The organism is Pseudomonas sp. 22189 (assembly GCF_052045635.1).
Taxonomy (GTDB): Bacteria; Pseudomonadota; Gammaproteobacteria; order Pseudomonadales; family Pseudomonadaceae; genus Aquipseudomonas; species Aquipseudomonas parakoreensis.
On the sequence record NZ_JBQEPG010000016.1, the window covers coordinates 56,948 to 111,953 of the forward strand.

Here is a 55,006-nt window from a genome sequence, read left to right on the forward strand (position 1 = left end):
TGGGCCTTGACCCAGACCACTTCGGTCTCCGCTTCCAGCCCGCTCAAGGCGGCATGATCGGAGTCGATGCGCACACTCAAGCGGTCGCCAACCGCGAACTGGCGCGGCGCTTCGACCTGCATGCCGCTGCTCGAGAGGTCGATGCACACGGCTGATACCTCATCACCTTCATGGATCAACACCACATCGGCATCGACCCGCATGCGGATGAAATCACGCTTTTCGCTGTAGTCCCGACCGGTTTGACTCATGGTTTTGACCTTCCATTGGGTTACGGTTTGAGCGGTTCTTATAACTCTCGGTGATTTGACAAGTAAAGTCGTCAAGCGACCATCGGCGCATGCTTGAAACGCCCCGCGGATGGGAGTACCGTCTGCGCCTTAGAAGGGCACCTCTGGTGCAATCGCGTTCCGGGCCACTGCTCGAAAGCGGTGCAGCAGAGAGGCTAGAAAGCGAATCCAGTAGTCTGAGCCGGGCCGATGCCCCGCCTGCTACGCCAACCTAATTCTGGCGCCGTTTGCCCACATGCCAAAAACCAGTGCCACGCTGCTGATAATCGATGATGACGAAGTAGTGCGCGCGAGCCTCGCGGCCTATTTGGAAGACAGTGGTTTCAGCGTCCTGCAGGCCAGCAACGGCCAACAGGGTCTTCAGGTATTCGAGCAAGACAAGCCCGACTTGGTCATCTGCGATCTGCGCATGCCGCAGATGGGTGGTCTCGAACTCATCCGTCAGGTCACCGAGCGGTCACCGCAAACGCCGATGATCGTCGTTTCGGGTGCCGGCGTGATGAACGACGCGGTCGAGGCGCTGCGCCTGGGTGCGGCGGACTACCTGATCAAGCCTCTTGAAGACCTGGCCGTGCTCGAGCACTCGGTGCGTCGCGCGCTGGATCGTGCGCGCCTGCTGCTGGAGAACCAGCGCTACCGCGAGAAGCTGGAGAAGGCCAACCGCGAGCTTGAAGCCAGCCTGAACCTGCTGCAGGAAGACCAGAACGCCGGTCGCCAGGTGCAGATGAACATGCTGCCGGAAAGCCCGTGGCGCATCGACGAGTTCCAGTTTGCCCACCAGATCATCCCGTCGCTGTACCTGTCGGGTGATTTTGTCGACTACTTCCGCGTCGACGAGCGTCGGGTGGCGTTCTACCTGGCCGACGTGTCGGGGCATGGTGCCTCTTCAGCGTTCGTCACCGTGCTGCTGAAGTTCATGACCACGCGCTTGCTGTTCGAATCCAAGCGCAACGGCACATTGCCGGAATTCAAGCCTTCGGAAGTCCTTGGTCATATCAACCGGGGGCTGATCAGTTGTAAGCTGGGCAAACACGTCACAATGGTCGGTGGAGTCATCGACGAGGAGACCGGTTTGTTGACCTATAGCATCGGCGGCCATCTGCCGTTGCCTGTGTTGTACACGCCTGACAGTGTTCGTTACCTCGAAGGCCGCGGTTTGCCGGTGGGCCTTTTCAACGAGGCCACTTACGAAGATCACGTGCTTGAGCTGCCATCGACGTTCAGCCTGACGCTGATGTCCGACGGTATTCTGGATCTGTTGCCAGAACCTACGCTCAAGGAAAAAGAAGCCGCTTTGCCACAACGGGTGAAGTCGGCGGGCGGCAGCCTGGATGGTCTGCGGCAAGTGTTTGGATTGGCCACGCTAGGGGAGATGCCGGATGATATCGCCCTGTTGGTGTTGAGCAGGAACCTTCAATGAGTACCGGTAGAATCCAGTTCGCCGAGCAGGACGGCACCTTCGTCCTGAAGTTCGTCGGTGAAGTTCGCCTGACCCTGTGTTCGGCGTTGGATGCGACTATTGAGAAAATCTTCACTGCGTTGAATTTCAACGCGATCGTGATCGATTTGACCGAAACCCGCAGCATCGACAGTACCACCCTTGGCCTGTTGGCCAAGCTGTCGATCCTGTCGCGGCAAAAGGTCGGCCTGCTGCCGACCGTCGTCACCACCCACGAAGACATCACCCGGCTGCTGCAGTCGATGGGCTTCGAGCAGGTGTTCAACATCGTCAACCACCCGGTGCCGTGCCCCGAGTGCCTGGACGACCTGCCGGATCAGGACCAGTCAGAAGAAGTGGTGCGGATCAAGGTGCTTGAAGCGCACAAGATCCTCATGGGGCTGAACGATTCCAACCGTGAAGCCTTCCATGACCTGGTGAACGCCCTCGAAAGACACTGATTCTTTGGGGTTGAGGTTGTCTGTTCCGGCCTCTTCGCGGGCAAGCCCGCTCCCACAGTGATTGAGTGAACCCGAGATCTTCATTCCACACCTGACCCTGTGGGAGCGGGCTTGCCCGCGAAGGCGTCATTCCAGACGATGAATCTTCCGGCACTGCATAAATAAAAAGGGCGAACCCAACCGGGTTCGCCCTTTTTGCATTTCAACCGCTCAGATCACAGTTTGGCCTGCAGCAGCGCCTCAAGTTTCTCCTGGTCACGGGCAAACTGACGGATGCCCTCAGCCAGTTTCTCTGTAGCCATCGCGTCTTCGTTGGACAGCCAGCGGAATTGCGCTTCGCTGAGGCTCAGGCGCGCTTCGCCGGCGTGGCCCGGGGCGAGTTTGCGCTCCAGTTTGCCAGTGTCTGCCGCGAGCTTGTCGATCAGGTCCGGGCTGATGGTCAGACGATCGCAGCCGGCCAGTTGCTCGATCTGGCTCAGGTTGCGGAAGCTGGCACCCATGACCACGGTCTTGTAATCATTGGCCTTGTAGTAGTTGTAGATGCGGGTGACCGACTGTACGCCCGGATCATCGGCACCGGTGTAGTCGTTGCCGTTGGCCTTTTTGTACCAGTCGTAGATGCGGCCCACGAACGGCGAGATCAGGAACACCCCGGCGTCAGCGCAAGCAGCAGCCTGAGCGAAGGAGAACAGCAGGGTCAGGTTGGTCTGGATGCCTTCCTTTTCGAGGATCTCGGCTGCGCGGATGCCTTCCCAGGTCGACGCGATCTTGATCAGCACGCGGTCACGGCCGATGCCGGCCTTGTCGTACAGCTCGATCAGGCGATGCGCACGCTTGAGCACGGCGTCCTGGTCGAACGACAGGCGCGCATCCACTTCGGTGGAAATGCGGCCCGGGATCACTTTGAGGATTTCCTGGCCGACGGCGACGCCGAAACGGTCGCTGGCCAGGCCCACGTCGCCCTTGCAGTCGCTGACGCAAGCGTTCAGCAGCTCGGCGTAAGCCGGGATGGCAGCGGCTTTGAGCAGCAGGGAAGGGTTGGTGGTGGCGTCGACCGGCTTGACCCGGGCGATCGCTTCGAAGTCGCCGGTGTCGGCAACCACGGTGGTCATCTGTTTGAGTTGTTCCAGCTTGGAAGTCATGGGTGTGCTCTGTCCTGTGGGTTTGACGACATTACCCGAGCGCTGACGGCCACTCAAGGGCATCAAGGCGTAACGGGTTCCCCGGGGGCAACAACCTGAGAACGGCTGTTTGAAGGGTGGGGCGCGGTATCGATGAATACGATGCCAAAATCGGCCGCAGGTTCAAAGCAACTGACGGCCAGCGCCCCTTGAGCACATTGATGGAGGTTATTGCTGGCTCAGCTGGGTTTTGACCGCAGTTTCTGCCGGTTTCGGCTGGCCATCGGACGTCAACAGACCGAAATTCTTCTCGCGGTCATTGCTGCCGGTGTCGCTGTTTTTCCACTCGTAGATCGAGGTCAGGGCAATGTTGCGGGTTTTGATATCGGCCACGAATGCGCTGATTTTGCTGGCCTGACCCTCAATCCCGCCGTTGGAGGCGAGCGCCGAGATGCCCCATTCGCTGATCACCCCCGGCAGATGGAAGTTCTGCTGGATAAACGCCTGGGCGTTGCTGATCTGTGTACCGGTCATGCCGTACGGATGGTAGGAAACCGCGTTGAGGCATTTGGGGTATTCACTGACGATTCGGTTGAGTGCCACCGTCGACGCCGAGCCGGCCGTTGGCGGCCGGGCAAAACCAAAACCGATCACCGGGGCGGCGGGTGGCTTGTCCTGCAGGGTCTTGCACGCCGCGCTCATGAACGGCACGAACGTCGTGTCGAAGTTACCGGTCGGCCAGTAGGTGCCGAGGTCCGGTTCATTCCACAACTCGATCGCCACCAGTTGTGAGCCATAGGTCGCTGCCAGGCTGGTCAGCGCGTTGGCATACGCGACCCCCGCGTTCGCCAGATCATTGGCCGGTAACGGCTTGGTCGCGCGCAGGGTCATCAGCACCGGAAGACCAGCAGCGCGGGCCACGGCGAAGGCATCGCTGATCTGCTTCTGGTAGGCCGCGCTGGGCAGGCTGTCAGTCCATACGCCAAAACGCACGAAACTGAAGCCGGTGGCTTTGACGCGCTCGGCGTCCGCAGCGGAAAAGGTCTGGACTTTGACCTGAACCCCGATGGTTTTATTGGCGGGCAATGCCGGGAACAGTTCATTGGCCTGGCACTGGCCGGTTGCCGCCAGCAGTAACAGGGTCAGGGCGCTCAGGGGTTTGAGATGGGCTGATTTCATGTCGGTTCTCCGGGTGAGAAGTGACAACGGCGAAAAGGTATCTCGAGATAACTGTTTCGAAACTGACAATGGCACTAAGTGCGCCAATGTTATTTTTTGTCAGGAAAACCAGACCTGAAAATCACAGTTATTTTTAGTCCGTTAATTGTGTTTTGGCGGCTTTTGAGGCTGTGGTACTTAATACGCTGGTACTAACAGGGCGAATCTATTTCTGAGTGCAGGATGATCTAGTGGGTTCATTAAGATTCGCACTAGATGTTGGCAGAATGATATTACACAGGAAAGTAAACCTTGTTCAGAAATATCCTGGTTGTGTGCGTTGGCAATATTTGCCGAAGTCCGACAGCAGAACTTCTGCTGCGCAACGCGCTGACCCCCTCAACCATCTCCGTGACTTCCGCAGGCCTCGCAGCGCGAGTCGGCGAAGGCATGGAAGCCTCGGCACGCCAGGTGCTGGAAGACCACGGGCACAGCGCCGAGGGGTTCAAGGCGCGGCAATTGACGACCGATATCGTCAATGCATCAGACCTGATTCTGGTCATGGAAAAACAACATGTGAATCAGGTGCTGAAGATTGCTTCGCACGCCCGAGGCAAAGTGTTTCTTCTTGGCAAGTGGCAGAGCGAACGAGAAATACAGGATCCGTATCGTCAAGGTAAGGCCGCTTTTATTCATGCCCATGCATTGATTGAAGATGCTGTTAGCTCGTGGGCGCAGCGCCTCGGACATTGATGAATATTCTTCAGATCAGTGAATGGTAAGAAAGACTTATGCAGTTACCGTCAGTAATCGCCAACCGTGATAACGATCAAGACAGTATTGATCTTCTCGGCATATTCGGCAGTTTGATCGACCAGAAATGGCTGATCGGTGCATTCACCGGTGCCTTCATGGCCGCCGGCGTTGCCTACGCGGTATTGGCGACGCCGGTGTACCTGGCGAACGCGCTGGTGCAGGTCGAACCGAAAAAGAACGACATGCTCGGCTTTTCCGACCTCAGCAGCATGCTCGGTGGGCAATCGCCGTCGGTGACCGAAATCGGCATCATCAAATCCCGCGCGGTGATCGGCAAAACCGTCGACGACCTGCGCCTGGACATCGACGTCACCCCCAACACCTTCCCGGTCATCGGCGGTTTTCTCGCCCGGCGTTATCGCGGTGAAACCGAGTCCAGCGTGGCACCGCCGCGTTTTGGCTTCAACAGCTACGCTTGGGGCGGCGAGCGTCTAGAATTCGCCCGGCTCGATCTGCCCAAAGAACTGTTGGGCAAGAAGCTCACCCTGATTGCAGGTGAGCAACAGCACTTTCAGTTGCTCGATGACAATGACAACCTGCTGGTCGAGGGCGTCGCCGGCGAAGCCTTCGCGCAGGACGGCGTCGAGGGGTTGGTCGAACGTCTGCAAGCCAACCCGGGTGCCCGTTTCGAAGTGGTGCGCAATCCACGGATCGTGACCATTCAGGGTTACCAGGATGCGCTGGATATCTCCGAGCAAGGTAAAGAGTCGGGGATTATCCGCCTGGNCCGACGCCGCCGAGGCGGTGAAAATCCTCAACAAGATCGCCGCGCTCTACGTCGATCAGAACGTACGTCGGACCTCGGCGGAAGCGGCGCAAAGCCTGGCGTTCCTGCAAAGCCAGTTGCCGCAGGTCAAGCGTGATCTGGCCAAGGCCAGCGACGCGCTGAACGCTTACCAGACCCACGGCAAGACCGTGAACATTTCCCTGGAAACCCAATCGGTGCTCGGCCAATCCGTGGCGCTGGAAACGCGGATTTCCGAGCTGAAAATGCAGCAGGCGGAAATGGATCGCAAATTCACCAAGCAGCATCCGGCCTATCGCGCCTTGATGTCGCAGATCGGCGAATTGACCCAGCAGCAGAAATCGCTGGAAGGCAAGGTCGGCGATCTACCGGCGACGCAACAGGAGCTGCTCAACCTGACCCGCGATGTGGAAGTCGCTTCGCAGATCTACACGCAGTTGCTGAACAAATCCCAGGAGCTGGACATCGTCCGCGCCGGTGCGGTGGGCAACGTGCGCCTGATCGACCCGGCGGATGTCGACCTGAGCAGCCCGGTCAAACCGAAAAAAGCCCTGATCGTGCTGATCGCGACGTTCCTCGGCGCCTTTGTCGGCGTGGCGCTGGTGCTGTTGCGCAAATCCCTGAGCAAAGGCCTCGAAGGGCCGGAAGCCATCGAACAGCTCGGGCTGCCGGTGTACGCCTCGATTCCTTACAGCGCTTTGCAGCGCGACGAGGACACGAAAAAGGGCCGGGCCAAAATCACCGCTGAAACACCGGCCTATCTGCTGGCGTTGCGCAACCCGACCGACCTGTCCATCGAGTCGATCCGCAGCCTGCGCACCTGCCTGCATTTCGCCGCGCTGGATTCGACCAACAACCGCATCATGATCTCCGGCCCCAGCCCGCAGGTCGGCAAGACCTTCGTCTCCTCCAACCTCGCCGCGGTCATGGCGCAGAGCGGTCAGCGCGTGCTGCTGATCGACGCCGACATGCGCAAGGGCCACCTGCACAAGACGCTGAATGTGCCGATCGCCAATGGCCTGTCGGATCTGCTGGTCAAGCGCTGCAGCATCGAGCAGGCGATCAACACGGTGGAAATCGACAACCTGCACTTCATCAGCCGTGGTCAGGTTCCACCGAACCCTTCCGAGCTGCTGATGCACGCCAACTTCCGCGATCTGCTCGCCGAGCTGAGTCAGCGCTACGACGTGGTGATCATCGATACGCCGCCCCTGCTGGCAGTGACCGATGCGGCGATTGTCGGACGTGAAGCCGGCATCAGCCTGATCGTCACCCGGTTTGCAGTAAACCCGGCCAAGGAAATTGAAGCGACCATTCGCCGCTTCGCGCAGAACGGCATCGAGCTCAAGGGCGCGGTGTTCAACGGCGTCGAAAAGCGCGCTGCCAGCTATTACGGCAATGGCAGCTACGGCTATTACAACTACGAATACGCGTCGGACAAATCCTGAGATTCAGGGACGTTCCAACAGGCATGAAAGTGGGTGGGTTGTGAAGAAAATACTGCACGTGGCAGAAACGATAAAAGGTGGGGTCGCCACCGTTATCCGCACGATATCGGCGTCGCCCGAAGGCCAGGCCGCGAACTACGAATGGGTCTATCTGGTGCCGCTCGACCAGAAACAGGAGCTGCACGGCATCGATCAGAGCCAGATTCGCACGTTCGTCAGATCCGGGCGTAACGTGCCTTCGCTGCTGCGCTTTGCGTGGGAACTGGCACGGACGCTGCTCAAGGAAAAACCCGATGTGGTGCATCTGCACAGCACGTTTTCCGGGGTGATCGGCCGCTGTGTTTGTGTGCTGCTCAAGCCGTGGCGTCGGCCGAAAATCGTCTACTGCCCGCACGCGTTTTCGTTCCTGATGGAAAGCTCGCCCATCAAGCAGAAGGTCTACGCCTCGATCGAGCGCGTCTTGCAGAAAGTCACCGACGTGATCATTTGCGTCAGCCGCTACGAGATGGACAAAGCCGCGCGGTTCGGTATCGAGCGCAAGCGCATGCGCCTGATCTACAACGGCATCCCGCACAAGGATGACGCACCGAGGGCCGACAACCCCGCGCCGATTCATCTGCTGTTCGTCGGTCGCCTCGATTACCAGAAAGGCTTCGACGTATTGCTCAAAGCCTTCGCCAAGGTACAGCGCAACGATCTGAAGCTGACCGTGGTTGGCAGTGCGGTCAACGAGGACACGGTCGAGTGCCCGCAGATGGACGCGGTCGAGTACCTGCCGTGGGTCACGCCGGCCGAAGTGCAGGCGCTGTATCAACAGGCCGACGCGCTGATCGTGCCGAGCCGCTGGGAGGGTTTCGCCATGGTGCCGCTGGAAGGCATGGCCATGGGTTTGCCGGTGATCGCCAGCAACTGCACGTCGCTGCCCGAACTGGTCACCCATGAAGTGTCCGGCTACGTCTTTCCCACCGGTGATCACCAGGCGCTGGCCGATGTGCTGGCGCGAATCCAGAAGCCGCGGTTGCTCGACCTCGGCAGCGAAGGCCGGAACATCGTGCGTGAGCGCTTCAGTGCCGCGCTGATGATCCGCCAGACCTACGACGTGTATTGCGCTCCCACTTATTAAGTAGAACTCAGCTTATGAACGTAACGATTTTGCATGGCTACAGTGCGTCCAACTCCGGTGACGGCCTGCTCGTCGATCTGGCCATCGCGTTGGTGCAGCGCAACTTTGGCGAAGACACCGCGATCAATGTCGTGGCCTCCGACCCGCAGTCTTTCGCCTACCTGCCGCACCCGCGTTTCGATGCGCCGGTGATGGCGGCCAAGGGCCTGGGGCGGGTCAAGCAGGCGGTGTTCCTCAATCAGTCGTATGCCGGGCTGGCGGATCTGTTGCGCAAGACCGATCTGATCGTCGGCGTCGGTGGCGGCTACATGCGCTCGAAAAGCGCCTTCGAACACATCAAGCTCAAACTCGGCCACGCCAAGCAACTGGAAACGGCGATCCTCAGCAAGGTGCCGTCGGTGTACCTGCCGCAAAGTATCGGCCCGTTCCATGGCGAGAGCCGCAAGATCGTCGATCACTACGCCAGCGCGGACGCGGTGTTCGTGCGCGATAACCGCTCCTCGGCAATGTTCGATGCCTGCGAAAACGTCTACCGCGCGCCGGATCTGGCGGTGCAGTCACTGGCCAGCAAGATTCTTCAGCAGCCGAAGTTCACCCGCTGTGCCGCGTCGCCGGCCACCGTGTGCGTGGTGCTGCGCAAGCCGCCGGAGTGGAGCAAGGAAAAGAAAGTCGCCTACGTCGCCAACCTGAAGTTGCTGCTGCAGCGTCTGAAGAACAAAAGCAAAGTGGTTTGCGCCGTACAGAGTGCCGTTCGCGGTAACGACGACGGTGCGTTCTATCGCGAACTGGGCATCAGCGAAGACCTGCTGTCGTTGAAGGCGACGATTGCCAAATATCAGCCGGACCTGGTGATCTCGGTGCGCCTGCACGGCGCCATCGAATCGCTGTTGTCCGGCGTCCCGGCGTACCACATCAGCTACGAGCGCAAAGGCTTTGGCGCCTATCAGGACATGGGCGTGGAAGACTGGGTGATCAATGGCGGCGACATCAATGTCGACACCATCATCGACACCGTGTACGCGCCGAACGCGCTGTCGAACTTCGGCAAGCGCCTGACCGACACCTGCCGCGAAATCGAAGCCAAGACGGTGATGATGGACGAGATCATCAAAGGCGTCGTTCGATGATATTTCGCTTGCTGCTGCGCGGCGGAGCCTTGGGCGCGAAGTTTCTGCTGGTGTTGGCCATCACCCATTACCTGGGCTACGAAGCGCTGGGGTTTTATGGCGTGGTGGTCGCCGCGTCGCTGATCGCTTCGAAGTTCTACAGCGTTGGTTTCAGTTCCGAGATCAACCGGTTGATCAGCGTCGGCGGCAGCTCGCGGCGGGTGGTCGACAAAGTCATGCTGCTGTACCTGGCGGTGGGGCTGCTGCTGTCGCTGCTGACGGTGGGGATTTACTCGCTGTTCCAGCAGGTCGAGGCGAGCACCGCGCTGATCCTCTGCGTGACGCTGGTGTTGCTCACTGAACACCTGTCGTTCGAGATCAACTCGTTCGTGTTTTCTGCGCAGAAAGCCACCGCGGGCGCGCTGCTGTTCTTCATCAAGACCGGTCTCTGGGCGCTGCTGGCGGTGGGCGCGATGATGCTCGACTGGGTGTCGGGCATCGCCAGTGTGCTGTGGTTGTGGGTGGCCGCCAACGTGCTGGTGATCGTCGCCGGTTACCTGATCGTGGTGAATGTGCACAAGGGCCGGGTCAGCGAAGCGCTGACGACGGCGACCGTGTGGAAGGCCGGGTTGCCGTTTTATTTCGGTACGGGCTTGATCGCGCTGAGTCAGTATGCCGAGCGCTTTCTGATTGCCGACCTCGAACCCTACGCCAGCCTCGGCAAATACGTGTACGCGTGGTCGGCGGCGAACACTCTGCAGGCGCTGTCTTACGCGGTGGTGGCGGTAGTCGGCATTCCGGTGCTGGCCAAGCGGTTTCAGGCGGATCAACAGGCGTTCAGCGTCCGGCAGTTGTTCGTCAACAAGTGGGTGATGCGCTCGTTAGCGGTGTCGGCGGCGGTGGCCGTGCTGATCTATCTGTTCTTCAACGTGGTGCTCGATTACGTCGCCAACAGCGTGCCGCGTCCGGATAACGCACTCCTCGGCGTGTTGATCTTTTCCTTTGCTCTGCGGGCCATTGGCGACATCGTCTGGGGCGGTCTGATCGCCTCGAAAAACAGTCGGGTGTCATTCGCCAGTGCGGCGATTTGCTTGCTGGTGTCGGTGCCGGTCAGCTTCCTGTTGATCAAGCACTATTCGATTTATGGCGCGGCGTGGGGCAATGTCTTTGCGATCATCGTGCAGCTCGGGGTGATCGCCGTGTTGACTCGGGCGACCCGTGCCAAAGGGGCGCTGGCATGGGGTTGAAGTTGCCGTGTATCGAGTTTCGCGGCCGCAAACTCGATTCTTCGCTGTCGTTCCTGATTCTGTTCACCGGGTTGTTTCTGTCGGTGGCGATGCCGCTGCTGATCCCGCGCGATCCGGGGCCGGATGCGATGACCTTGTGGTCGTCCTACGCCCGCGCCGACAACTGCAATTTCTGGAACCCGTTCTCGCCGGATCGCTCCTCCTACGAGTGTTCGGCGTTCCTGCTGCGGCCCACCGGGATCAACCTGACCAACGCCTGGGCCTACGGGATGTTCTGCAACTTCTTCCTCACGGCGATCCCGGTGGTGGTGTTTCGGCGCATGCCGCTGGCGATCTTCGGCACCCTGTGCCTGTGGGGTGTGGTGCGTTCGTTTTTTCTGGAAAACCTGACCAAGGAAATCATCGTCTCGGTGGCGGTGCTGAGCATTTTGTTCAGCGCATTGACGCGCAAATACCGCGGCGGATTTTTTCTGTCGGCGGTGATCTATGGCGTGCTGATCCGGCCTTACTGGATTCTGTTTTCGCTGTCGTGGGTCGGCGTTTGCGTGATGAAAAAGTACGTGTCGCGTTTCACCTTCTTCCTGATGCTGTTCCTGTTTTACCTGGCGGTGGCCATGGCGATCCAACTGGCGCTGGGCTTTCCGGTGTCGTCGATTCGAGCCAGCAACAACGAGTTGCGTACGGCGGGGGAGGAGGGGTCGAAATCGCTGATCGTCTCGTGGCTCAGTGGCAGCGACTTCGTCTCGCAGGCGCTGGACTCGATGATCATTTTCTTCCGGTTGTCGTTCCCGGTGGAGCTGATTCTGTTGTCCGGGCCGGGCCAGGTGATCTTCGTCGCGCTGATGATCATGACCGCGCTGCTGCTGTTCAAAGTCATCACGTCCACCGATTACAAAGGTGCGCCGATCGAGACCAAACCCAAGGAACTGATCGCGATCCCGCTGGCGTTTCTGTTAGTGCAAGGCTTGTTCGAGCCGGACTTCGGCTCCTTCGCCCGGCACTTTTCCATGGTGGTGCCGGTGCTGTTTGTCGGCCTGGGCCTGATGTTGCGTGCGAACAAACCGGTGCGGGTTGAATCACGCGTTCTGAATTGAGGCAGGTGCTGTATGTCGAGCAAGAAAAAATCGCTGGAGATCGAAACCCTGCGTGGTCTGGCGTGCCTGCTGCTGGTGCTCTATCACGTCATCGGCCCGTTGGGCGGAGGGCTGAAAATCGATCTCGGCTCGCCGTTTCGGGTGATCGCCGACTCGATGGTGTACGTGCGCATGCCGCTGTTCACCTTTATTTCCGGCTACATCTATTCGATCTACAAAATTCGCGGCAATGACTTTTCCGCATTCTTCAGCGGCAAGGTGCGACGGTTGATCGTGCCGTTGTTTTGCGTCGGTGTGCCGTTCTCGGTGTTGCAGGCGGTGGGGCCGGGGGTGAACAAGGACGTCGGCGTGATCGATGCGTTGCTGTCGTTCTGGGTACCGGTCAATCACTTCTGGTTCCTGCAGGCGGTGTTCATCATTTTCATGTTCGTCGGCCTGCTGGAATGGCGCGGGATGCTGCGTTCGATGTCGCGCTTGTATCTGCTGTTCGCCTTCGCTGCGGCGCTGTTTCTGCTGCCGCCGTTCAAGCTCGATGCGTTCGGCATCAATGGTGCGATTTACCTGCTGCCGTTTTTTGTGGCGGGGATGATTGGCCAGGAAAATGTCGAAGCGTTGAAGCAACGGTTCAAGGTGATCGGGCCGCTGGTGTTTGTGTTGATCTCGCTGACGCTGCTGTACGTGGCAGCGATTGATCGCGAGTTGATTGTCGACCGCCGCAGCCTGATCGGCTTGACCGTGGGCTGCGTATCCTGCATCGCCTTGCTGTCGAGTGACATGCGCTCGAAATGGCTGACCTGGCTGGGCGGCTACTCTTACGCGATCTTTCTGTTTCATGTGTTGTTTGCGGCGACTTCGCGGTTTGTCATGGGGCGGCTGGGTGTGAAAGACGAAAGCATTCTGGTGCTCAGCGGATTGCTCTTCGGCTTGCTGGGGCCGGTGGTGCTGTCGATGATTTTCAGTCGCTTCAATGTCACTTCGGTGCTGTTTTTGGGCGAGCGTGCGGCGAAGAAAAAATCGCTGGCGAGCATTGCTCCGGTGGTGCCGGCCAATAGCTGAAAAGCTTCGCGAGCAGGCTCGCTCCCACAGGGTTCAACGGAGGACACAAGACCTCTGTAGGAGCTGCGGCACGCTGCGATCTTTTGATGTTGATGTCAAAGATCAAAAGATCGCAGCCTCGTTTCACTCGACAACTCCTACAGGGGATTGGCGTATGACGTCGATCCAATGTGGGAGCGAGCCTGCTCGCGAAGGGGCCATTCCAGACTGAAGGAAATAACGCATGTTGGCAGTAAATGACGCTCAGCCCGTCGCGGCGTCGGTGGTGGAAGTGGGCGATGCCCGCGAGCGCTTTGCGCAGTGGCGTGAAGGCAAGGCCGGGAAGATTTTGTCGGTCTCGGTGATCGGCGACAGCTACAGCGCCGGGCAGGATTTCTACCTGAACAAACTGGTACAGCGCGTGGCCGGCGAAGTCGGTTTTGCCGGCCCCGGTTACGTCGGTTTCAACCACGGCGCCGCGCTGGGCGGCACGCATTTCAAATACACCCGCAGCAGCGAAAAATACTTCGGTGGTGGCTGGCAAGTGTCCGGCCTCGGCCAGGCCAGCCCCGACAGCCGCACGGTGACCGGCAAGCCCGGCGCCTGGCTGCAAATCGATGCCAGCCCGACACCCGCCATCGACACCCAAGTCACCCAGGCGAAATTGCTCTACCTGGGCAACGGCGAAGCCAGTGAGCTGCGCTACCGTTGGACACCCTCGGAAGACTGGCAGCCATTGACGCTCAAGGGGTCGGGCGTTCAGGAAGTACCGCTTGCAGGTCTCTCTTCAGCGCCAGACTGGTCATTCAAACTGGAAGTGGTGAAGGGCGCACCGACCTTGTTTGGCCTGTGGCTGAGCAACGATCAGCACGGCGTGCGGGTTTCAAAACTGGCGGCCTCGGGCGCGGCCTCGGCGGATTTCTATCACCAGAACCCGCAATGGCAGGTGCAGTGGAAAGCCGCCGTGTCGAGGATCCCCGCCGACATTTACCTGATCATGCTCGGCGGCAACGACCAGGGTTTCGGGGTCAAACCCGAACAGTACCTGCACAACGTTCAAGGGTTGGTGGCGATGATCCGCGAGATCCAGCCGGCGGCGAGCATCAACCTGATCATGCGTCAGGACACCACGCGGTCCAGTGCCTATCCGATGTCGGCGTATGCGCAGGTTCTGCAGCCATGGGCGCATGAGCAGCAGTTGGGCTTTGCCAATCTGCAATGCGCGTTCGGCCCTGACGTCAAACGCTATGCAGCGGCGATGATCGGCCCGGACAAGATTCATCCGCAGCCGGCCACGGGCGGGAAAGTGATTGCCGATTACTTCTATCGCTGGATCGTCAGTGGCATCAATGCGGACAGTTGCGACCCAACGAAACCCCTGTAGGCGCTGCCGAAGGCTGCGATCTTTTGATCTTGCTCTTCAATACAAAATCAAAAGATCGCAGCCTTCGGCAGCTCCTACAGGGGTGGTGTTTTATTTGAAGTTATCTATCTGGCTCAGGAGCTCCGCAGTCTTCTGCGGCATCAGTTGCGTCGCACACCGAGTCTCGACATTGATGATGATCGCCGGCTCGTTGCAGCACAGGCGTACGCGGAAGCGCCAGTCGCTGAAGATCACCTTCAGGCCATCACGATCGTCCATTTCCAGCGCCTGCTCGGCATACAGGTGTTTCAGATGGGCGAGCAGAGGATAGGGATCGGCTAACGGCCGGCGAATGTCGCCGGACGAAGGAAACATGCCGATGCGTTCCACCAGCAGAATACTCCCCAGCCACGACTCGTTGGCGCTGGGCAACGGCTGATGGCGTGACAGCCAGCTCACCACCCCGAGGTTGCCCACCTCCCGTTCAATCTCTGCTGCATGCTGTGCCATGTTCATGGTTGCCTCCTGAAAAGAGAAGTGGGCGGGGACCGTTCAGCGGCCCTTGAGGTAGACGTTGTCGTAGCAGAAGTTGGTCGCCTGCAGGTAACCCTCGGCGTCGCCGCAGTCAAAGCGCAGGCCCTTGAACTTGTAAGCCAGCACGCAACCGTTTTGCGCCTGTTTCATCAGCGCGTCGGTGATCTGGATCTCGCCGCCCTTGCCCGGTTGGGTGTCGGCGATCAGGTCGAAGATGTCCGGGGTGAGGATGTAGCGGCCGATGATCGCCAGGTTCGACGGCGCGTCCTGCGGCGCCGGTTTTTCCACCATGTTATTGACCCGGTAGATGCCCTCGGACATCAGTTCGCCGGCGATCACCCCGTACTTGTGGGTCTGGTCGGCCGGGACTTCCTGGATGGCGACGATCGAGCAGCGGAATTTTTTGTACAGCTGGATCATCTGCGAGAGCACGCCATCACCGTCCAGGTTCAGGCACAGGTCATCGGCCAGCACCACGGCGAAGGGTTCATCGCCGATCAACGGGCGGCCGCTGAGAATCGCGTGACCGAGGCCCTTCATTTCCACCTGACGGGTGTAGGAGAAGGTGCAGGTGTCGATCAGCTCGCGGGTACCGGCGAGGAATTTCTCTTTCTCGGTGCCGCGGATCTGGTGTTCGAGTTCGTAGCTGATGTCGAAGTGGTCTTCCAGCGCACGCTTGCCCCGACCGGTGACGATGGCCATGTGTTGCAGGCCGGCGTCCCGTGCTTCTTCAACGGCGTATTCGATCAACGGCTTGTTGACGATCGGCAGCATTTCTTTCGGCATGGCTTTGGTCGCCGGCAAGAAACGCGTGCCGTAACCGGCAGCGGGGAACAAACATTTACGAATCATAAAAGTATCCTGGACAGTCATGGAACACAGGCAACGGGTGCGCGCACTTATCAAAGCGCACGAGTTTCAATGATTATTGAACGAGTACTTTAATACCTGAGTCAGGTTGTTAATGGCAATTAGCGCAGGGGGTAAAACATGACAATGTTATGAGATGTCGGTTAAGGCGTTATTAGTTATTTTTAGTCGGTATCTGTTGATAGTGATGAGTGTACTTGGGGTGCTAATAAGTACCGGGCAATACAGTTTGACCTGCAAAAATATTTATTGCCAGTGGTTGAACTAATTTTGTTTAAGGCTGTTGTCGTCCTTATTTGTGTGGTGCGCCACAGATTCAATGAAAGGGACTTGACAGGCTACTTGTCACTTATCCAATGACGGACCGCGCTATGAAGATTCTGGTAACGGGTGGCGCCGGCTATATCGGCTCGCACACCACACTTGCGCTGCTTGAAGCAGGTTATGAAGTTGTTGTACTGGATAATCTTTGCAACAGCAGCGATGCGGCATTGCACGCGATAGAAGGTATCTGCGGCAAAAGCGCGTTGATGATTCGCGGCGATGTCTGCGACCGGGCGTTGCTCGACCGGATTTTCCAAGAGCATGCGATCGACGCGGTGCTGCATTTTGCCGGGCTCAAAGCCGTCGGCGAGAGCGTGCGCAAGCCGCTGGATTACTACGAGAACAATGTCGGCGGCAGCATCACCTTGTGTCAGGCGATGGCCGCGGCCGGGGTGTTCCGGCTGGTGTTCAGCTCGTCGGCCACGGTGTACGGCGAGCCCGAGCAGATGCCGATCCGCGAGGATTTCCCCACCGGTATTCCGACCAATCCTTACGGCCAGTCCAAGCTGATCGTCGAGAACGTGCTGCGCGACCTGAGCCTGGCCGAGCCGCGCTGGAGCATCGCCTTGCTGCGCTACTTCAACCCGATTGGCGCCCACCACAGCGGGCACATGGGCGAAGACCCCAATGGCATTCCCAATAACCTGCTGCCTTATATCAGCCAGGTCGCGGTCGGCAGCCTGCAGGAGCTGTCGATTTTCGGCGACGATTACCCGACCATCGACGGCACCGGGGTTCGCGATTACATCCATGTCGTCGACCTCGCCGATGGCCATCTCAAAGCCCTGCAATCGATTGCCGATCGTCCGGGCATTCACACCTGGAACCTCGGTACCGGCGACGGCTACAGCGTGATGCAAGTGCTGCATGCCTTCGAACAAGCCAGCGGGCGTCCGGTGCCATACCGAGTGATGCCGCGGCGCAGCGGCGATATTGCCGAGAGTTGGGCCGACGCCTCCAAGGCCGCAAGAGAACTCGGCTGGAAAGCCACGCGCAGTTTGCAGGACATGGTCACCGATACTTGGCGCTGGCAATCGAATCATCCGCGCGGTTATCTCGAATGATGTCGTTCTAATACTGAATGTTAGTTTCGGTCAGCTGTTAGATATCGTCGGGAAAATACGCTGGAAATGCCTTTTGCAAGTCCGTAGATATAAACCTGCCGTTCGACTTTTATCAGTTGGGTAAGACTGTGAAAGGACGACGGATCTTGTTCGCGATTTTCGCGAACTTGAACGCTACCACCGCTAACTCAGGCCGGTTTTTAACAGGCCGAATGTTAGAAAGGAGTTGATATGAAAAAAGTGATGGCGATTGCCCTGTTGACGATGTTGAGCAACTGGGCGTCCGCTGCTGAAGCGCCGCTTACTGCGGTGACCAATGTATCTGGCAGTGTCGCGGCTTCTACAGCGCCTGCTGCCAGTACTGCAATGGTTGCCAGTGCAGTCGCGGCGTCCAACAGCGGCGGAAGTGCCAACGGCGGTACCACGGGCACCACCGGTACTACCGGCACCACTGGCACGCACAACTAACAGGAACATTTGTTAGTGCAGTACAGGGTCGCCCGACGCAAGTCGGGTGACTTTATTTTTAGATTCGCCCTTGAATAGCGTAGTGCCATTATGACTCGTAGTTTTTCTCTTTTGCTGTTGGCAAGTATCGCTTTGCAAGGTTGCATGTTTTCCCCCGGCCAATACCTGAGCACCGGCAACATCACGCGCCAGGGCGCCAGCGAAAGCAGTCGGGTCGAGCTGATTCCGATCACGCCCAAGCTGATCTCGATGACCCGCGCCACGCAAAAGCGTGAGTCGGTACCGACGGAACTGTTGGCAACGCCGGCGGAATACCGCATCGGCAGCAACGATGTGCTGTACATCACGGTCTGGGATCACCCGGAGCTGACCGCGCCTTCGGGGGCACAACAGCAGATCGACGCCAACGGTCGACTGGTGCGCTCCGATGGCACGCTGTACTACCCGTTCATCAAGGAAGTGCAGGCGGCCGGCAAGACTATTCAACAACTGCGCTCGGACATTGAATCCCGCCTGTCGGCGTTCATCGCCGAGCCGCAAGTGGATGTCGCGGTGCTGCGTTTCGCCAGTCAGAAAGTGGTGGTTTCGGGCGCCGTGGCCAAGGCCGGTCCGCAGCCGATTTCCACCAACCCGCTGAGCGTGGTCGAGGCTCTTGGTACGGCCGGCATCGACACCAACAACGCCGATCTGTCGGGCCTGTTGCTGACGCGCAATGGCCGGGTGTATCCGCTCAATCTCGACTCGCTGAACCAGCAGGACTCCGAGTTGCAGCACGTCTTCCTCAAGGGCGGCGATCAGTTGTATCTGCCGTACAACGACAACAAGCGCATCTATGTCATGGGTGAAGTCAACCAGCCCCGTGCGCTGAGCTTCAAGACCGCAACGATGAACCTCTCCGACGTGCTCGGTTCGGTCGGCGGCTTGAGCCAGACCACCTCCAATGGCAACGCGGTGTACGTGATTCGCGGGGTGGAAAACCTCGATGTCGAGCCGGCGAAAATCTATCAACTGGAAGCTCAGTCGCCGACCTCAATGGCACTCGCTTCGCACTTTGAGGTGCGTCCGCAGGATGTGGTGTACGTCGGCCCGGCCAACGTCACGCGCTGGAACCGCTTCATCAGCCAACTGGTGCCGTCGGCATCGATTGTCGGGACCGGGGCTTCCGCTGCGAAGAACTGGAGCGAATTCAGTAACAACAGCAAATAAGGCCGACCGTGAAAACCTTGAAAGTGGGCGTCTGCCTGATGGCGGCCTTGATGTTGTGTGGCTGTAACCCGCTGATGACCGCCTCGGTGCGCAACCTCAAGTCGGCGGTGATCGGGCCGGACGAGCTGGACGTGAGCGCGGCCCAGGTGGCCGAGGTCAAGTATCCGCAAGTCAAACTGACCACGCCGTCTGGCTCCGGGGTGCTGGCGCTGGTGCGTGAGCGTGAAGACCTGCAGTTCTGGGTGGCTTCCGGCAAACAGGTGTTGCTGCTGCGTGACGGCCTCGCTGTGCGCACCATCGGCCTCGGCGTCGAGGGCGACCTGGACGGTACGCGGCTGGCCGACGACGCGCCGTTCAAGCGCGGCCTGCATCAAGTCGCCGATGGCTTCACCAGTCAGCGCTGGATCGACCTGTACAAGGGCCAGGAAGTCGGTTTGATCGTCAACAGCCGGTTCTCTCGCCGAGCCACGCAAACCCTGCACATTCTCGACAAGGAATACACCGTGCTGCGTGTCGACGAACGCATCGACGTCCCGGCCATCGGCCTGCGCGCGACCAACCATTACTGGGTCGATCCGCTGGACGGTTTCATCCTGCAAAGCGAGCAGCAACTGACCACGCAACTGCGCGTGCGCATCGTGCAACTGACCCCTGATCGCAGGCATCTGCCGTGAAGCGCTTACGGATGTTATCGGCAGGTTTGCTGTTGCTCAGCGGCGCCAGTCAGGCAGCGGTCATGGTCAGCGGCGATGTGGCCAATCCGGGGCCGGTGGAATTGCCACCGGGCGGGCGCTTGCTCGACGTGATCAGCGTGGCGGTGCCGAATGCCGAGGGTTACTGGCTGGCTGGCGTGTTGCTGCGTCAGTCGTTGCTGGAACAGCAGGCGCGGCTCAAGGCCGGCGTGTTGTTCGATCTCGATGTGTTGCAGCGTATGGCTTCGTTGTTTGACCGACCGAGCCGCGCGGCGCTGGCGCTGCGCCTGGCCGAGCAGGTGCGGCAGATGCCGGTCACCGGGCGCCAGGTAGCGGACCTCGATCCGGTCGCGGTGGAAGTCGGTTTCGCGCGCAACATTCGTTTGGACGACGGCGATCGGCTGATCTACCCGAAACGGGTCGACGAGGTGCAAGTGTTGGGCGCGGTCGCCGAAACCTGTCACCTGCCTTATCAGCCTCTGCTGGAGGCGCGCGAGTACCTGGAAAGCTGCACACCGCTGGACGATGCCGAGGCCGATTACCTGTGGCTGATCCAGCCCAATGGTGCGGTGCGTCGGGTGGGTATCGCCCACTGGAATCGCGAGAGCGGGCAGTTCCCCGTGGCCGGCAGCAAGATTCTGGTGCCGGTGAAAAATGATGATCTGGATCCGCCTGTTCCTGAACTGAATCAGCAGTTGGCCGAATTGATTGCCACGCAGCTGGCTGAGGTGGTTCGTTGAAGTTACGTGTTGCAGCTGTGTTGTTATTGCCGTGCGGTCTGGTGCATGCCGAGCCGCGTATTACTCAAAATGATTTCGGTGGCACCGGTCTGTTGCAGACCCCGACCGCGCGCATGGCGCCGGCCGGCGAACTGAGCGTCAATGCCAACCGCACCGAGCCGTACAGCCGCTACAGCGTGTCGTTGCAACCGCTGGACTGGCTCGAAGGTTCGTTCCGCTACACCGCGATCACCAACCGGCCGTACGGCTCCGAGGCGCTGAGCGGCAGCCAGAGCTACAAGGACAAGGCGGTCGACGCCAAAGTCCGGCTGTGGCAGGAAAGCCACTGGGCGCCGGAAGTCGCGCTGGGCTTCCGAGACATCGGTGGTACGGGCTTGTTCTCCAGTGAGTTCTTCGTCGCCAACAAACGCTTCGACAATTTCGATTTCAGCGCCGGCATTGCCTGGGGTTACCTGGGTAATCGCGGCGACCTCGACAACCCGCTGGGCTACGTCAGTGATCGCTTCGATACCCGACCGGCTCTTGAAGGGACCGGTGACGTCAACTCCGGCTCGTACTTTCGCGGTCGGCCGTCGTTCTTTGGTGGCGTGAGCTATCAGACGCCGTGGGATCGACTCAGCCTGAAGCTCGAATACGAAGGCAACGACTACAAGCACGAGCCGAAGGACAACGTGATCAAGCAAGACTCGCCGATCAACTTCGGTGCGGTGTTCAAGGTGGCTGATTCGGTGGACGTCAGCGCGGCGTGGGAGCGCGGCAATACGGCGATGTTCGGCATCACGTTTCACACCAATTTCGTCAGCCGCAAGGCGCCGGCCAAGACCTACGACCCGACGCCTGAACCGCTGCCGGCGAAGATGCCGACCACGCCAATGGAACAGGTCAACTGGGCCGACGTGTCGCAGCGCCTGCAGCAGAATGCCGGGTACAAGGTCGAGCGCATCAGTCAGCGTGATTCCGAGCTGATCGTCTACGGCGAGCAGCAGCGCTACTTCCATTCGTCGAAGGCTGTTGGTCGCGCGAGCCGGATTCTCGATAACAGTGTGAACGACGACATCAACTGGTTCACCGTGGTCAACAAGCGTTACGACCTGCCGCTGGAAGAGACCAGCGTGCCGCGCCAGACTTTCCGCGAAGTGATCAACAACGAGGAACCGCTGGAGTCGTTGCACCGCACCACCGAGATCAACCCGGCGATGCCGCACAACGAGAAAACCCTCTACAGCGAAGCGCCGCAGCACTTCAGTTATGGCGTCGGCCTGGGCTTCAAGCAGAACGTCGGCGGCCCGGATGGCTTGCTCTATCAATTCAGCGCCGATGCGGACGCGGAGTACCGCTTCAACCGCAATACCTGGTGGAACGGCTTGCTCAGTGCCAACCTGATAAACAACTTCGACAAGTTCACCTACGATGCGCCGAGCGGCCTGCCGCGGGTGCGTACCGATTTGCGTCAGTACCTGACCACCTCGGAAGTGACCATGCCGTTATTTCAGGTCAGCCATGCCGAGCAGTTGGACAAGGACCTGTATGGCATGGTCTACGGCGGTTATCTGGAGTCGATGTTTGCCGGTGTCGGCGGTGAGGTGCTGTTCCGGCCGACCGGTGAGCGCTGGTCGGTGGGGGCGGATCTGAACTATGTGCGTCAGCGCGAGTTCGACCAGGGTTTCGGCCTGCGCGACTACTCGATCTGGACCGGGCACATCACTGGCTACACCGACTTGCCCTACGATACGCTGGCTGCAGTCAGCGTCGGTCGTTACCTGGCCGGCGACTGGGGCGGTACGCTGGACATCTCCCGCGAGTTCTTCAACGGCGTGCGCTTCGGTGCCTGGGCGACGATCACCACGGCTGGCAGTGCCGAGTACGGGGAGGGTAGTTTCGACAAGGGCATCTACCTGTCGATCCCGTTCGACGAAATGATGAGCATGTCAACCATGCGCCGCGCCAATCTGGTCTGGGCCCCGCTGACCCGTGACGGCGGCGCCAGGCTCAATCGCAGCTTCCAGCTGCACTCGATGACCGATAGCCGCGAGGGTGACATGTTCTATCGCAACTTCTCGAAGATTACCGAGTAAACCCGGAGCCTTCTCGGGACCTGTGGGAGCGGGATGAACTGGATATCCCGATCCACCCCCGATCCCTGTGGGAGCGAGCCTGCTCGCGAAGGCGTCAGTCCATTCAAAATCTATGTTGCCTGACCCACCGCTATCGCTTGCAGGCAAGCTCCCACAGTGATTTTGTGGTGTGCCCGATTTGAGTGAACACCGCCGGACCCTGTGGGAGCGGGCTTGCCCGCGAAGGCGTCGGCACTGCCACCTTCGCAACAGCCTGACCCACTACCCAAATCCCGCCCACAAAAAAGGGGACTTTCGTCCCCTTGCGGTATCGCCTGGCTTGTCACCAGTCCATCAATAAATATCTTTCGACAACAGCGTAAATGGCGTCTTCACCAGGATCTTCAGATCCAGCCACAATGACCAGTTGTTGATGTAATGCAGGTCCATCTCCACCCGACGCTGCATCTTGTCGAGGGTGTCAGTCTCGCCACGGCAGCCGCTGATTTGCGCCAGGCCGGTGATGCCCGGTTTGATTCGGTGACGAGCCATGTACGCGAGGATTTTCCCCGAGTAGTAGTGGTTGTGCGCGACAGCGTGAGGACGCGGGCCGACCAGGGCCATCTGCCCTTGCAGCACGTTGAACAACTGCGGCAGCTCATCCAGAGAGGTGCGGCGGATGAAGCGCCCGACGGCGGTAATACGCGAATCATTGCGGCTGGCCTGGATCACCTCGCGATCATCGTGCACGCGCATCGAGCGGAATTTCCACACCTGAATCACCTTGCCGTTCCAGCCGTGACGATCCTGCTTGAAAAATACCGGCCCCGGCGAATTGATCTTCACCGCCAGCGCGATGAACAGCAACACCGGGCTCAACAGAATGATCGCCAGCAGCGCCACGCCTTTTTCCACCAGACTTTTGCTCAACGCAGCAGTAGGGCGGCTGGTCAGCGGGCTTTCGTTGAGGCAGATTGCCGGCAGACCATCCACGACCTTCACCGAGTGGTTGAGCAGGGTCAGACTGTTCAAGTCCGGCACCCAGACCACATCAACGTTGGCCCCGAGCAAATCGACGTACATCGCTTCGATTTTCGCCGCTTCCGCCAGCGGCAAGGTGATGTACAGACGGCGGATGTCATGATCCTTGATCAGTTGCAGCAGATCCTCCTGATCGCCCACCACCCGCGGTGCATCCGAATCCAGAACCGGTTTCGTGCCATTGCTGACCAAACCTACCAGTGGCAGGTTTTCCACCAGACTGATCTTCTGCGCCAGGCCCAGCGCCAACTCACCCGTGCCGACAATCAGGGTTTTCTGCGCACTGGTGCGCGAACGCTGGTAGTACTTGGAAAACGCATGCAGCGGCGCGTACAGCAGCGCCTGACCGAGGAAGCCGTACACCGCCCAGCTCAGCGTCACTTCACGGGAAAACACCTCGTCGGCCTTGCACACGAACGCGATGCCGGCCAGCGCGAGCATGGTCATCGACCAGCCCATGAGCAGACGTCCCAGACCCGTCAGGTAATTGTCCTGTTTGCGATAGACGCCGCTGAACGTGTACGCCGGTACCGAGGCCAGTACCGCCAGTGTTGCGCACAGGCGGTAATAGAACTCGACGGTGCCGGTATGGCGTTCTGCAAGTACGAACAACAGCGCGACAATAAAACCTTGCGCCAGCGCCCATTGGCCCCAGAAGGTAAGTCCCTTGAGGCCGTTATTTCGATTGATCCGTAGAGAGAGTTCCATGAGATATCCCCAGAAATACGTCCATTCAGGTTTCGACAGTTAAAGTCCGAGTTGCTAGATAGGCTTGTTGTTGTTATTGGACGAGTGTCCTGAGGTAACAACGTCGATAGGCCGAACTGTCGTCAATCAATAGACTAAGTTATTGCCGGAGAGGGTGTCTGACGAGTTCTAACAAGATGGCACTGTGCCAAATTTCGAATAATCAAATACAAGGCTGTTAGAAAAGGTCGTGGAGCAAGGGGTGAATAAATGATGTTGTGTTTGTTACTGTAGGAGGGGTGGAGGCAGGGAGCTTTTATTTACCAGGGAGGTGAAGTCAAACAGAGTGCTCTTGTTGTTTTTGTAATCGCACTGTTTTCTGTTTGTTTTGTTCGCGGAGATCGTGCGTGTTTACGCAACGATTTCCTGGATGAGGCAATAACCGCGGTTTCTTACGGCACGGAACAATCGCTCCCCATTACTGGCGCTTTTGAACTTGTCCTGCAGGCGACTCAGGCACATCTCCAGGCCACGATATTGCTCCGGTTCACGGCCGATGCTGAGGATCAGATCGTCGCGGCTGACAACGCGCTCTTCGTGATGGAGCATTTTGCGCACCAGCGCGGTTTCCAGTCCGGTCAGGCTGATTTCGACGCCTTCCTTGATCAGGGCACCTTGATCATCGTCCAGATGCCAGGTCGTGTTGCCAGTGGCAGCGTCTTCAATGGCGGCAGTGCGGTTGTCGCTCTCTGCACTCTGAAACGGCTTCGCCGATTGTGCGGACAGCCATTCCGATTCGAGGGTGGCGAGGATGCGCTGGGTGTCGTGTTCAATCGTGCGGGCCACGTGTTTGCGGGTGCCGCTTGGGTAAGAGAACTCCATCAGCATGGGCGCGGAAGAGGGCGAAGTAGCACCTTCAATAAACATTTGTGCCTGAGACGTGCCAAACGAATTGAAGCGCTCGCTGGACAGAATGCTCTCAAGTTCACGCTGCGACGTTGTACTGTGAGTCACGACGACAAAATATTTTCTCGGGAGGGTTGTACTCGTTTCCATGTCTCTCTCCTAAAATGTGCACCAAAATGGGCGAAAAGATAAATCGGCAGGCGAGCAATGACTTCCTCGGAAGTAATCGACAGGCAGGGTCTGGGCTTAAAATGGCCCTCGATAAGTTCCACTCGTTCTGCTGCTATGTTGTGAAGTTTATTGTTATGGTTCGGTGTAGCCGTGCTCATTCAATGGCTTGATTATAATTAGATGTGAAGTACAACTAGAGCGGTATGGTTGCATATGACGATCCTTCGTAATTATGCAAAGAGGATGGCTGCCCGAGAGTCAGGCAGTCGATATCAGACCCCGCATCAGGCGATAGCCGTAGCCGCGGATGCTCTGAATCGCGTTCGTACCATACATGTCCTTGATTTTTCCACGCAAGCGGCTGATGGATTTTTCCAGCGCTCTCGGGTCGTAGAAATGGGTGTTGAGCCCCATGATGCTGGCGATTTCATCATGGCTGAGAATGTGATTGCTGGTCTGCGCAAAGGCTTCCAGGATCTTCATCTCGGCGAACGAGATGTCGAGTTTCTGACGGGGGCTGCCCAGCAGGCAGATACGCGTAGGGTCGAGCGTCAGATTGATATCCCGCTGCCACTCTTCACTGTTGAAGAACTCACCGAGCAACTCGTCGCCCTCGTCGGCAAGTGTATTGAATTTGATACACGCGTCGGCGCCGGCCAGAAAATACTTGATCTTGTTGAATGCGCCGCGACCGGTAATGACCGCGCAGATGATCGGCTTCAAGTTGTCGCTGCGCAGGCTTTCAATCAGCGCAAGATTGTCTTCCAGCGCTTGCGGAGTGTCGATAACGATGAAGATGGCGCGATACGGACCAGAAAGTTCATTGTTGAAGGAACTAGTGTACGAACCGGCCTCAAGTGCCATATCAGTGTTTACGTGCTTCGCGATCAGCGCCCTGAAATGTTCGGCCACGCCACGGGTACGACCCAGAGTAAGAACACCGGGTACGTCGTTTGTCGGGCGCGGACTTCTCGTCGCCAAGTTCCCTGAGAGCATCATGCATTGACTCGAATTAGGTGCTGACATCGGGATGTTAAAGCACCGGTTCTCGTCTGTGACTGACAATTGGTAACATTCACGCGATTTTTAGACGTGGCTCCCGAGTTTTCTAACAATAATTAAGCATTTCAAGCTTTTAGTTGATTTTCTCGGGGTTGTGAACTAGTCGTTACATGGTGGCATTGTGGAATTGTGCCACTATTTTGAATCTATGGCGATGGCTTTATTCATGTCCAATTGCCACTGTTCACGATCCTGAGACAGTGTGAGCTGGATCACACTTTATTGGCGAATCGAACTTTTTTCTACCATAGGCCTAAATATTTTTCGGGTAGTTCGTAGGCGGACGTTTATTAACATGGCTTGAGTGTGTCTTTTGATAAGACATATTCTCCGTCGCCTGATCAGGCAATGGGTGTCGCGTTATACCGATTGTTTAACTTCAGATACTCAATTCCTGAATACAGTTGACCGGTCGCTCAGCAAGAGCGCTCTGACGGAGGATTAATGGATTTCTGGACCTTTATCCAGGTGTTGATTTTGGGCGCGGTAGAAGGCCTGACCGAGTTCTTGCCGATCTCCAGTACCGGCCACCAGATCATCGTCGCCGATCTGCTGGACTTCGGCGGTGAACGCGCGATGGCGTTCAATATCATCATTCAGCTGGGGGCGATCCTGGCCGTGGTCTGGGAGTTTCGCCCGAAGATCTTCGACATCGTCAAAGGCCTGCCCACCCAGCGCAATGCGCAACGTTTCACCCTTAATTTGTTGATTGCCTTTCTGCCGGCGGTGATCCTCGGCGTACTGTTCGCTGACAAAATCCATCAATGCCTGTTTAACCCGATCACCGTGGCCATAGCCTTGGTGGTGGGCGGCATCGTCATGTTGTGGGCCGAACAGCGCCGCCATGTGGTGAGCGTCGATCACGTCGACGACATGCGCTGGTCAGACGCGTTGAAAATCGGTTTCGTGCAATGCCTGGCAATGATTCCCGGCACGTCGCGCTCGGGCTCGACCATCATCGGCGGATTATTGTTCGGCTTGTCCCGGAAAGCCGCCACAGAGTTCTCGTTCTTCCTCGCCATGCCGACCATGGTCGGCGCCGCGGTGTACTCCGGCTACAAATACCGTGACCTGTTCCAGGTCAGCGACCTCCCAGTGTTCGCTTTGGGTTTCGTCATCGCCTTCATCTTCGCCATGATCGCCGTGCGCGGCCTGCTCAAATTCATTGCCAACCACAGTTATGCGGCGTTCGCTTGGTATCGGATCGCGTTTGGCTTGTTGATTCTGGCGACGTGGGTGTTTGGCTGGGTGAACTGGACGGAAGCGACGGCGGGGTGATGCGCACGCCAGGCGGACCAACCCGCCTGGCGTGTTTTACGAAGGCAGGGCATCAACGCCCTTGCAGCAACTCGCCAGCCTGATCCAGCAACGCCAGCGGATCCTTGGCCTTGTGAATATCCACCGACAACAACTGACGGAATTTACGCGCCCCCGGGAACCCGGTGCCCAACCCCAGCACATGCCGGGTGATGTGATGCATCGCACCGCCCGCCTGCAAATGCTCGGCAATATAAGGTCGCAGCTGCGCCAGCGCCTCGGCCCGGCTGATCACCGGCGCGCTGCTGCCGAACAACTGCTGATCGACCTCCGCCAGCAAATACGGATTGTGATAAGCCTCACGCCCAAGCATCACACCGTCAAAGGTCTGCAAATGCTCATGGCAGGCCTCCATCGTCTTGATCCCGCCGTTCAGCACAATCTCCAGCTCCGGAAAATCCGCCTTCAACTGCGCCGCCACGTCATACCGCAACGGCGGAATGTCGCGATTCTCCTTCGGCGACAAGCCCTCCAGAATCGCAATCCGCGCATGCACGGTAAAACTGGTACATCCGGCGTCCCGCACCGTCCCGACGAAATCACACAACTCGGCGTAACTGTCCCGCCCATTGATCCCGATCCGATGCTTCACCGTCACCGGAATCGACACCGCATCGCGCATCGCCTTCACACAATCCGCCACCAACTGCGGATGCCCCATCAGGCACGCACCAATCATATTGTTCTGCACTCGATCACTCGGGCAGCCCACATTCAGATTCACTTCGTCGTAACCATGCTCCTGGGCCATGCGCGCGCAAGCGGCCAGATCGAGCGGGACGCTACCACCCAACTGCAGCGCCAGCGGGTGCTCGGCTTCGTTGTGACGGAGGAAACGTTCGTGATCGCCGTTGAGGAGAGCGCCGGTGGTGACCATTTCGGTGTAGAGCAGGGCGTTCTTCGACAGGAGGCGTAGGAAGTATCTGCAATGCCTATCAGTCCAATCCATCATCGGCGCCACACTGAAGCGGCGAGACGGCTCGGAACGGGAATGGCTAGTATTTACGGGCGCTTCAGGTTTTTCGAAATTCATTGATACTGATCTTTTATACAGCGGTTTTTACCCATTTTCCCTTGTTTTCTGAGGTCGGTTGCTACAATGTAGCAAGCGAATTCGGCAATGTAGCAACGGGAAATGGGCACGATCACATCACGCAAGCGCAAGGACAACTCGACGGCCTACACGGCGCAGATACGGATCAATCGGGACGGGCGAACAGTTTATCAGGAAAGCCAAACCTTCGACCGAAAGCAGGTCGCCCAGGCTTGGATCAAGCGGCGTGAGACCGAGCTGGCCGAGCCTGGTGCGATTGAGCGCGCAAACCGTAAGGGTGTAACGATCAGGAAGATGATCGAGCAGTACCTGGACGAGTACGAGAAGATCCGGCCGTTGGGCAAAACCAAGAACGCGACGTTGAAGGCGATCAAGGATACCTGGTTGGGCGACCTTGACGACTCGGCTTTGAACAGTCAGAAACTGGTGGAGTTTGCTCAGTGGCGGATGAGTAAAGAGGGCGGCGGTGTTCAGGCGCAGACGGTCGGTAATGATCTTTCGCACCTGGGCGCGGTGCTGTCTGTGGCGCGACCGGCCTGGGGCTACGAGGTAGATCCGCTGGCCATGCCCGACGCGCGCAAGGTGTTACGAAAGCTGGGTATGGTGAGCAAGAGCAAGGAGCGCAACCGTCGGCCGACGCTCGATGAGTTGGACAGGTTGATGAGGCACTTTTTCGAAATGCAGGTTCGTCGACCTGAGTCGATCAACATGCCGAAGATGATTGCGTTTGCTCTCTTCTCGACGCGCCGGCAGGAGGAGATTACTCGGATTCGCTGGGATGATCTCGACGAGTCCCGGCAGGCCGTCCTGGTGCGTGATATGAAGAACCCCGGACAGAAGATCGGCAACGACGTGTGGTGCCATCTGCCCGATGAGGCCTGGGCAATCCTGCAGAGCATGCCCAGGACTGAGCGGGAGATATTTCCGTACAACTCCAGATCCGTTTCCGCATCGTTCACGCGGGCGTGTCCGTTGCTGGGGATTGAGGATCTGCACTTCCATGATCTAAGGCATGAAGGCGTGAGCCGCCTGTTCGAAATGGACTGGGATATTCCCAGGGTTTCGAGTGTTTCTGGGCATCGGGATTGGAACTCTCTAAGGCGTTACACTCATTTGAGAGGGCGGGGAAATATCTACCTGAACTGGGTGTGGTTACAGAAATGCATTGATTAAGTTTAAGAGAAATTATGAAAATCAATTTCAGGGAGTTGAAATGAGAGATAAATTTGGGGTTGACCTGGGGCGGATTGGAAGGAGCTGGGGGCGCGACCTGGGGTGGCAGTCGATTAGTGAGAGAGATTGCGAATTCTGGGCTAGAGCGCATACGCTGCTGGCTAATTATGAATACAGTCTGAATGAAGGGCGATACCTGGTCACGGCAGACCTGTGCAGGATTTATGAGTGGTATATCTGGTCGGATAAGTGTGGACGTTACTATGAAAATCCTAAGAGCTTTTCGGGGGAGGATACTTCTTTTTTAAACTCCGAAATGGACCTGGTTTTAGAGGTGGAAGTTGAATTTTTTTCAAGTGGTGTCACTGATGAAAGCAATTCGAAGCATTTAAGGCGTTTTGCTGAGCAGTATATTTATGATATTTTTTTTCTTGCAAATATAGCATTGCCAGGATCATGTGAATTTCTGGCGGCTAGATTTGTTGATCTTTACCATCCAGGTGAGAAACATCATCATGAGAAGATGAATTTATCATCATATAATTTTGAACTTTCGCATCTTGATTTTATAAAGGGTGAAAAATTCGCTCCTAAAGTATTGGCTTTGGAGGATGTAATTTCTTGGTATAAAAAACTTGGCTTGGGTGTGACTCAGATCGGCGACTCAAAAGCAGCTCGAGCCATTTTTGCTCTTTTGCATGTTTGCAAGTCGGATATGGATATCACGAGTATAATTTGGATGTTTCACGCCTTTGAGGCAATCTACGTCACAAGATTTGGTGAGTCTGTTACGGGGATGGTTTCTAGGATGATGATACTCTTGGATCTGCCTGAAAGCGAAAGGAAGAGACTCACAAAAGAATTGCGAATTTTGTACGATCAGAGAAGTGCTTTTGTCCATGGAGGGTATAGAATTCATCACCCTTTAAATAATGAGCAGTTGGATCCACGCTTGAGCGATACGCGACTAGATACTTATGATTTATGCCAGTTCGGTTTTAATCTAATGATTCTTTCTATCCAGAAGTTAATCGAAAAAGGCTGGTTCGGTATGGCTGTCGTTGAAGAGGTTAAAGGGTTGCGTCAGCCCGAATCAAAAATATAGAGCCCGTTTTTTTCGGAATCCTGTCGCGTCGATGCGACAGGATTTCTAACTTTTTTATGCAGCTCTTCCCATCAATTGATTCTGCTCTTTTTTTGCTTTTTCTCGCTGACGGTCGATGTAGTCTGCGAGATCTTTTAGGTAGATACCAAGGGCAGCTTTTTGACTATCGGCGCCCAAGCGGACAACAGGAATATCAATTTCTCCATCCAATCGCTTGCGTTTAAATTTTTCTACGGTTAGGTGCATGTAATCTGCACACACGCGGTCAAGTGGAATGACTGCTTGCCCATCGTACTGAGCCATGAGTAAAAATAATGTGTTCATGCAGCCTCCAACATATTGATTGGCTCCCATTCGCTATCGCAGAGCCCGTATGCGCTTGAGCAGGCATTCTGATCACTGGCTATCAATAGATCGTATTGAAGGCCGCCTCGGACTGTTTTCGACCATTCCACTGCCTGGCGGATGTTTGCAATTTCCATCACCTCAAGAGCTGTCATATCGGCGATTGGGCCTTTCGGGTGCTTGGCATTGGAGCCCGCGAAGAACGTAGCCGCCCCTCGCTTGCTGGCCTGTTGTACCAACCGTTCCCATCGTTCAATTCGGTCAATGACCTCGGGAAAGCGCTGGGCGATTTCCCGGAGTTCGTCTTTTCGGCAGTTGATGCAGGGCATGCATCCAACCCGGCCCATGCCTTGAGAGTAGAGTGGATTGGGCTTGATCCCCATGTAGCGGTGGGCCTCGAACACTGCGGGGATATCCCATTTCAGGATCGGGCGGTAATTGAATAGGCCGCCACCAACCTCATCGCATTCGGGCAGATAACGGCGGTTCAGCGACTCATCTGCCCGTACGCCTTGCCAACTGACGATCATGTCTCCCTGTCCCATCAGAGGCATTACTACCTTTTCGAGCATTGGGTCGCGCTTCAGCTCCATCGTGCAGAACTGGGCTCTTCGGCTGGGGAAGCGACCTTTCCAAAGGCACAGGTCAAGAAAAGGATTGCCGGTGGGCTGTAGAACATCCAGCGCAGCCTCCACCACCGATTCTTCAATGCCTTGCTCTCGCCATTTGGTTTCGATGAACCTACGCTTTCCGGCGATCCGGTGGGAGAAGTCGGCTTTAACCTTGGTGATCGGTACGCCTGTAGTCTGTTCCAGGTACTCCAGGTACAGGTAAGTCTGCTGGTCTTCATTGCCGGTGTCTGCGAAGACGGCCTGGAGGTTTTCTGTCTCCAAGGCAATCGCTACCAGCAACGTTGCGGTGGAGTCTTTCCCGCCGCTGACGCTCACGATGTTGTGGGTAGTCATTGCACGACCTCTACAATGGTTTTCTCTGCATCGGTGATCACCCATTTTTCTCGCCGGCCAGGTTTCGCCTCTGGTGGGTAACTCCCACGGTCGGAATAGTACGCATACCCCTCAGCAGGCTGCGCGGGCGGGCGATTCTGAGCGGTTAGCGTTGCATTGGGTGTGGCTGCCTCGCGCAGCTTTTCGTGGGGTATGAGCGCCTCGGTGGTGCTGCTGGAAGGAGCAATAATGCCTGCTGCTGCGCAGCAGAGGCTGTTTGTTTCTAGTGTGTCGACGCTGGCTTCCTCGCGGAGCAAAGCGGTCGGGGATTGGTTGTTGTGCTGGTCCTTTTGCATGCCGCTTTCCTCCGAGGTTCGATTGCGCGTTGGTTCTTCAGCCGCTGGTGAGGCGTGAGCCGGGTTTCGGTGTGTTTGGGATTGGGAATATGCCTGGCTCATGCGGCGCTCTCCTGATCTGCCGGCTCCAGCAGTGCAGCGATGGCGAGCGCCTGGTCGCGCAGGACGCGGGTTTCGCGTTCGAGTTTTTTGCCCGTGCGGAAGGCGGCGAATGTCTCGGCCGCGATCCGCAGTTTCTCGGCGATCTCCAGCAGGGTGATCCGTGCAGGTTCTCCAAGCTGCGCGGCCTCTACGGCGCGTTTGTAAAAGTCGTAGAGTTGCTCGTGTTTGTTTTGAACCTGCTTGAGCGATAGCGTGAGGTTGCGGATCTCTTCAGATTTGTCCGCGCTCTGAACGGCTATGCCTTCGCTGTAGCCTTCCGCATAACCCTCGGTGAGGCCGTTGCTGAATCCGTTCCGATAGGCGAGCCAGTAAATGCCGGCGGTCATGAGGACGATTGCTATCAGCGCGCAGATTTGAATTGCAGTCATGTGGTGTGCTCCTGGTGATGTCATCGGCCGGTGGTGGCAGCCGCTTGGTTTGTGGTTGTTACTCGTTGGTGTCGTCCTGCTGTCGCTGCATGTCTTCGTCGGCCTTGTAGGCGCGGATGTCGATCAGTGAGGCGACGTGCCGGATGTGGGCGTACTTCGGTGCCTTGCGGCTGGTGTCCAGCGTTGTGATGGGGAGTTGGATGCGGCCGCTGCTGATCTCTGCCGCGAACGATTGCTCGTTGAGGTTGCGAAAGTAGCGTTCGCGAACTCTGTCTAGCGGAATCAGAACGTCGCCGAAGGTGCGAAAGAGCAACTCGACGGTGGCTGACTCCGGTGCCGGGTGCAGGCGGAGCGGGTTTTGTGCTGTGTTACTCATGGCTTTGTTGGGCCTCCTTGCGTTGTTTTCTGGCCGGGTGGTTCCAGGCGTTCAGGCAGTGGGTTCTGGTCAGCTCGCGCAGATGTTCGGGCACTTCGAGGAGCGCGGCGTTGCGCTCCTCTCGTGTCCGCATGGCGATGATCTGGCGGGCGTATTCCCTAGGCCACGTCACGGTTGTCTGCCGGGATGGCAGGCAGGTCGATGCCCAGCTGTTCGGCCAGCCAGCGGATGCCGGGTTGTTTTACCCGGGTCGACTGGCTGTACTGCATGCCGAGTTGGTCGTGGTACCACTGGCCGTCCTTGATGCGCAGGTAGTCGCGGTCGCGGTTGGGGTAGGCCGGTAGGTTCTTTTCGTTGAGCAGGCCTTTTTCCCGCATGCGAGCGATGAGCTTTGGCCGGGTGAGGCCGAGTTGGGTTGCGGCTTGGGCGAGGTTGCGTTCCATGGCGTTCTCCTCATGCCGCGTGCGCGGCTGGGGTGGCCGCTGCAGCGAGGTGGTTGATGGACTCGGTGACCTTGCCGTAGATCTCGACATCGGTGCCGTACGCGGTGAAGCAGCGGGTGTGTGGGCTTTTGTTGCCGATGCTCAGGATGGTGGTGACGCCCGAGCGTGATTGCGTGCGGTGCAGCGCGACCTGTAGGGGGTAGTCGAAGCCCATGTCGAGGCTCAGCATGCCACCCGTGCGTACCAGCTCGAACACGCGTTGCTTGTCCGAGACCTCGAAGCGGCCATATTCGCGGCTGGCGTGCGGGCGGTGAACCAGGTCGCTGGTGTTGCTTGTGTCTAACGGGCCGTTGGCAATCTCTTCGATAAAGTCGGCTAGCTTGAGGTGCGTTTTCTTGTCGTTCTGCAGGGTCAGCGTGTGGCGTTCGCTGCCCAGCTCGACGACGAAGGTACTCTCGGTCGTGCCTCGTTCGACCTTGAGACGGAACGCCAGGCATTCACGCTTGGGCGCTGTCCGGAGGACGTGGTTGAAGGTCTCGGTTAGGTTGACCTGGGCGTTGAGCAACTGCAGCGTGCGGTTGTCGATTTTGTACTTGATCATGCTGCGTGCCCTCCGCCGTTCGGATCGGATGGGGTGGGGGCAGTGCGATCTTGCTGCTTTAGTTTGGTGGTGACAAACGAGCAGCCGCTCTCGCGGGCTAGGCGCCGGATCGCAAAAATTTGGAAGGGGGTGGCAGCGGCCGGGTGGACGTGTAGGGTTGCTGTGGTATGCATGGTTTTGCCTCGCTCTGTGGTGGAAGAGTGAGGTAAATATCAACTGTCAGTTGATATTAGTCAACGATTTTGTTCGTTTCCAGGTGCGAGCTGGTGGCGCATTGACATAGTGCGAAAGATTCTATATTGATTTGAATTCATACAGTATTTCAAAAGGATTGGATATGGTGGGTGCGGTGGAAGAAATTAATAAAGACCAAGCTAAACACGAGAAGCCGCTGATCTGTATGTTTGATGTTGATCCTAGTGTAACTGATGCGCTAATTGAAAAGCGTTATGACGTGGTTTCGGCATCGTTAGGAGAGCCTATTCGGGTAGGAAACAGAAGTAGGGGCGATGCGAAACATGTGAAACTAAATTTTAGCCTCCCAGAAAATTTACACGAATATGATGTCGTTGTGATTGATTTGGGTGGGGAGATAAAAGAGACACAATACACTTCCGCCACGCTAGGAAATGCTACGGGCGGTGTCGCCTACGCTTTTTATAGTGCATACCCTGAGAGTTTATTCAATCCAAGACCTGGCGGAATGAATATCGTCGGAGGTGAGCTAGATCTTTTATTGAGGAAGTTGTCAATAGTTGTAATTTTTTCCAGTACCATTGAGGAGGCGAATTACCAGACCGTCAAGATTGATAGGGGAGGGACTTCGTGGGATGAATCGTACTCTTGCTCGACTAGAAACTTGTATAATGAGTTCCCGTCATGTTTCAATAAAGTAGGACGACGCATAAAATCGCCTGAGGTCGAAAATGTTTATTTTTCGCTAGTTAAAAAGTATTTTGGTAATAGTCAATATCAAGTTGTTTTTGAGCATCCAACTTATTGGGATTCAGATCAGTTTGCATCCGTTAAGAATGAAGATTTTGTTCCTCTGGTTCTTAATGACAGCGATGAGGTGGTTTCTTATTTTCATGCTGTTGGGGAAGGGGCTGTTCTTGTATTTCCTCAAGTTGAGGATAAAGCAGGTTTTATCCAGGATTTATTCGAGCATTGTTTGGCTGAGCACTTTCCACAAGTTTTTCCATTTAGTGGGCAATTCGCATGGCTGGACAGTGGGGAGTTCCCTGTTCCGGGAGAGATCGAGCTACAAGCTCATAGGGTGAAGTTGGAGGAGGGCTATAGATTACAAGTTGCAAAAGCTGAAAATGATCTTGTTGCTTTGAAGGAAGAGTACAAATTTCTAAGGGATTTGATATCCGAAACTGGCGATTCACTAGTGTGTGCTGTCCAGCATTATTTTCGGTGGTTGGGCTTTGATTCGGTCTTAATTCAAGACGAAGAAGCGGAAGGGGTTTTAGAGGAAGATTTGCAGATTGATTGTGGAGACAAGCTATTGGTCGTAGAGGTTAAGGGTATTGGAGGAACCTCAACTGACAAAGCGTGTTCACAGATAACAAAAATAAAAAATAGAAGGATGAAGCAAAGGAATAGTTTTGATGTTTACGGTCTTTATATTGTTAATCATGAAAGATATGTGGCGCCAAATAATAGGAAGAACCCGCCATTTACGGAGCACCAGCTACAGGATGCTTTACTGGATGAACGAGGGCTCTTGACTACGTATCAACTGTATTTGGCTTTCTTTCTGATAAGAGATGAAATCCTAAGAAAGGAAGATGTGCGGGAGCAGTTGTTCGCTTTTGGGCTCATAAGTTTGATCCCTTCAGATATGAAGTCGCTAGGGCAGCCATCTGAATATTTAATGAATGGTGCTGTCGTTGTCGTTGATCTAGACGGGGGGGGAGTAAAAGTAGGGGATACTGTGGTTGCTAAGAAAGACATGCATTATAGCAAGCATATCATTCAGTCGCTGCAGGTGGATGGAGTAGAGGCTGAGCAAGTTAGTGATGGAGTCGTCGGGATAAAGTCTGCTACCAAGTTTCCTAAGAAAGCGGAAATTTTCATTTATTCAAAATGATAGCTTAAGATGTGGGCTGTTATACAGCTTATTCGGGTATAAACGAGCCCACAACTTTTCCACATATATGGGTTTCTTCTGTAATGTCTATTATTGGGTATTGTGGGTTAATCGGACGTAAAAACTGTCGACCTGCATCCTCTACAAGGATTTTGAAGGTGGCTTCATTAGTGCGGGGAACCCTGGCAATTACTCGGTCACCTGTTTTCGTTTCTGCCTCAGGATCCACAAAAATAATGCATCCTGTAGGATAGCTTCGCCCTGGGCCAGGATTCGTCATCGAATCCCCTAGAACTTTTAATGCGTAACCATGACTGCTGATCGGAACAGGGCACGATAGCCAAGAGTCAGCATCATAATTCTCAAAATTAGAGATTGCCTCACACCATGCACCGGCTTGAACCCACGATATCAATGGAACCTTACCAAAGCGCTGATTGATTTCGCAGACGTTGCCTCCCTCACCAACTGCTATTTTGCGAACATTACTCTCACCGGTTTGCTCTTTCGGCAGCACGCCGTACTCAAGCCATTCACGCCTTATCTTTAGCCATGAGCAGAGTGCAGTCATGCTGTCGGCTTCTGCCATCGCTTCTCCATTCAGCCACTTGCTGATGGCCTGCGTGGTCTTATCCACACCCATGCTTTTCAACTGACGATGGATATCCACCCCACGACCCCGTCTGCGTACGCCGGCATCGTCGAGAGCTTCGTGTAGGCGCTCGCTGAAAGCTGCGCGGAGAAAGTTTTTATCAACCATTAGTTGAGAGTCTCATAAAGGTTGCGCAATAGTCAGTTGATCTATAACATCAACCACGAGTTGATAAATGGAGGTTGTCATGTTGGACCCCGCAGATTTTCCGAGTGCCATTGCGTTCGCGTTTGAAGCCGTTGGCGGCATCGGGGCCGCTGCGAAGGTATGCAATAGAAGCTATCAAGCGCTGAACAAATGGCGTCAGGCTGCATGCCTGCCGCGAACGGATTACACAGGTGAAACCCAATACGCTGAGTTGTTGGCGAATGCGGCGAAGCATAAAGGCAACGCTTTCCAACCAGCTTGGCTATTGAACGCTTCAGCCCCTCAGAAAACTGCAGCGTAGTAAGAAAAAAGGCGACCCAAAGGTCGCCTAGTTCCTCCCGGCACGCACCACCACAGCGCTGTCGGGTCGCGATAAAGGTAGGCGGGCACACCACATGCAACCACCTCTCTTTATCGCGCTTTTCCAAGGCTTGGAAGCCTTGGTGTTGCTGCCTCTTCCACCACAGATTTGGCAGCTGTTGCGCCAGGGGTGAGCAACGGATTGCTCGCCCCGGCACGGTGCCGGTATCGATCCCGAAGATCTAGCCGGCATTTGGGCCCTTTCAAGCCACGCGGCAAATGTATCACCACTGCATGTCGCGCGGCACTGGCAACTTACAAGGATTAATGCCATGAGCCGTATCATTCTGAGCTCTCTAGACCGGGCGCAGCGGGAAGTTTTGCCGCTCGATCTTGCGCTTTACCATGCTGCACGGGACTACCCCGGTGGCGCCGCAGCCATCGCAGCCACTACCGGCCGAAATGCGACCACGCTGCAGCACAAGCTTTCCCCAACCCACCCAAGCCACACGGTGAACATCCAAGAGTTCGGCGAGATTCTGGAGCTGACCAAGGATCGCCGCATTCTGGATGCGGTGCATGCGTTGGTCGGTGACACGACCTGGCAGGAGCTGGCCGAGGCGTACACCAACGACATGCCCGAGACGTTGACCACCGGTATCGCGGAATACTTCCGCAAGGTGGCGGATCTGGCGGACACCTGGGCCAGGAGCATTGGTGACGGTGTCGTTACTGATGAGGAACTCGCCGCGATTCGCCTGCAGGTGTTTCGTGGGATTCAGGGGTTGTTGGGGCTGTTCAATCGCGCCACGTATGTCAACCAGACAACGCGGGGAGTGGATCGTGGCTGATATTGCTGACTTCGCTAATGACCTGGTGCAAGAGCGTATCGATCAAGCGCTCGCTGCACGCAACGCCGCCAAGCCCGCTTTGGCGGCGCATTCGTTTCTGTACTGTGAAACGTGTGATGACCCGATCTCGGAGGCCCGTCGTTTAGCGTCGCCCGGCTGCACACAATGCGTGGGATGCCTTTCTGTCGACGAACTGAAGGGGGCTCGCCATGCTGGATGAGGTACTGGGGTAATTCGCTGATTATGGGCTTGAGCCTGCGCAGCCATTGGTGTTTGGCAAGCTCACCCGGTGCAAGACGGTGCAGGACAAGGGCAAGGAAAAGAACGGCTGGTACATCGCCCATGAGCATCACACCGAGAAAGGCGAGACGCTGATTTTCGGTGCGTTCGGTGACTGGCGTTCGGGTGAGTCGCAGAAGATCAAGGTCAAGGCCGGGCGGATGTCACCGGAAGAGCGTGAGGTCATGCGCGCTCGGCAGGAAGAAGCAAAGCGCCGGGCTGCCGAGACCGCAGCCAGTGCGGCGCGTCGTGCGGCCAAGCGTGCGGCAGGCATGTTCAAGCGCATGCCGGAGAAAGGCCGAAGCGATTATCTGGATCGTAAGCAGATCGTTGGTATCGGTGTTCGGTATGCACCGCGCACAGGTGCGTTCCTGGTGCCGATGTGCAATGTGCGCGACGAGATTGTCGGCCTGCAGGTGGTGTACCCAATCAAACAAGAAGACACCGGTCGGGACAAGACGTATTGGCCCTATGGGATGTCGAAGGAGGGCGCTTTTCACCTGATCGGTCCGCATCCGGACCCGGGTGAGCCGGTGCTGGTGTGTGAGGGCTACGCTACGGGCGCGAGCCTGCATATGGCGACGTCGCTGACTGTGGCCATCGCGTTTGACGCCGGCAACTTGCTGGTGGTGTGCAAGGCGATGCGTGAGCGCTTCTCCGGCTGCCCGCTGATCATTTGCCGGGACGATGACTGGAAGACTACGAAGCCCAACGGTGAGGCCTGGAACCCAGGTGAAGAGAAGGCCAATAACGCGGCGCTGATTGTCGGTGGCCAAGTCGTTGCGCCGATCTTTTCCGGTGAACGGGAGGTCAAGTGGACCGACTTCAATGACCTGCATGTCGCAGAAGGTTTAGAAGCAGTGCGCCGCCAGGTGCTGGCCGTGGTCAAACCGCCGGCCGCCGGTGGCTGGAAGGACATGCTGGCTCGTAGTGAAAGCGGGGCGTTAATTGCGCACATGCAGAACGTCGAGCTGATCCTGGCCAACGATGAACGCTGGGCCGGGGTGATCAGTTACAGCGCTTTCAGTTCGAAGATCGTGAAGCTGCGTGCGGCGCCGTACGGCGGCGGGACGGGCGATTGGGCGGACATCGATGATGTGCGAGTGATGAAGTGGCTCGCGCAGCAGTACAACTTGCGGGTGAAGGCGTCGCATGTGATCGAGGCGGTGAGTGTGGTTGCGCATGATCATTCGTTTCATCCGGTGCGGCAGTACCTGCGCAAGCTTGAGTGGGACCGCGTGCCGCGCTTGGAGAGCTGGCTCACGGAGGTCATGGGTGTGAAGACCACTGATTACTCAAGCAAGGTTGGTAAGCGCTGGATGTTGTCGGCCGTGGCGCGGGTGATGAAGCCGGGCTGCAAGGCTGACTCGGTGATGATTCTTGAGGGTGCGCAGGGCGCCGGTAAGTCGACGGCGATGAGCATTCTTGGCGGCGAGTGGTTCATGGATACGCCGTTTGCCTTGGGCGACAAGGATGGGTTTCAGGCGATCCGGGGCAAGTGGATCGTCGAGCTGGGCGAGCTGGACAGCTTCAACAAGGCCGAGAGTACCAAGGCCAAGCAGTTTTTCTCGGCGTCTACCGACACCTACCGTGAGAGTTACGGCCGTCGCACGATGGACGTGCCGCGCCAGTGTGTGTTCGTGGGGACGACGAACCAGGACGAGTACCTCAAGGACGCGACCGGGAACCGGCGGTACTGGCCAGTGGCGTGTACCAAGGTGGATCTGGAGCTGTTGCGCTCGATCCGCGATCAGCTGTGGGCCGAGGCGGTGTTCTGTTACGACGCGGGCGACCTCTGGTGGGTGACGCTGGATGAGGCGGCGATGTTCGGCGAAGAGCAGGACGAGCGCTTTGTGGTGGACGAGTGGGAAGGGCCGATTCTGACCTGGCTGGAAGAGTCGCAAATCGGCGAGACCACCACCGGCAGCGACGTGCTGACCAGTGCTTTGAAACTGGACTTCGGGCATTGGGGCAAGCCGGAGCAGATGCGCGTCGGGGCGATCATGCATCGGTTGGGTTGGCGACGTGTGCGGTTGCCTCCATTGGTGAAGAGTGGTCAGCGGCCGTGGGCTTACAAGAAGCCCGCAGGGTGGGGAGGGGCTTCGGCGCTAAAGCGCGAAACATTCGAGGAGCCTTGCTTTGATTAAGGAGATCGATTCGCTACTTCGGTTGTGGGCTCAGGAGCTGCATTCCGAACATTCGAAAGGGGGGCTCGCTGGGGGGAATATGGTTGCCATGATGATGGAGAGCAAAGGGCAACTGATCCGAGGGCGGAGGGCTTTTCGTGCGCCGCTGGAGAGTTCTCTCGATATCGAGCTGATTGTGAACAAGCATCTCGCGCCCGAGCTGGTGACGGTTGTGCGGGAGCATTACTGCACGCTCGACGTTGATATGCGCTTGCGGTACGCGCATTGCGGTTGCGGCCGTGACACGTACTACCAGCGCCTGCATGACGCACACCTGCAGATCTTCGGCGTGATGATGGGGTTGGCTGCGTGACCCTAGGCATTCGTCCGGCTGTTGTTGTCCCACTGGCCCGTCTTGTCCCGCTGCATTTTGATGCAGTGGGACAGGTGCGGGCCTTGTCGTTGTTGGGCTGTCCCACCGTCCCGCTAGAAAGTGTCTCCCGCCCGTGTAAGCGTAGCGGGCAGCAATACGCGCGTTTCACGCGCATGCGTGTTCTTTAAATTCTTCCTTTACACGAGAAAGGAAAGAGATAAGTAGGACAGTGGGGCGAAGCCCCGAATTTAGGCGCTCTCAGGCGTCCCACTTCGATTCTGAAGGGTGGGACAGATGGGACGCCGCCGAAACAACAGAATGCCGGGGTGGGATATTCGCCGACATTCGCTAGGCGTTCACCCGGTGTTACCCACTTATTCGCCGGGTGGCATTAAACCGGGGTTGCTGCCACCGGAATCGACCTGTAAAAAGTAGTCATCTTCGATAGGTGCGACCGCAGAGAGCGGTACAGAAACCCGGCCAAAAGGCCGGTTTTTTATTGCCCGGCTTTTTTGCCTTTACCCAAGTTCGAAAACAGGTAAATGGTTACCCAGACGAACAAACCAATGCTGATTATGTTGAGAATCAGGTTCAGCACTTCAAACCTTGTGATCGGTGCAGTACTTCGACCGAACTGATAAACCTCCTCTCCGTAGATGCAGATTAGAGCGAGCAGGAATAGGTATGAAATGACCATGAAAAGGGTTGAGCTTACCGCTTGTATTGCCTCTCTGAGCTGCTTCCTTCTTTCCGGGTCAAGACTGTACACAGCCACTATCAGTGCCAGTACTGCGCAAATCGTTTGAATCCAGTCATGTCCAGACACGCTATTCCTCTCCAGAGATCGATGGTGGGGCAAGATATTTGCCCAGCTCACCATATCTGACGATTTATCCACTTTCATAAGCCTCAGGGTCAAGCAAATGACAAACGAGCAACAAGCGCTGGCAGAGATGCCGATCTGGTTAGTGATCGTCCTGGCTCTGGTCGGCGGCGTATCGGGGGAGATGTGGCGGGCTGACAAAGATGGGGCGCGGGGCTGGGCGTTGTTGCGCCGTCTCGCGCTTCGGTCCGGTGCCTGCATTGTCTGCGGGGTGTCGGCGATGATGCTGATGATCGCCGCCGGCATGTCGATCTGGACGGCGGGCGCCTTGGGTTGCCTGACGGCGATGGCCGGTGCAGATGTGGCCATCGGGTTGTACGAACGCTGGGCCGCCAAGCGTCTGGGTGTCTGCGAAGTCCCGCCAGCCGGCGGCGAGCAGGGGTGATGCACCGATCTGGGGCGCCGAAAACCGCCGGGGACCCTAGGGGTATCTGAAGGGTACGGGGTCGGAAACCCGCGCAACTCGGTTTCTGCGAGCACTGAAAACTTACTGAAATTTCAATCATTGAAATCTCATTGAAAAAGGACTGAAAAACTACCTATGACTGAGCCTCTCTACCTATCGAAAAGCGCCTTCGCTGCTCGAATTGGAAAGGCGCCCAGCACCATCACCTGGCTGAAAGACAACGGGCGTTTGGTGATGGCGCCGGATGGGAAACGCGTCGATGTATATGCGACAGAATCCCTCATCAAAGAAACATCGGACCCCAGCAAGGCCGGCGTTGTCGCTCGTCACGAACGTGAGCGGCAGCTCAAAGAAGGTTTCAACACTGCGATCCCCGAACCCTCGCAGCCGTTTTTGCAGGCTGCGCCGCCCGTGAGCCTTTCGGCTACCGACGCACTGCCTGACTTCCATAAGGCGCGAGCTCGAAAGGAACACTTTGCATCCCTCAGCGTAGAGGCTGATTTTTACAAGGACCAAGGTGTACTGGTTGAGTCGGCTGTGGTCGACAGAGCCGCCTTCGATACAGGCCGACTGCTGCGTGATTTGCTGATGACCATGCCGACTCAGATCGCTCCGGAATTGGCGGCGATAACCGATCCATGGATGGTGGAAAAACACTTGTTGGCTGCGCTACGCCGAACACTGGAAGACGCCGAACGGATGTCCTCTGCTGATTTGCAGCGTGCGCTTTCAAAAGCGGGGAATTAATCATGGTCAACTACGCCGATGGCACTGAGGTATACCGCAGCGGCTACTTCCGCGGACTGCGGCCGGAGCCTGAGCTTTGGGTTGACGAATGGGCCGACCGTTACATGCGGATCCCCCAAAGTCAGGGCGGTGCTGAACCCGGCCCCTATCGCACGGCGCGTACGCCGTATGCGCGTGAGCCAATGCAATGTCTATCACCGGCGCATCCATGCAAGCGGGTGGTGACAATGATCGCCTCGCAGTTGATGAAGACGCAGATTGCTTTGAACTGGATCGGCGGCTGCATTCATATGGCGCCTGCGAACATCCTTTTGCTGGAACCGACGCAGCGCTTGGCACATGACATTGCCGCTCGTTTCGACCAGGCTGCAGAAGTTGTTCCTGAGTTGCGCGAACGCATTGTGAAGCCGCGTTCAAGGGAGGGCACCAATACCTCCGGAGTCAAACAGTTCGAGGGTGGCCGGTTGTTCATTGCGACCGCCGGATCGTCTTCCAACCTCGCAGAAAAAACGGTGCGTTACGTCTACGGCGATGAGATTGATCGTTGGGAGATGGATCTGAACAGCGAAGGCGATCCGGTCAAGCTTGCAGAGGCGCGGGCCTCAACGTTTGGACGCAACGCCAAGTTCTATTTTTCTAGTACGCCAACTCTTAAAGGGGCGTCGCGCATTGATGATCTTTTCCGCATCAGCGATCAGCGCCACTTTTATGTGCCGTGCCCACACTGCCAGCACATGCAGGTGCTCGACTGGTCTCACCTAAAGTGGGACGAGGCGTATGCCCAGGTTCAATATCTTTGCAATGGGCCTGATTGCGGCGCGCTCATTGATGAACATGAGAAGGCGACCATGCTGGCGAAGGGGGAGTGGCGTGCTCATTCTCACGGTGACGGCGAAACCATCGGCTTTCAGCTCAATGCCCTTTACGCTCCCCTTGGATGGACTAGCTGGACTTTGCTCGCTCGCGAGTTCGACTCAGCGATGAGCGAGCAGAAAAAAGGCAATCAGTCGCTCATGCAGGTGTTTTACAACACGAGGCTTGGGCTGCCTTGGGACAGTGCGTTAGAACAGACTAAGGCTGATGAGCTTCAGGCCCGCGCACTGCAAGAGACGTATGTGCTCGGCACCGTACCCACGGGCGCGCTGATGTTGACTGCTGCAGTAGACGTACAAGGCAATCGGCTTGAGTTCATGGTGATGGGCTGGGGCATAGGCCTGGAGCGTTGGGTTATCGACCATCAGGTCATCATGGGCGACCCATCCGACGACAGAACATGGGAGACGTTGGACGACAAACTCAAGGCTCGCTACCGTCACCCCAGCGGAGTCGGCCTAGGCATCCTTGCCACCGCGATTGACTCGGGCGGCAACCATACGCATGAGGTTTATCAGTTCTGCCGAATTCGTCGTTGGCGAAACGTCTTTGCAGTGAAAGGCGAGAGCCGGCGGGGCAAGCCGATTATCGCCCAGCGCCCGTCCCGTGTAGACGTCAACTGGCGAGGCAACATCGAAAAGAACGGTGCTGAACTGTGGATGATCGGCACCGACACGGCTAAGGACTGGATCTATAACCGGTACGCATTGGTGTCTGGGCCGGGTGCATTGCATTTCGCGAAGGATCTACCTGATGACTTCTTTGCCCAGTGTGTGGCCGAGCGCAAGGTTGCTCGTTTCGTCAAAGGTGAGTGGCGCGTTGAATGGACCAAGGGGAAGGCGGATCGCAACGAAGCGCTCGACCTGATGGTTTATGCCCGAGCAATGGCCGAATACCTGGGCTTGGGGCGTTATCACGAAAGTGATTGGGATCGGGTACGGCAGTCGCTCATGCAGCATCATCTGTTTGAAGATAAGTCAGTCCCGGCTGATCCGGTAACACCTAGATCCTCATCCGCGGAACCTGAGGCGTTACCCGTCACGAAAGCAGTTTCGGCCTCGCCCGTCATCGCGGTTGCTCCACCAGTCACTGCACATCACAAGCCAATGGCCATTCCTCCACGCCGCGTCAGTACAAGCGGCTACCTCAAGAGACGCTGATATGTCATTTACTCAGAAGCACCTCGACGCGGTTGAGGCGGCCATCGCTCGCGGTGAGAAAACCGTGCGCTATACCGACCGTACTGTCGAATACCGCACGGTCGATGAGCTGCTCAAGGCGCGCGAGGAAATTCGCTCGTCGCTGGCCAGCACTGCCGGGCCACGTCCGCGCGTGGTCCGGCTGTACCATTCAGGGAAGGGGATCTGATGGCCCGACACTTCCCAACGCTGACCCGTAATGGATTTGTCCTGCCGTCCAACATCAAGGCCAGTTACGAAGGCGCCGGAGAAGGGCGCCGCTCCACAGGCTGGGACGCTCCCGACAACGGGATCAACAGCATCAACACTCCGGCATTGCGTAACCTGCGGTCGCGCTCCCGGGCAGCGGTTCGCAACGACCCGTATGCCTTCAACGTCATCGACAAGCGCGTCAGCAACCTGATCGGCACCGGCATCACACCTCGGCCAACGACCGACGATGATGCCTTGCGCAAACTGCTGCAGGAGCTGTGGGGGGATTGGGTCGATGAGTCGGACGCGGATGATCGCACCGACTTCTACGGCCAGCAGGCGCTGGTAGCACGCACGGTTGAAACCTCGGGCGAGTGCTTCGTACGGTTGCGTCCGCGCGGGCTTGATGAAGGCTTGGCCGTTCCGCTACAGCTGCAGATCCTCGCACCGGAATTTGTGCCGCACGACAAATTCGAGACCACCAAAAACGGCAACGTCATCCGCGCTGGCATCGAGTTCACCCCCGGCGGCAAGCGGGTGGCGTACTGGATGTACCTGTCGCATCCGCGCGATGCAGCCTCGCTGAACGCCGCTTACAACCAGCTGGTGCGCGTGCCGGCCGCGCAGGTGCTGCACATCTTCGAACCGGTGGAGCCAGGCCAGTTGCGCGGTGTGCCGCGATTGTCGCCGGTGCTCAAACGCCTGCGTAGCTTGGACAACTACGACGACGCGGTGCTGTTTCGTCAGGAAGTAGCCAACTTGTTTGCCGGTTTCATCAAGCGTCCAGCGCCGGACTCGGGACCCCTTCCAAGAGATCCGGTGACCGGTCAGCTACTTGATCTGGATCGCGATGGCTTCACCCCTATGGTCGCGCTCGAACCCGGCACGATGCAGGAACTGGGCGCAGGTGAGGAGGTTGAGTTCTCCAAACCGCCAGACGCCGGCAACAACTATCCGGACTTCATGCGGCAGCAACTGATGGCTGCTGCAGCAGGGTCGGGCACGCCTTACGAGATCCTCACCGGTGACATGCGCGGGATCAACGACCGAGCGCTGCGGGTGGTGCTCAACGAGTTTCGGCGCCGACTGGAACAACTGCAATTCAGCGTGTACGTGCACCAACTTTGCCGCCCGGTACGGGCGGCGTGGATGGACATGGCGGTGCTGTCGGGTGTCCTGGTGCTGGACGATTACGCACAGAAACGCCGCCAGTACCTGCGCACCCGCTGGGTGCCACAAGGCTGGGCCTACATCCAGCCGGTGCAGGACGTGCAAGCACGCACGATGGAGGTGAGAGCCGGGTTCTCTTCTCGCAGCGAGATGGTGCTGCGCACCGGCTACGACGCCGAAACGGTCGATCTGGAAAACGCCGCCGATCTGGCACGGGCCACAAAACTGGGCCTCAACTACAACACCCTTGATGCCGTCGAAGACACCGACGACAAGGAGCAACCATGAGCAAGCAAGCGCGACCGCGCATTTACAACCGCGCAGGCAAGCGCGTCGAGGTCCAGGACAAGACCTGGTACGCCCTGCAGGCTAGCGGCGAGGCCACCGAGCGAGTGATTGAAGTTTTCGTCTACGGCGAGATCGGCGCGTGGGGCATCACTGCGAATCAGTTCGTGCAGGATCTACGCGCCATGGATGACGGTGTGTCGCCGGTGGTGGCTGCGTTCAACAGTATCGGCGGTGACCTGTTCGACGGTCTGGCCATGCACAACGCGCTGTCGCGGCTGGGCGAGCGCTGCACCGGACGGATCGATGCACTCGCCGCCAGTGCCGCCAGTGTCGCCGTGTGCGGTGCACACCGGGTGGTAATCGCTTCCAACGCGATGTTGATGATTCACAACCCATGGACCTACGCTGCCGGTGATGCGGAAGACTTCCGCAAGGTCGCCGACGTCCTCGACCAAACCATGGAAGCGATCATTGCCGCGTACAAGGCTAAAGCGCCTGACATTGACGAGGTGGAGCTGCGGCGCTTGGTGGCGGCTGAAACCTGGCTGACTGCGAACGAAGCGGTGGCTCTGGGCCTGGCTGATGAAGTGGGTGACGGCGTCAAGGTCAAAGCCTGTCTCGGTCAAGGCGCGGTGCTGCAACGATTCCAGAACGCACCGGCTGAATTGCTGGCCCAGTTCGAGGAGCCAGCAGAACCGGATCCGGAACTTGAACCAGTCGATCCGCCGCTGGTGCCGCCTGTAGTCGACTCGGCCAAGTTGGCATTGATGATCACTCAGCGCTGCACGGCGGCGGGCATCAGTAACCTGATCGAGCCGCTGCTCAAGTCCACCCAGCTTGAAAGCGAAGAGATCGTTTCGGCCGGTCTGGCACGCGCCAAGGCGGTGAGCGACCTTTGCGTGGCCGCGCGTCTGCCGGAATTCAGCGCCGAGTATGTCGCGGCCGGTCTGGATGCGGCGGCGGTGCGGGCGCGTCTGTTCGACAAGATTGTCACCAGCGGCAAGGGCTTTGAAATCGACAACAGTCTGCCGCTGGCGGACGACCCGGCACCCAAGGTGCTGGCCAAACAACCTGACCCCAACTCGATTTGGGCTGCTCGCCAAGCGGCTCAAACTGGAACCGCGCGCGGCGCGAAAGGAGCACGAGCATGACCATCAAACGGGAACCGATGCACGCAGGTGAATTCCTGCTGTCCGAAGGCGCCGGCAACATTTCACGCGAAGCGATCAACGTCGCGGCTGGCCCGGCGCTGGAGCCAGGTCAGATCCTCGGCCTGGTGACCGCGTCCAGCGAATTCGCACCGTACAACCCGACCGCCGAAGACGGTACGGAGAATGCTGTCGCAATCCTCTACGGCCCGCTCGGCGAATCCGACGTGGTGCGTCGTGGTCGCGCCGTGGTGCGGTTGGCCGAGGTCAGCGAAGCGCATTTGATCGGCCTTGATCTGGCCGCCGAGAAAGCCCTCGCCACTCATTTCGTGATCGTCCGATAAGTCGATCCTTCTTTTGTATGCATCCCGCCGCGTGCGGGATTTTTCGTTTCTGGAGAGTACCCATGGCCGATATCGCCATTTTTGACGACGAAGCGTTTACCGTTACCTCGCTGACCGCTGCACTCAATGATCAACCCTACCTGCCAGGGCGCATCAGCGCCTTGGGGCTGTTCCGCGAGGAAGGCATCACCACCCTGACCGTGCAGATTGAAAAGGACGGCGACACCTTGGCACTGGTGCCCGCTGGCGAGCGTGGTGGTTCAGGCCTGGTGGTCGCGTCCAGCAAGCGCAACCTGATCCCGTTCAATACCGTGCACCTGCCTGAGCGTTTCACCATCAAGGCCGACGAGATCCAAGGCATCCGTGCCTTCGGCACTCGCACCGAGCTGCAGTCGGTGCAGGACGTGGTCAATGCGCGCCTGGCCAAGGCGCGGCGCCAGTTGGACGCCACGCATGAATTCCAGCGTATGGGCGCACTCAATGGCCAGATCCTCGACGCCGATGGCAAAACCGTACTGCTGGATCTCTATGATCGCTTCGGTGTGGAGCGCCAAAAGTTGCCCATGGGGCTGGCGGATGCGGGCACGGAGCTGCGGGTCAAGTGCGGTGAAGCGCTGGACATGCAGGAGGACGCGCTCGGCAGTGTGACCAGCACCGGCTCTCGCGCCTTCTGCGGCAAGAACTTCTGGAACAAGCTGATTGTTCATAAGTCGGTCAAAGAGACCTACCTCAACAGCCAGCAGGCAGCAGCCCTGCGCGGTGATGCTCGTGAAAGCTTCGAGTTCGGCGGCATCATCTGGGAGCGCTACCGTGGCAAGGTGGCCGGCGTTTCCTTTGTCCATGACGACAAGGCGCTGCTGGTCCCCGAAGGCGTTCCCGATCTGTACATCTCGGTGTTCGCGCCGGCTGATTACATGGAAACGGTAAACACCCAAGGCATTCCGTACTACAGCAAGATCGAACCAATGCAATTCGGCAAAGGCATGGCCGGTGAAGCGCAGTCCAACCCGCTGCACCTGTGCACACGGCCACGTGCCCAGGTACTGCTGGAACTCTGACCGTGGGTTTTCGCGATCTGATTGCCGAGGTCGACGCGGTGGTGTTCGAAACGCTGGGCGATACGGCGCGGATAGAAGGTCGCGACGAGCCAGTGTTCGGCATGTTCGCCGCGCCCTGGCTGCAACCCAAGTTCGGCAAGCTCAACACCGGATTACGCGAGCCGCGCTTCGAGATCCGGGTCAGCGATTCGCAAGGTCTGGAACAGGGCATGCTGGTCAGCGTCGACTTGCCTGCCTTGGATGGCGGCGGTAACTACGACCTGATCCAGCTCGAGCCGAGCGGCGACGGCCTGGTCGCCTTGATTCTGAGGTTGCGCCCATGAGTGTCGGCAGCTATTTCAAATCCTCGGCCGGGGGCGGGATGATCTCCATCCAGTCCTCAGCCGCAGACTTTCAGGCGTTCCAGGACTTCGCCAAGATGGTGCCGAAAGCCGCTGCGGCGGCACATCGGCGCGCGATCAACAAGACGTTGGGCTGGTTGCGCACGCATATCGCCCGAGCTGTCAGCCGGTCAGAACGCATTGCTGTTGCTGCGGTGCGTCAGCGGTTGCGCAGCTATCCGGTATCCGGCGGGGCTGCGAGCGGAAAACTGTGGTTCGGTTTGAACGCCATCGAGTCCAGCCGGATCGGCCGAGCGCGGCAAAGCGGCAGCGGCGTGTCAGTGGCGGGGCAGCGTTACCAAGGGGCCTTCCTCAAGAAGGTCTACGGCAACAAGCCCGACATCTGGATCCGCACGGCCAGCAAGCATTTCAACGCGGACGACTACCCCGACAGCACGGTGTCACCTGGTCGCGGACCGAGTTCGGGTTGGGTCGCCGAAAACGGCAGTCGTTTCCCGCTGGCCAAGGCCAAGGTATCGCTGGAGAAAGCCCGACCGCACTTCGAAAGTTGGGTAAAAAAAGCGGATGAGCGCCTGCTGGAGATCCTCAAGCAGGAACTCAACTTTGAGCTGCAGAAATACCTCAAGAGGATCGGCAATGTCTGACGAACCTTTTAGCCTGGACCAACTTTATCGAGCGGTAGAACAGCATCTGCGCGCACAACTTCCCGGCGTGCAGGCCGTCACGGCCTGGCCAGACATTAAGGATCGCGTGTTGCTGCCAGCGGTGTTTCTTGAGGTGGCTGAGATCGAGCCGGGTACCGATATCGGCACCGGCGAAACTTCGCTGATCTTCAAGTTTGAGGCTCGCATCATCGTCGACCCAATCAAGCCGCACCATCATCAGCAGGCCGTGCAGTTAGCGACGCAGCTGGCGGTGCTGCTGCGCGCGCAAACTTGGGGATTGGGCGTCGAACCCGCCGAGTTTTTGCAATCGCTGCAAGACTGGACCCAGCCGCATCTGGATGGATACACCGTGTGGCTGGTGGAGTGGACTCAGCAGGTTTATCTCGGCGCTGAGGAATGGCCGTGGCGGGACGAGCCGCCGGGGACGTTGGTGTTTGACGTTGACCCGGGTGACGGGCCATTCAGGCCCGAGGATCTGCCATGAGTTACGCGAGCGCCCAGCATGACCGCATGATCGCGGGGGCAGTAAAGGCTTGCTATGTGGTTGCGGTGGATCTGTCAGCTTCGCCGCCAGTGTGTCGCGTGTCGGATGGCAGTGATTGGGTCAGCGCCTGGGTGCGTTGGCACAGCATCGCGGCGGGCAAGGCCAGGCATTGGCGGGCACCTTCACTCGGAGAACAGGGCAGTTTGATCAGTCCCAGTGGTGACGTTTCACAAGGCACGTTTGTACCGGGCCTGTATGGCAATGCCGGACCGCCGCCAGACAACCGCGACCATGTCGAGGTCTGGCGTTTTGATGATGGCGGCTCGCTGATCTACGACTGGCAGGCCAAGAGCTACACCATCAACCTGCCGAGCGGTACGGTCAGCATCAAAGTGGCCAGCACGGAAGCGGTTGTAACCGATGCCGCCGTGAGCGTGACCACCGGCAACATCAATCTAAAGGCGGCGGTGATGATCGACGGCGCGTTGCATGTCACCAAGGGCATCACCAGCGCCGGCGCAATCATCGACGCCACCGGCAACAGCAACCACCACACGCATTAATTCATTCACCACAGCCCGCCCAGTGCGGGCTTTTTCATGCCTGGAGAAATACATGGCCAAGATCGATTCGACCGTCACTGAGGTGCAAGCGTCCTCGGAACCGGCAATTGCATCCTTAACGTTCTCATCGCCCGAGTTCTTGAAATTCCGCGACAAGCTCTACACGTCGCGACTGTTGATCGTCCCCGGCACTGACCGTTCTTATTCGGTCCACAAGGCGACGGTCGTGGTGCCGGCCTCCGACACCGAAGCGGTCAAGTTCCTGAAAGCCAGCGAAGAATACGAGCCGTTCAAGGAGTGACATCGATGATCGGAATGGATCGCCACACCGGCCTACCCATATCCGGCATCGAGCACCTGCGGCAGTCCATTGCCGACATCTTGAGCACGCCGCTGGGCAGTCGCCGGCACCGTATGGAGTACGGCAGCAAGCTACGGCGGTTTGTTGATTTACCCATCAACGAAGGCTGGAAAAGCGCTGTACAGGCTGAGGTTGCCCGCGCTCTGGGGCGCTGGGAACCGCGTTTGAAGTTGGATCAGGTGCGTGTCATTTCCGTCATTGGCGGGCAAATCAATTTGCAAATCGTCGGGAAGTACCTGGGCGACAGCGTCACGTTGGAGGTGGCCGCATGAGTACCGTAGATCTGTCGTCGCTTCCGGCGCCGACCGTACTGGAACCTCTGGACTTTGAAGAGGTTTACCAGGACGGGCTGAGCGTGTTTCGCGGGTACATGGGCGGGAACTGGACGGCCGCGCTGGAAAGCGATCCAGTGGTCAAAGTGCTTGAGGTCGGGGCTTACAACAAGGTCGGCAACCGCGCCCGAGTCAATGACGCCGGAAAGGCGCTGCTGCTGGCGCACGCCATTCGCGGTGACCTCGATCACTTGGGGGCCAACGTCAATCTGGCGCGCCTGGTCATTCAGCCTGAGGATCTGCTGGCGGTGCCACCGGTGCCCAAGGTCATGGAAGACGACGATCCGTTTCGCGAGCGCATTCAGTTGGCCTATGAGGGGTTGACCACGGCCGGCCCGCGTAACAGCTACATCCTGCATGCACGCAACGCCTCAGGGCTGGTGGCAGATGCCACGGCTGAAAGCCCTAAGCCCTGTTACGTTACGGTCACGGTGCTGGGGTTGGACGGGGAAGGCGAAGCGCCGCCGGAGCTGCTGGCCACGGTGGCCGCTGCGCTGAATGATGAGGACGTGCGGCCGGTTGGTGATCGGGTGACGGTGCAGGGCGCGCAGGTGATCCGTTACGAGATCGACGCCATTTTGCACATGGCCAGCGCCGGCCCAGAAGCAGATGCCAGTTTGGCCGAAGCCAAAAGCCGCTTGGCAGCCTGGATCAATCCACGCAAGCGTCTGGGCGTCGAGGTCGCCCGCTCCGCTGTTGACGCCCAGTTGCACGTTGCTGGCGTTGCCCGGGTTGAGTTGGTCGGATGGCAGGATCTGGCCCCAACCAAGGCGCAAGCGGCGTTCTGTACGCGCTACAACGTGAGGCTGGCGAGCTGATATGAAAAGCCTTCTGCCGCTCAACAGCACACAACTGGAACGGGCCATGGAGGCTGCGTTCTTCGAAAAGACGATTGTTCCACTGCGCGACCTCTACAACGCCGATACCTGCCCGGTTCATCTGCTACCGCACCTGGCATGGGCGTGGTCGGTGGATCGCTGGGATTACCGGTGGAGCGAAGCTACCAAGCGCGCGGCCATCAAGGCGTCGTACTACATCCACAAACACAAGGGCACCATCGGCGCTCTGCGCCGCGTGGTTGAGCCACTGGGCTACCTGATCGAGATCGTCGAGTGGTTCCAGACGGTGCCCGAAGGTGTGCCGGGTACCTTCGCGCTGAAGGTTGGCGTTCTCGACACGGGTATCACCGAGGAGATGTACCAGGAGCTGGAACGCCTGATTGACGATGCCAAACCCGTCACCCGGCAACTGACCCGGCTTGCGATTAGCCTCGAAACCCAAGGCAATTTAGACATTGCCGTGTCCCTCTACGACGGCGACGAAATCGATGTTTACCCGCCCGTCATGCGTGACATTGAGGTCACCGGCAGCATTGGCGTGGTCGGCCGCGAACACACCATAGACACCCTGGACGTTTATTATGATTGATGCGAATTCGCAGTTTTTCGCGATCCTCACGAACGTGGGGATGGCCAAACAGGCGAACGCCGACGCGCTCGGCATTGCCTGGAAGATCACGGAAATGGGGGTTGGCGATGCGAACCCGGGAGGGTTGGCCGACCCGCCCAATCCAGTGCCGGCGGCCACTCAGACCAAGTTGCTCAGCGAATGGCGTCGCAAGCCGCTGAATCAGCTTCGCGTTGACCCGGTCAACCCGGCGGTGATTATCGCCGAGCAAATCATTCCGGCCGACGAGGGCGGTAAGTGGATTCGTGAAATCGGCCTCTACGACGCGGACGGTGATCTGGTGGCGGTGGCCAACTGTGCGCCGAGCTTCAAGCCGTTGCTGTCGCAAGGCTCCGGCCGTACGCAAGTGGTGCGGATGAACTTCGTGGTCAGCAGCACGGGCAACATCACGCTCAAGATTGACCCGGCGGTGGTGCTGGCGACCCGCGAGTGGGTGCTTGCGCAGATTCTGGAAGAGTTGAGCAAGCTCGACATCAAGCAGTCGGTACGCGTTGCCACCACGGCCAATATCAATCTGGTCGGCTTGCAGGTGGTGGACGGGGTTTCGCTGAACGCCGGTGACCGGGTGCTGGTGAAAGACCAGATAGCGGCCAAGGACAACGGCCCGTGGGTGGCGGCCGTGGGCGCCTGGATGCGGGCCAAGGATGCGGACAACAGCACCAAGGTGACGCCGAATCTGACGGTGGCGGTCGAAGTCGGCGCAACGCAGGCCGACACGATCTGGCAACTGGTGACGGATGGCCCGATTGTCGTGGGCACCACCGCGCTGACATTCAAGAACATTACGGACGGTTTTGCTCGGTTGTTCTCGCCGGCCTTTTCCGGCAATCCAACGGCCCCCACGCCGGCGCAGTTCGATAGCAGCAAGTCGCTGGCGACGACTGAGTTTTTAAAACGTCGCGGTATCGAGTTCTCGGGATTCACGACCAACGATGCAAGTCTGGTGCTGTTGGCGGCGCACGTCGGCGGCCTGCACAGTTTCTCCGCCGCTACACAGCTCACGGCGACCTTGCCGCCAACGGCGGGCGTGGCGCAGGGGGCCACGATCACGCTGGCCAGCGCCGGCTCAGGTGGCCTGAAAATCGTGGGTTCGGGAACGGACGTGGTGTACACCTCGACCGGTGTTGCTGGGCCTCTCGTGTTGGCCCTGGGCG

Annotated in this window: 59 protein-coding genes and 1 pseudogene (2 of these 60 cut by a window edge); 42 read left to right on the forward strand and 18 right to left on the reverse strand. The window is 57.9% G+C overall.

The features are described from left to right. Window positions 1–251, reverse strand: partial view of a PilZ domain-containing protein gene (locus tag ACTJKS_RS18175; protein ID WP_095668728.1) — the 5' portion only. It extends 49 nt beyond the left edge of the window; the window shows 251 of its 300 coding nt (coding positions 1–251); it begins with the start codon at window positions 249–251; its stop codon lies off the left edge, out of view. Between the two features lie 274 nt (window positions 252–525). Between ACTJKS_RS18175 and rssB the strand changes: the two genes are divergently transcribed. Together rssB and rssC are read left to right on the forward strand one after the other, a co-directional pair. Continuing rightward, window positions 526–1,710 carry a two-component system response regulator RssB gene (rssB, locus tag ACTJKS_RS18180; RefSeq protein ID WP_108183328.1) on the forward strand — a complete coding sequence of 395 codons (1,185 nt, stop codon included), beginning with the start codon at window positions 526–528 and terminating at the stop codon, window positions 1,708–1,710. After that, on the forward strand, window positions 1,707–2,189 hold the full coding sequence (rssC, locus tag ACTJKS_RS18185) for an anti-sigma factor antagonist RssC (protein ID WP_003226553.1): 483 nt from the start codon (window positions 1,707–1,709) through the stop codon (window positions 2,187–2,189). Before rssB ends, rssC begins: the two co-directional genes overlap by 4 nt. A gap of 215 nt (window positions 2,190–2,404) precedes the next feature. On the opposite strand, the gene tal is transcribed toward rssC, so the two are convergent. Next, complete coding sequence (tal, locus tag ACTJKS_RS18190) at window positions 2,405–3,331, reverse strand: transaldolase (RefSeq protein ID WP_108183327.1); 927 nt, start codon at window positions 3,329–3,331, stop codon at window positions 2,405–2,407. A gap of 207 nt (window positions 3,332–3,538) precedes the next feature. Further along, entirely contained in the window at window positions 3,539–4,489 is a 951-nt protein-coding gene (locus tag ACTJKS_RS18195) for a glycosyl hydrolase family 5 (RefSeq protein ID WP_108183326.1), read from the reverse strand. 291 nt (window positions 4,490–4,780) lie between these two features. Between ACTJKS_RS18195 and ACTJKS_RS18200 the strand changes: the two genes are divergently transcribed. The 8 genes and pseudogenes from ACTJKS_RS18200 to ACTJKS_RS18235 all read left to right on the forward strand — a co-directional run bounded on the left by ACTJKS_RS18200 (window position 4,781) and on the right by ACTJKS_RS18235 (window position 14,466). Continuing rightward, on the forward strand, window positions 4,781–5,221 hold the full coding sequence (locus ACTJKS_RS18200) for a low molecular weight protein-tyrosine-phosphatase (RefSeq protein ID WP_108183325.1): 441 nt from the start codon (window positions 4,781–4,783) through the stop codon (window positions 5,219–5,221). 38 nt (window positions 5,222–5,259) lie between these two features. Next, window positions 5,260–7,477 (forward strand): annotated as a pseudogene (locus ACTJKS_RS18205) (polysaccharide biosynthesis tyrosine autokinase). Window positions 7,478–7,517: 40 nt separating this feature from the next. Then, a complete protein-coding gene (locus ACTJKS_RS18210; protein ID WP_108183323.1) occupies window positions 7,518–8,600 on the forward strand; it encodes a glycosyltransferase in 1,083 nt (360 codons plus the stop codon). Between the two features lie 14 nt (window positions 8,601–8,614). After that, window positions 8,615–9,727, forward strand: a complete 1,113-nt coding sequence (locus tag ACTJKS_RS18215) for a polysaccharide pyruvyl transferase family protein (RefSeq protein ID WP_108183322.1) — start codon at window positions 8,615–8,617, stop codon at window positions 9,725–9,727. Next, window positions 9,724–10,953, forward strand: a complete 1,230-nt coding sequence (locus tag ACTJKS_RS18220) for a polysaccharide biosynthesis C-terminal domain-containing protein (protein ID WP_142579776.1) — start codon at window positions 9,724–9,726, stop codon at window positions 10,951–10,953. The genes ACTJKS_RS18215 and ACTJKS_RS18220 overlap by 4 nt, the downstream gene beginning before the upstream one ends. Further along, the gene (locus tag ACTJKS_RS18225; protein ID WP_047600104.1) at window positions 10,944–12,047 is read left to right on the forward strand and encodes a hypothetical protein; all 1,104 of its coding nucleotides are present in this window, start codon (window positions 10,944–10,946) and stop codon (window positions 12,045–12,047) included. The genes ACTJKS_RS18220 and ACTJKS_RS18225 overlap by 10 nt, the downstream gene beginning before the upstream one ends. A gap of 12 nt (window positions 12,048–12,059) precedes the next feature. Beyond that, window positions 12,060–13,103 carry an acyltransferase family protein gene (locus ACTJKS_RS18230; RefSeq protein ID WP_108183320.1) on the forward strand — a complete coding sequence of 348 codons (1,044 nt, stop codon included), beginning with the start codon at window positions 12,060–12,062 and terminating at the stop codon, window positions 13,101–13,103. 223 nt (window positions 13,104–13,326) lie between these two features. After that, complete coding sequence (locus ACTJKS_RS18235; protein ID WP_108183319.1) at window positions 13,327–14,466, forward strand: SGNH/GDSL hydrolase family protein; 1,140 nt, start codon at window positions 13,327–13,329, stop codon at window positions 14,464–14,466. Between the two features lie 90 nt (window positions 14,467–14,556). On the opposite strand, the gene ACTJKS_RS18240 is transcribed toward ACTJKS_RS18235, so the two are convergent. Continuing rightward, complete coding sequence (locus ACTJKS_RS18240) at window positions 14,557–14,961, reverse strand: mannose-1-phosphate guanylyltransferase (RefSeq protein ID WP_108183318.1); 405 nt, start codon at window positions 14,959–14,961, stop codon at window positions 14,557–14,559. 36 nt (window positions 14,962–14,997) lie between these two features. Next, window positions 14,998–15,831 carry a UTP--glucose-1-phosphate uridylyltransferase GalU gene (gene galU / locus ACTJKS_RS18245; protein WP_047295217.1) on the reverse strand — a complete coding sequence of 278 codons (834 nt, stop codon included), beginning with the start codon at window positions 15,829–15,831 and terminating at the stop codon, window positions 14,998–15,000. A 389-nt stretch (window positions 15,832–16,220) separates the two neighbouring features. Here galU and galE point away from each other — a divergent pair, with 389 nt between their 5' ends. The 6 genes from galE to ACTJKS_RS18275 all read left to right on the forward strand — a co-directional run bounded on the left by galE (window position 16,221) and on the right by ACTJKS_RS18275 (window position 22,418). Continuing rightward, window positions 16,221–17,237 (forward strand): UDP-glucose 4-epimerase GalE, encoded by a 1,017-nt coding sequence (galE, locus tag ACTJKS_RS18250; protein ID WP_108183317.1) that lies wholly within the window; start codon window positions 16,221–16,223, stop codon window positions 17,235–17,237. 231 nt (window positions 17,238–17,468) lie between these two features. Continuing rightward, entirely contained in the window at window positions 17,469–17,705 is a 237-nt protein-coding gene (locus ACTJKS_RS18255) for a hypothetical protein (RefSeq protein WP_003226528.1), read from the forward strand. A gap of 144 nt (window positions 17,706–17,849) precedes the next feature. Next, window positions 17,850–18,911, forward strand: a complete 1,062-nt coding sequence (locus tag ACTJKS_RS18260) for a polysaccharide biosynthesis/export family protein (RefSeq protein ID WP_108183316.1) — start codon at window positions 17,850–17,852, stop codon at window positions 18,909–18,911. 8 nt (window positions 18,912–18,919) lie between these two features. Beyond that, window positions 18,920–19,585, forward strand: a complete 666-nt coding sequence (locus tag ACTJKS_RS18265; protein WP_108183315.1) for a YjbF family lipoprotein — start codon at window positions 18,920–18,922, stop codon at window positions 19,583–19,585. Continuing rightward, complete coding sequence (locus ACTJKS_RS18270) at window positions 19,582–20,343, forward strand: capsule biosynthesis GfcC family protein (RefSeq protein ID WP_317453251.1); 762 nt, start codon at window positions 19,582–19,584, stop codon at window positions 20,341–20,343. Before ACTJKS_RS18265 ends, ACTJKS_RS18270 begins: the two co-directional genes overlap by 4 nt. Beyond that, a complete protein-coding gene (locus tag ACTJKS_RS18275; protein ID WP_108183313.1) occupies window positions 20,340–22,418 on the forward strand; it encodes a YjbH domain-containing protein in 2,079 nt (692 codons plus the stop codon). Before ACTJKS_RS18270 ends, ACTJKS_RS18275 begins: the two co-directional genes overlap by 4 nt. A gap of 333 nt (window positions 22,419–22,751) precedes the next feature. Here the strand turns inward: ACTJKS_RS18275 and ACTJKS_RS18280 are convergent, their stop codons facing one another. The 3 genes from ACTJKS_RS18280 to ACTJKS_RS18290 all read right to left on the reverse strand — a co-directional run bounded on the left by ACTJKS_RS18280 (window position 22,752) and on the right by ACTJKS_RS18290 (window position 26,201). Then, window positions 22,752–24,146, reverse strand: coding sequence for an undecaprenyl-phosphate glucose phosphotransferase (locus tag ACTJKS_RS18280; protein WP_108183312.1), 1,395 nt, complete (start codon window positions 24,144–24,146; stop codon window positions 22,752–22,754). A gap of 390 nt (window positions 24,147–24,536) precedes the next feature. After that, window positions 24,537–25,181: a winged helix-turn-helix domain-containing protein gene (locus tag ACTJKS_RS18285; RefSeq protein ID WP_041074648.1), complete on the reverse strand. Its 645-nt coding sequence runs from the start codon at window positions 25,179–25,181 to the stop codon at window positions 24,537–24,539. A 279-nt stretch (window positions 25,182–25,460) separates the two neighbouring features. Beyond that, entirely contained in the window at window positions 25,461–26,201 is a 741-nt protein-coding gene (locus tag ACTJKS_RS18290; protein WP_108183311.1) for a winged helix-turn-helix domain-containing protein, read from the reverse strand. Window positions 26,202–26,708: 507 nt separating this feature from the next. Between ACTJKS_RS18290 and ACTJKS_RS18295 the strand changes: the two genes are divergently transcribed. Then, the gene (locus tag ACTJKS_RS18295; RefSeq protein ID WP_440828917.1) at window positions 26,709–27,542 is read left to right on the forward strand and encodes an undecaprenyl-diphosphate phosphatase; all 834 of its coding nucleotides are present in this window, start codon (window positions 26,709–26,711) and stop codon (window positions 27,540–27,542) included. A 52-nt stretch (window positions 27,543–27,594) separates the two neighbouring features. Here the strand turns inward: ACTJKS_RS18295 and dusA are convergent, their stop codons facing one another. After that, window positions 27,595–28,614, reverse strand: coding sequence for a tRNA dihydrouridine(20/20a) synthase DusA (gene dusA, locus ACTJKS_RS18300; RefSeq protein WP_440828918.1), 1,020 nt, complete (start codon window positions 28,612–28,614; stop codon window positions 27,595–27,597). Window positions 28,615–28,716: 102 nt separating this feature from the next. Between dusA and ACTJKS_RS18305 the strand changes: the two genes are divergently transcribed. Together ACTJKS_RS18305 and ACTJKS_RS18310 are read left to right on the forward strand one after the other, a co-directional pair. Next, complete coding sequence (locus tag ACTJKS_RS18305; RefSeq protein WP_440828919.1) at window positions 28,717–29,808, forward strand: site-specific integrase; 1,092 nt, start codon at window positions 28,717–28,719, stop codon at window positions 29,806–29,808. Beyond that, window positions 29,801–30,913 (forward strand): hypothetical protein, encoded by a 1,113-nt coding sequence (locus tag ACTJKS_RS18310; RefSeq protein ID WP_440828920.1) that lies wholly within the window; start codon window positions 29,801–29,803, stop codon window positions 30,911–30,913. Before ACTJKS_RS18305 ends, ACTJKS_RS18310 begins: the two co-directional genes overlap by 8 nt. Before the next feature lie 54 nt (window positions 30,914–30,967). Here the strand turns inward: ACTJKS_RS18310 and ACTJKS_RS18315 are convergent, their stop codons facing one another. The 7 genes from ACTJKS_RS18315 to ACTJKS_RS18345 form a co-directional block, all read right to left on the reverse strand. Further along, window positions 30,968–31,237, reverse strand: coding sequence for a pyocin activator PrtN family protein (locus ACTJKS_RS18315; protein ID WP_440828921.1), 270 nt, complete (start codon window positions 31,235–31,237; stop codon window positions 30,968–30,970). After that, on the reverse strand, window positions 31,234–32,223 hold the full coding sequence (locus ACTJKS_RS18320; protein ID WP_440828922.1) for a phosphoadenosine phosphosulfate reductase domain-containing protein: 990 nt from the start codon (window positions 32,221–32,223) through the stop codon (window positions 31,234–31,236). The genes ACTJKS_RS18315 and ACTJKS_RS18320 overlap by 4 nt, the downstream gene beginning before the upstream one ends. Then, entirely contained in the window at window positions 32,220–32,660 is a 441-nt protein-coding gene (locus ACTJKS_RS18325; protein ID WP_440828923.1) for a hypothetical protein, read from the reverse strand. Before ACTJKS_RS18325 ends, ACTJKS_RS18320 begins: the two co-directional genes overlap by 4 nt. Continuing rightward, on the reverse strand, window positions 32,657–33,088 hold the full coding sequence (locus ACTJKS_RS18330) for a hypothetical protein (protein ID WP_440828924.1): 432 nt from the start codon (window positions 33,086–33,088) through the stop codon (window positions 32,657–32,659). Before ACTJKS_RS18330 ends, ACTJKS_RS18325 begins: the two co-directional genes overlap by 4 nt. Window positions 33,089–33,146: 58 nt before the next feature. After that, window positions 33,147–33,464, reverse strand: a complete 318-nt coding sequence (locus ACTJKS_RS18335) for a pyocin activator PrtN family protein (protein WP_249490066.1) — start codon at window positions 33,462–33,464, stop codon at window positions 33,147–33,149. A gap of 158 nt (window positions 33,465–33,622) precedes the next feature. Then, a complete protein-coding gene (locus tag ACTJKS_RS18340) occupies window positions 33,623–33,907 on the reverse strand; it encodes a phage antirepressor KilAC domain-containing protein (protein WP_123595049.1) in 285 nt (94 codons plus the stop codon). A 10-nt stretch (window positions 33,908–33,917) separates the two neighbouring features. Continuing rightward, window positions 33,918–34,508: a hypothetical protein gene (locus tag ACTJKS_RS18345; RefSeq protein WP_440828925.1), complete on the reverse strand. Its 591-nt coding sequence runs from the start codon at window positions 34,506–34,508 to the stop codon at window positions 33,918–33,920. Window positions 34,509–34,845: 337 nt separating this feature from the next. Here ACTJKS_RS18345 and ACTJKS_RS18350 point away from each other — a divergent pair, with 337 nt between their 5' ends. Beyond that, window positions 34,846–36,603, forward strand: a complete 1,758-nt coding sequence (locus ACTJKS_RS18350) for a hypothetical protein (protein ID WP_440828926.1) — start codon at window positions 34,846–34,848, stop codon at window positions 36,601–36,603. 28 nt (window positions 36,604–36,631) lie between these two features. Here ACTJKS_RS18350 and ACTJKS_RS18355 read toward each other — a convergent pair whose 3' ends face one another. After that, window positions 36,632–37,363 carry a LexA family protein gene (locus ACTJKS_RS18355; protein ID WP_440828927.1) on the reverse strand — a complete coding sequence of 244 codons (732 nt, stop codon included), beginning with the start codon at window positions 37,361–37,363 and terminating at the stop codon, window positions 36,632–36,634. A 79-nt stretch (window positions 37,364–37,442) separates the two neighbouring features. Between ACTJKS_RS18355 and ACTJKS_RS18360 the strand changes: the two genes are divergently transcribed. From ACTJKS_RS18360 to ACTJKS_RS18380, 5 genes are all read left to right on the forward strand, one after another. Next, window positions 37,443–37,703, forward strand: coding sequence for a hypothetical protein (locus ACTJKS_RS18360; RefSeq protein ID WP_440828928.1), 261 nt, complete (start codon window positions 37,443–37,445; stop codon window positions 37,701–37,703). A gap of 331 nt (window positions 37,704–38,034) precedes the next feature. Then, window positions 38,035–38,553 (forward strand): phage regulatory CII family protein, encoded by a 519-nt coding sequence (locus tag ACTJKS_RS18365; protein ID WP_171061909.1) that lies wholly within the window; start codon window positions 38,035–38,037, stop codon window positions 38,551–38,553. Beyond that, window positions 38,546–38,773 (forward strand): TraR/DksA family transcriptional regulator, encoded by a 228-nt coding sequence (locus tag ACTJKS_RS18370; RefSeq protein WP_440828929.1) that lies wholly within the window; start codon window positions 38,546–38,548, stop codon window positions 38,771–38,773. The genes ACTJKS_RS18365 and ACTJKS_RS18370 overlap by 8 nt, the downstream gene beginning before the upstream one ends. Window positions 38,774–38,819: 46 nt before the next feature. After that, window positions 38,820–40,979, forward strand: a complete 2,160-nt coding sequence (locus ACTJKS_RS18375; RefSeq protein WP_440828930.1) for a VapE domain-containing protein — start codon at window positions 38,820–38,822, stop codon at window positions 40,977–40,979. Then, window positions 40,972–41,331 carry a PA0613 family protein gene (locus tag ACTJKS_RS18380; RefSeq protein WP_440828931.1) on the forward strand — a complete coding sequence of 120 codons (360 nt, stop codon included), beginning with the start codon at window positions 40,972–40,974 and terminating at the stop codon, window positions 41,329–41,331. Before ACTJKS_RS18375 ends, ACTJKS_RS18380 begins: the two co-directional genes overlap by 8 nt. Window positions 41,332–41,827: 496 nt before the next feature. Here the strand turns inward: ACTJKS_RS18380 and ACTJKS_RS18385 are convergent, their stop codons facing one another. Beyond that, window positions 41,828–42,157: a hypothetical protein gene (locus ACTJKS_RS18385; protein WP_440828932.1), complete on the reverse strand. Its 330-nt coding sequence runs from the start codon at window positions 42,155–42,157 to the stop codon at window positions 41,828–41,830. A 97-nt stretch (window positions 42,158–42,254) separates the two neighbouring features. Here ACTJKS_RS18385 and ACTJKS_RS18390 point away from each other — a divergent pair, with 97 nt between their 5' ends. From ACTJKS_RS18390 to ACTJKS_RS18470, 17 genes are all read left to right on the forward strand, one after another. Beyond that, window positions 42,255–42,599, forward strand: coding sequence for a phage holin family protein (locus ACTJKS_RS18390; RefSeq protein ID WP_259155019.1), 345 nt, complete (start codon window positions 42,255–42,257; stop codon window positions 42,597–42,599). 156 nt (window positions 42,600–42,755) lie between these two features. Next, entirely contained in the window at window positions 42,756–43,367 is a 612-nt protein-coding gene (locus tag ACTJKS_RS18395; RefSeq protein WP_440828933.1) for a terminase small subunit, read from the forward strand. Beyond that, entirely contained in the window at window positions 43,367–45,400 is a 2,034-nt protein-coding gene (locus ACTJKS_RS18400; RefSeq protein WP_440828962.1) for a phage terminase large subunit family protein, read from the forward strand. The genes ACTJKS_RS18395 and ACTJKS_RS18400 overlap by 1 nt, the downstream gene beginning before the upstream one ends. Window position 45,401: 1 nt before the next feature. After that, complete coding sequence (locus tag ACTJKS_RS18405; RefSeq protein ID WP_440828934.1) at window positions 45,402–45,608, forward strand: phage head-tail joining protein; 207 nt, start codon at window positions 45,402–45,404, stop codon at window positions 45,606–45,608. Beyond that, a complete protein-coding gene (locus tag ACTJKS_RS18410; RefSeq protein ID WP_440828935.1) occupies window positions 45,608–47,089 on the forward strand; it encodes a phage portal protein in 1,482 nt (493 codons plus the stop codon). The genes ACTJKS_RS18405 and ACTJKS_RS18410 overlap by 1 nt, the downstream gene beginning before the upstream one ends. Beyond that, window positions 47,086–48,240 (forward strand): head maturation protease, ClpP-related, encoded by a 1,155-nt coding sequence (locus tag ACTJKS_RS18415; protein WP_440828936.1) that lies wholly within the window; start codon window positions 47,086–47,088, stop codon window positions 48,238–48,240. The genes ACTJKS_RS18410 and ACTJKS_RS18415 overlap by 4 nt, the downstream gene beginning before the upstream one ends. Next, the gene (locus ACTJKS_RS18420) at window positions 48,237–48,581 is read left to right on the forward strand and encodes a head decoration protein (RefSeq protein WP_440828937.1); all 345 of its coding nucleotides are present in this window, start codon (window positions 48,237–48,239) and stop codon (window positions 48,579–48,581) included. The genes ACTJKS_RS18415 and ACTJKS_RS18420 overlap by 4 nt, the downstream gene beginning before the upstream one ends. Window positions 48,582–48,643: 62 nt before the next feature. After that, window positions 48,644–49,639, forward strand: a complete 996-nt coding sequence (locus ACTJKS_RS18425) for a major capsid protein (RefSeq protein ID WP_440828938.1) — start codon at window positions 48,644–48,646, stop codon at window positions 49,637–49,639. A 2-nt stretch (window positions 49,640–49,641) separates the two neighbouring features. Then, window positions 49,642–49,962: a head-tail joining protein gene (locus ACTJKS_RS18430; RefSeq protein WP_440828939.1), complete on the forward strand. Its 321-nt coding sequence runs from the start codon at window positions 49,642–49,644 to the stop codon at window positions 49,960–49,962. After that, window positions 49,959–50,624, forward strand: coding sequence for a hypothetical protein (locus ACTJKS_RS18435; RefSeq protein ID WP_440828940.1), 666 nt, complete (start codon window positions 49,959–49,961; stop codon window positions 50,622–50,624). Before ACTJKS_RS18430 ends, ACTJKS_RS18435 begins: the two co-directional genes overlap by 4 nt. Then, window positions 50,617–51,129, forward strand: a complete 513-nt coding sequence (locus tag ACTJKS_RS18440) for a hypothetical protein (protein WP_440828941.1) — start codon at window positions 50,617–50,619, stop codon at window positions 51,127–51,129. Before ACTJKS_RS18435 ends, ACTJKS_RS18440 begins: the two co-directional genes overlap by 8 nt. Next, the gene (locus tag ACTJKS_RS18445) at window positions 51,126–51,692 is read left to right on the forward strand and encodes a phage baseplate assembly protein V (RefSeq protein ID WP_440828942.1); all 567 of its coding nucleotides are present in this window, start codon (window positions 51,126–51,128) and stop codon (window positions 51,690–51,692) included. Before ACTJKS_RS18440 ends, ACTJKS_RS18445 begins: the two co-directional genes overlap by 4 nt. Before the next feature lie 52 nt (window positions 51,693–51,744). After that, window positions 51,745–51,993 (forward strand): hypothetical protein, encoded by a 249-nt coding sequence (locus ACTJKS_RS18450; RefSeq protein ID WP_440828943.1) that lies wholly within the window; start codon window positions 51,745–51,747, stop codon window positions 51,991–51,993. Window positions 51,994–51,998: 5 nt separating this feature from the next. Then, entirely contained in the window at window positions 51,999–52,325 is a 327-nt protein-coding gene (locus ACTJKS_RS18455; RefSeq protein WP_122505839.1) for a GPW/gp25 family protein, read from the forward strand. Then, on the forward strand, window positions 52,322–53,203 hold the full coding sequence (locus ACTJKS_RS18460) for a baseplate assembly protein (RefSeq protein WP_440828944.1): 882 nt from the start codon (window positions 52,322–52,324) through the stop codon (window positions 53,201–53,203). Before ACTJKS_RS18455 ends, ACTJKS_RS18460 begins: the two co-directional genes overlap by 4 nt. A 1-nt stretch (window position 53,204) precedes the next feature. Next, window positions 53,205–53,813 carry a phage tail protein I gene (locus ACTJKS_RS18465; RefSeq protein ID WP_064596186.1) on the forward strand — a complete coding sequence of 203 codons (609 nt, stop codon included), beginning with the start codon at window positions 53,205–53,207 and terminating at the stop codon, window positions 53,811–53,813. Next, window positions 53,806–55,006: the 5' portion of a phage tail protein gene (locus tag ACTJKS_RS18470; RefSeq protein ID WP_440828945.1), read on the forward strand. The gene runs 773 nt beyond the window's last position; only the first 1,201 of its 1,974 coding nucleotides appear in the window; the start codon lies at window positions 53,806–53,808; its stop codon lies beyond the right edge, outside the window. Before ACTJKS_RS18465 ends, ACTJKS_RS18470 begins: the two co-directional genes overlap by 8 nt.

Excerpts from the sequence above, each read along its gene's own strand:
- rssB (WP_108183328.1), top strand. The coding sequence starts at position 526 with ATGCCAAAAACCAGTGCCACGCTGCTGATAATCGATGATGACGAAGTA.
- rssC (WP_003226553.1), top strand. The coding sequence starts at position 1,707 with ATGAGTACCGGTAGAATCCAGTTCGCCGAGCAGGACGGCACCTTCGTC.
- tal (WP_108183327.1), bottom strand. The coding sequence starts at position 3,331 with ATGACTTCCAAGCTGGAACAACTCAAACAGATGACCACCGTGGTTGCC.
- ACTJKS_RS18195 (WP_108183326.1), bottom strand. The coding sequence starts at position 4,489 with ATGAAATCAGCCCATCTCAAACCCCTGAGCGCCCTGACCCTGTTACTG.
- ACTJKS_RS18215 (WP_108183322.1), top strand. The coding sequence starts at position 8,615 with ATGAACGTAACGATTTTGCATGGCTACAGTGCGTCCAACTCCGGTGAC.
- ACTJKS_RS18220 (WP_142579776.1), top strand. The coding sequence starts at position 9,724 with ATGATATTTCGCTTGCTGCTGCGCGGCGGAGCCTTGGGCGCGAAGTTT.
- ACTJKS_RS18225 (WP_047600104.1), top strand. The coding sequence starts at position 10,944 with ATGGGGTTGAAGTTGCCGTGTATCGAGTTTCGCGGCCGCAAACTCGAT.
- ACTJKS_RS18230 (WP_108183320.1), top strand. The coding sequence starts at position 12,060 with ATGTCGAGCAAGAAAAAATCGCTGGAGATCGAAACCCTGCGTGGTCTG.
- ACTJKS_RS18235 (WP_108183319.1), top strand. The coding sequence starts at position 13,327 with ATGTTGGCAGTAAATGACGCTCAGCCCGTCGCGGCGTCGGTGGTGGAA.
- ACTJKS_RS18240 (WP_108183318.1), bottom strand. The coding sequence starts at position 14,961 with ATGAACATGGCACAGCATGCAGCAGAGATTGAACGGGAGGTGGGCAAC.
- galU (WP_047295217.1), bottom strand. The coding sequence starts at position 15,831 with ATGATTCGTAAATGTTTGTTCCCCGCTGCCGGTTACGGCACGCGTTTC.
- galE (WP_108183317.1), top strand. The coding sequence starts at position 16,221 with ATGAAGATTCTGGTAACGGGTGGCGCCGGCTATATCGGCTCGCACACC.
- ACTJKS_RS18255 (WP_003226528.1), top strand. The coding sequence starts at position 17,469 with ATGAAAAAAGTGATGGCGATTGCCCTGTTGACGATGTTGAGCAACTGG.
- ACTJKS_RS18260 (WP_108183316.1), top strand. The coding sequence starts at position 17,850 with ATGTTTTCCCCCGGCCAATACCTGAGCACCGGCAACATCACGCGCCAG.
- ACTJKS_RS18280 (WP_108183312.1), bottom strand. The coding sequence starts at position 24,146 with ATGGAACTCTCTCTACGGATCAATCGAAATAACGGCCTCAAGGGACTT.
- ACTJKS_RS18285 (WP_041074648.1), bottom strand. The coding sequence starts at position 25,181 with ATGGAAACGAGTACAACCCTCCCGAGAAAATATTTTGTCGTCGTGACT.
- ACTJKS_RS18290 (WP_108183311.1), bottom strand. The coding sequence starts at position 26,201 with ATGATGCTCTCAGGGAACTTGGCGACGAGAAGTCCGCGCCCGACAAAC.
- ACTJKS_RS18295 (WP_440828917.1), top strand. The coding sequence starts at position 26,709 with ATGGATTTCTGGACCTTTATCCAGGTGTTGATTTTGGGCGCGGTAGAA.
- dusA (WP_440828918.1), bottom strand. The coding sequence starts at position 28,614 with ATGAATTTCGAAAAACCTGAAGCGCCCGTAAATACTAGCCATTCCCGT.
- ACTJKS_RS18305 (WP_440828919.1), top strand. The coding sequence starts at position 28,717 with ATGGGCACGATCACATCACGCAAGCGCAAGGACAACTCGACGGCCTAC.
- ACTJKS_RS18315 (WP_440828921.1), bottom strand. The coding sequence starts at position 31,237 with ATGAACACATTATTTTTACTCATGGCTCAGTACGATGGGCAAGCAGTC.
- ACTJKS_RS18320 (WP_440828922.1), bottom strand. The coding sequence starts at position 32,223 with ATGACTACCCACAACATCGTGAGCGTCAGCGGCGGGAAAGACTCCACC.
- ACTJKS_RS18325 (WP_440828923.1), bottom strand. The coding sequence starts at position 32,660 with ATGAGCCAGGCATATTCCCAATCCCAAACACACCGAAACCCGGCTCAC.
- ACTJKS_RS18330 (WP_440828924.1), bottom strand. The coding sequence starts at position 33,088 with ATGACTGCAATTCAAATCTGCGCGCTGATAGCAATCGTCCTCATGACC.
- ACTJKS_RS18335 (WP_249490066.1), bottom strand. The coding sequence starts at position 33,464 with ATGAGTAACACAGCACAAAACCCGCTCCGCCTGCACCCGGCACCGGAG.
- ACTJKS_RS18340 (WP_123595049.1), bottom strand. The coding sequence starts at position 33,907 with ATGGAACGCAACCTCGCCCAAGCCGCAACCCAACTCGGCCTCACCCGG.
- ACTJKS_RS18345 (WP_440828925.1), bottom strand. The coding sequence starts at position 34,508 with ATGATCAAGTACAAAATCGACAACCGCACGCTGCAGTTGCTCAACGCC.
- ACTJKS_RS18350 (WP_440828926.1), top strand. The coding sequence starts at position 34,846 with ATGGTGGGTGCGGTGGAAGAAATTAATAAAGACCAAGCTAAACACGAG.
- ACTJKS_RS18355 (WP_440828927.1), bottom strand. The coding sequence starts at position 37,363 with ATGGTTGATAAAAACTTTCTCCGCGCAGCTTTCAGCGAGCGCCTACAC.
- ACTJKS_RS18360 (WP_440828928.1), top strand. The coding sequence starts at position 37,443 with ATGTTGGACCCCGCAGATTTTCCGAGTGCCATTGCGTTCGCGTTTGAA.
- ACTJKS_RS18365 (WP_171061909.1), top strand. The coding sequence starts at position 38,035 with ATGAGCCGTATCATTCTGAGCTCTCTAGACCGGGCGCAGCGGGAAGTT.
- ACTJKS_RS18390 (WP_259155019.1), top strand. The coding sequence starts at position 42,255 with ATGACAAACGAGCAACAAGCGCTGGCAGAGATGCCGATCTGGTTAGTG.
- ACTJKS_RS18395 (WP_440828933.1), top strand. The coding sequence starts at position 42,756 with ATGACTGAGCCTCTCTACCTATCGAAAAGCGCCTTCGCTGCTCGAATT.
- ACTJKS_RS18405 (WP_440828934.1), top strand. The coding sequence starts at position 45,402 with ATGTCATTTACTCAGAAGCACCTCGACGCGGTTGAGGCGGCCATCGCT.
- ACTJKS_RS18410 (WP_440828935.1), top strand. The coding sequence starts at position 45,608 with ATGGCCCGACACTTCCCAACGCTGACCCGTAATGGATTTGTCCTGCCG.
- ACTJKS_RS18415 (WP_440828936.1), top strand. The coding sequence starts at position 47,086 with ATGAGCAAGCAAGCGCGACCGCGCATTTACAACCGCGCAGGCAAGCGC.
- ACTJKS_RS18420 (WP_440828937.1), top strand. The coding sequence starts at position 48,237 with ATGACCATCAAACGGGAACCGATGCACGCAGGTGAATTCCTGCTGTCC.
- ACTJKS_RS18425 (WP_440828938.1), top strand. The coding sequence starts at position 48,644 with ATGGCCGATATCGCCATTTTTGACGACGAAGCGTTTACCGTTACCTCG.
- ACTJKS_RS18435 (WP_440828940.1), top strand. The coding sequence starts at position 49,959 with ATGAGTGTCGGCAGCTATTTCAAATCCTCGGCCGGGGGCGGGATGATC.
- ACTJKS_RS18440 (WP_440828941.1), top strand. The coding sequence starts at position 50,617 with ATGTCTGACGAACCTTTTAGCCTGGACCAACTTTATCGAGCGGTAGAA.
- ACTJKS_RS18445 (WP_440828942.1), top strand. The coding sequence starts at position 51,126 with ATGAGTTACGCGAGCGCCCAGCATGACCGCATGATCGCGGGGGCAGTA.
- ACTJKS_RS18450 (WP_440828943.1), top strand. The coding sequence starts at position 51,745 with ATGGCCAAGATCGATTCGACCGTCACTGAGGTGCAAGCGTCCTCGGAA.
- ACTJKS_RS18455 (WP_122505839.1), top strand. The coding sequence starts at position 51,999 with ATGATCGGAATGGATCGCCACACCGGCCTACCCATATCCGGCATCGAG.
- ACTJKS_RS18460 (WP_440828944.1), top strand. The coding sequence starts at position 52,322 with ATGAGTACCGTAGATCTGTCGTCGCTTCCGGCGCCGACCGTACTGGAA.
- ACTJKS_RS18465 (WP_064596186.1), top strand. The coding sequence starts at position 53,205 with ATGAAAAGCCTTCTGCCGCTCAACAGCACACAACTGGAACGGGCCATG.